This window comes from Streptomyces sp. NPDC013457 (assembly GCF_043089925.1).
In the GTDB taxonomy this organism is placed as follows: Bacteria; Actinomycetota; Actinomycetes; order Streptomycetales; family Streptomycetaceae; genus Streptomyces.
This window is the reverse complement of the sequence record NZ_JBICBL010000012.1, coordinates 1-57671: the sequence shown is the minus strand read 5'-3', so window position 1 is coordinate 57671 and position 57671 is coordinate 1. Positions and strand designations below refer to the sequence as shown.

The window sequence follows — 57671 nt, the reverse complement described above, 5'->3', positions numbered from 1 at the left end:
CCGTGAAGGGCTTGCCGGTGATCTCGATGACCTCCAGGGCCCGGACGATGCGGCGGCCGTTACTGGGCAGGATCGCGCGGGCGGCCTCGGGGTCGGCCTCGGCGAGGCGGGCGTGCAGGACACCGGAGCCCCGCCCCTCCAGCTCGGCCTCCAGGCGGGCCCTGAGGGCCGGATCGGTGCCGGGGAACTCGAGCGCGTCGATGGCGCCGCGCACGTACAGTCCGGAGCCGCCGACCAGGACGGGGGTACGGCCCTCGGCGAGCAGCCGGTCGATCTCGGCGCGCGCGAGGCGCTGGTACTCGGCGACGCTGGCGGCCTCCGTCACGTCCCAGATGTCGAGGAGGTGGTGCGGGACGCCGCCGCGCTCTTCGAGCGTCAGCTTGGCGGTCCCGATGTCCATCCCCCGGTAGAGCTGCATCGAGTCGGCGTTGACGACCTCGCCGCCCAGTTGCCGGGCGAGGAATACACCCAGATCGGACTTTCCGGCCGCTGTGGGACCGACGACGGCGATGACCCGCGGGGCGGGAGCTGCACTTCTCACCGTCACAGTCTCGCAAACCTCCCGACCGGTCCCCGAACGAGCGACGTGACGGCCCGCAACCGGGTTCGTTGCCAGTTGCGAGGTTCCGACCGCCGGTTTCCGTACCGGCTGCACCGGGTGGCGCAACAGGGCGCCCCGGGCGCCGCGGGGCTTTCCCACACGAGTACGCTATGGAGTGGAAATGGGCGTTTTTGCATTGTTTCGACGGAAGGGCAAGGAAGCTGCCGAGGCGTCGACGGAGGAGGCCCAGGCTGTCGTCGTGACGGACACGCCGGAAGTGGCGGAGACCGGAGCGCCGGGCGACGAGGCCACCGAGGCGGGGACGAAGGATGGTGCCGAGGCGGGCTCGGGCCCGGCCGCGCCGGCGGCCGATGTGTCGGAGGCGGGCGACGGGGAAGCCGAGGCGGAGGTCGCCGAGGTCGTCGAGGCCGTGGAGATTCCGAAGCAGCAGTCGGCGGAGGAGGCCGCGGACAACGAGGCCGGAGAAGGCGCCCGGAAGTAGAGGTACCTGGCGACAGGGCCTGGCAGACGGACTCACCGGAGGGAAGGTGACCTATGGGTCTCCTGGATTCACTGAAGGCCAAGCTCGCCCCGGCGAAGGACAAGGTCTCGCACCTCGCGCAGCAGCATGAGGCCAAGATCGACCACGGCCTGGAGCGGGCCGCGAGGGTGGTCGACGAGAAGACCAAGGGCAAGTACAGCGCCAAGATCGAGTCGGGCACCGGCAAGGCCAAGGACGCCCTGGGGCGGATCGCCCACAAGGACGACGGCGGCACCCCGGGTCCGGGCACGGTCCCGGGCCACGGCCAGGGTCCCACCCCGCCGACGCCGCCCACCCCGCCGACCGCCTGACGCCTCCACGCCTGGCACCACCGCTCGGCACGACTGCCTGGCACCACCGCCCGGCAACTCGCCCGGCGAGGCCGCCCGGGGTCACCCGACGGTCCCTCCCGCACGGCGGACGGCCGCGGAGCATCGTGCTCCGCGGCCGTCCGCCGTTTCCGCCGTTGTGTCCCGACGCGCCAGGCCGGTGCTACGACCAGGCCGCGACGAAGTAGCCGACCCCGTACGGAGCGTCCTCGTACAGCAGCCTGCCGTCGAGGCCCGCGCCCTCGGCTGCGCCCGCGAGGACCTGCCAGGGGGCCCGGCCGGCCGCCTTCAGCTCGTACGCCAGACTCTCGTCCAGGCCGAGGAGGGCGTCCACGTCCGCCGTGCCCAGCGCGCTCGCGGCCGCGGTGTCGAAGGCGACGGCGCGCTCGTCCAGGTAGCCGGGCGCCTTGAGGGTCCGGCAGGCGCTGCCGTCCCCCATCACGAGCAGCGCCACGCGGTCGGCCGCTGCGGCCAGCTGACGGCCGGTCGAGACGCACCGCTCGGCCTCGAGGGTCTCCCCGACGCCGAGACCTTCGACGGGTGCGTCGGCCCAGTCGGCGCGCCGCAGCAGCCACGCGGCGACGGCGAGAGAGGCGGGCAGCGGACGCTCCGCCGCGGGCCCGGCCCCGAGCTGTACGGAGAGGTCGACGCCGAAGCCCGCGAAGCTGCCGGTCGAGCCGGCGGGGAAGGTTCCACGGGCCTCTTCGCCGGCGGGACCGACGACATAAAGCCGATCGGGCCGGGACGCGGCGAGCAGCCCGAGGGCGTCGGCGCAGGCCGTCCGGGCTCCGTCGAGCTCACCGGCGGCCCCTGCGGCCACCTCGGGCACGAGCAGGGGAGGACAGGGACAGACGGCTGCGGCGACAAGCATGATCCGCAGCCTACTGCGACGGCCTCCGTCACATGGGCGGGACGCTGTCCTGCGGTTCCGGCGTCGGCGGCTCGGGGTCGACGCGAGGGTCGGGGGCGCCGTAGGGGTTGCGGGCGGCGTCGTGGGCGGGGTCGGGGTCGGGGTCGGCCGAGTCGTGGACGAGTTCGGCGATGGTGAGCGTGATCAGCGTCTCCGACATCAGCCCTCTGACGATCAGCAGACAGCCGTCACCGCTGGGGTACCGGTACACCTCACGCGACTTCTCCTTCCACGGCTGGTAGAAGGTGAGCGAGGCGGCACGCATCGCCTTCCGCGCGTCCTCCTTCGACCCGGTGACTCTCCGCACCACCTCGCTGCGGTACGTGTCCCCGTTGCTGCCGCGCTGCGCGACGACGACCCACTTCCCCATCACGGCCCCCCGTTGTGGATTTTTCGGATGTCGGTGTCAGTGGCTTCCGCAGGCGGGCGCCGCAGCCGCCGGGAGCGGGTCCGGCACACCGATCTTCGGAAGCCCGAGCAGGACGCCCGCGGGCTTCGCGGCGGCCTCGGTGGTGCGCTTCTCCCAGGCGTCGCCGGCGCGGGTCCGGCGGACGGCGGTGGTCGGGCCCTCGGCGAGGAGGTGGTGCGGGGCGGCGTAGGTGATCTCGACGGTCACCACGTCACCCGGGCGGACCTCCTCGTCCGGCTTCGTGAAGTGGACGAGCCGGTTGTCGGGGGCGCGGCCGGAGAGGCGGTGGGTGGTGCCGTCCTTGCGGCCCTCGCCCTCGGCGACCATGACCTCCAGCGTCCGGCCGACCTGCTTCTTGTTCTCCTCCCAGGAGATCTCCTCCTGGAGCGCGACGAGGCGCTCGTAGCGCGCCTGCACGACCTCCTTCGGGATCTGCCCGTCCATCTCGGCCGCGGGCGTCCCGGGCCGCTTGGAGTACTGGAAGGTGAAGGCGTTGGCGAAACGGGCCTCGCGGACCGTGTGCATCGTCTGCTCGAAGTCCTCCTCGGTCTCGCCGGGGAAGCCCACGATGATGTCGGTGGAGATGGCGGCGTGCGGGATGGCGGCGCGCACCTTCTCGATGATGCCGAGGAAACGCTCCTGCCGGTAGGAGCGGCGCATGGCCCTGAGGACCGTGTCCGAGCCGGACTGCAACGGCATGTGGAGCTGCGGCATCACGTTCGGGGTCTCGGCCATCGCGGCGATGACGTCGTCCGTGAAGTCACGGGGGTGCGGCGAGGTGAAGCGGACCCGCTCCAGGCCGTCGATCTCGCCGCAGGCGCGCAGCAGCTTGGAGAAGGCCTCGCGGTCGCCCAGGTCGGAGCCGTACGCGTTGACGTTCTGGCCGAGGAGGGTGATCTCCGAGACGCCCTCGGCCACCAGGGCCTCGATCTCGGCGAGGATGTCGCCGGGGCGGCGGTCCTCCTCCTTGCCGCGCAGCGCGGGGACGATGCAGAAGGTGCAGGTGTTGTTGCAGCCGACGGAGATCGAGACCCAGGCGGCGTAGGCGGACTCGCGGCGGGTCGGCAGCGTGGAGGGGAAGGCCTCCAGCGACTCCGCGATCTCGATCTGCGCCTCTTCCTGGACGCGGGCGCGCTCCAGGAGGACCGGCAGCTTGCCGATGTTGTGCGTGCCGAAGACGACGTCGACCCAGGGGGCCTTCTTGACGATGGTGTCGCGGTCCTTCTGGGCGAGACAGCCGCCGACGGCGATCTGCATGCCGGGGCGCGAGGTCTTCCTGGGGGCGAGCCGGCCGAGGTTGCCGTAGAGCTTGTTGTCGGCGTTCTCACGGACCGCGCAGGTGTTGAAGACGACGACGTCGGCATCGCCGTCCGAGCCCTCGGGGGCGCGGACGTAGCCGGCGTCCTCCAGCAGACCGGAGAGCCGCTCGGAGTCGTGGACGTTCATCTGGCACCCGTAGGTGCGCACTTCGTAGGTTCGCTGGACGTCCACTGCCTGGCTCCGGTCGCTGCTGGTCATGGAACAAGGGTATGCGGTGCCGGGGATTGCCCCGGCCCTCGCTGCCGCTACGACGGCACGTGGACGCTCCCGGCGGCGTCGAGGGCCTCCGTGAGCTGGGCGGCGAGGGTGCCCGCCTGGGGGCGCAGGGAGCCGTCGAAGGCGGCCGAACCGATGGTGAAGGCGTCGGCTCCGGCGGCTGCCAGGTCCCGTATGCGCTCCCTGCCGCTGATGCCGCCCGCGACGACCAGGCGCCCGCTGGTGGCCGCCCGTGCGGCGCGGACGAGGTCGAGCGGGTCCGCGTCGGTCGCCCGGTAGGCGAGGAGGTCGACGCCCGCGCAGCCTGCGGCCTCGGCCCGGCGGCAGTCCTGGGCGACCCGCTCGGGGCCGCCCGCGAGGCGGGTGGGGTGGCCCACCGGTTCACCCGCGAAGGGGAGGTACTCGATGGCGGTGCCGGCGAGGAGGGCCAGTGTCTCCTCGATCCAGGTGCCTCCCATGAGCCGGTCGACTCCCAGGTCGACGGCCTGCCGGACGGAGGTGAGGGCCTCGTCGCGGGTGGTGCTGACGACTTCGAGGTAGCTGGTGGCCCCGATGTCCTTGATCTGCCGGTGGAGCCGGTCGATGGTGGCCGCGTCGACCCCGACGTCCTTGAACCCGAGGTGGCCGATGCCGAGGCCCCGGACGGTGTCGAGTACGTCGAGGCAGTCCGTGACGGTCCTGTCCTCACGGGTGAGCATGAAGATGAAGTCCACGGGGGTCCTCCGGCTCGGATGCGGATGGTGATGCCAGCTCGTCCGCGTGGTGCAGGGCGGTGAGCAGGCTGGTGTGGTCGGCGGTGCCCCGACCGGCGAGGTCGAAGGCCGTGCCGTGGTCGACGCTGGTCCGTACGAAGGGCAGGCCGATGGTGATGTTGACGCCGTGCTCCAGGCCCAGGTACTTGACCGGTATGAGGCCCTGGTCGTGGTACTGCGCCACGACGACGTCGAACTCGCCCGCGCGGGCGCGCATGAAGACCGTGTCGGCGGGCCAGGGGCCGCTGGCGTCGATGCCCTCCCGGCGAGCGGCGCGCACGGCCGGTTCGATGATGTCGAGGTCTTCGCGGCCGAAGAGCCCGTTCTCACCGGCGTGCGGGTTGAGGGCGGCGACGGCGATTCGGGGACGCGCGCTCTTCCCGCGTACGGACAGGAGCGTGCGGTGGGTGAGCCGGATGATCTCCAGCTCACGGGCGGTGGTGAGGGAGTCGACCGCCGTGCGCAGGGACTGGTGGACCGTGACCAGGACGACCCGCAGCTCGCCGTTGGCCATCATCATGGCGTAGTCGCCGGTGCCCGAGAGCTCGGCGAGGATCTCGGTGTGGCCGGGGTAGGGAAGCCCCGCGCGTCCGAGCGCCTCCTTGTTGATCGGCGCGGTGGTCAGCGCCCGGATCTCGCCCCGGAGGGCGAGCTCCACTCCTCGGCGTACGTAGTGGAACGAGGCGGCGCCGGCGCGGGCGTCCACCGTGCCGAGCGGCAGGTCCGCGGGGAGCGCCCCTACGGCGAGGACGTCCATCACCCCGGGGCTGTGGGCCGCTTCCGTGACGGAGGAGATCGGTCGGAGGGCCAGCCCGGTGCCCGTGACGCGGCAGGCCCGGGCAAGGGTGTCCAGATCGCCGATGACGACGGCCGGAGGGCGGCGCCGGGGGTCGGCGTACGCCTTGACGGTGATCTCGGGGCCGATGCCGCACGGGTCGCCCATGGTGAGGGCGATGGGTCGCGTCATGAGACCGGTGCCCCTTCCGCGAGGATGCGGCGGAGGCGGTCGAGCGTGTCGTCGTCGCCGAAGCCGCCGGCCTTGATCAGGACGGGGAGGCGGCGAGGGCCGAGCAGTACGCCCCGTGCCACTCCCGGTTCCGGCTCGTCGACCAGGTCGATACCGCCGGCACCGAGGGCTTCCAGTACCGTCGCCGCCGTCTCTCCGCCGGTCAGTACGAGCCCGTCGACCAGCCCTTCCGCCACCGATGCGCCCACGGCGGCGGCGAGGTCCCCCGTCAGGGCGTCGGAGGCCGTACGGCGGGCGTCGGGGGTGTGGACGGCGAGCACGGGCGCACCGGATCGACGCAGGGACTCGACGGCCGCGGCCGGGTCGTCTCCGGCTTCGGCCGCGCCCACGTCTCCGCGCGTACGCAGCCGGTCCAGCTGACGGCGTGAAGCCGGGTGCGCGCTGCCGACCACCACCAACGGGCGCCGGGACACGGGGGGTTCGACCGCGGGGACCGCGGGGGTACGGGAGTGGTGGGCGGCCAGCGCCGCGGCGAGGCCCGGGGAGCCGACCCACAGGACGTCGTGCGGTCGGGGCACGGAGAAGACCAGATGGTCGAGGTCGGCGTCGGTGACCGCCGAGCAGACGAACACTCCTCCCGAGTCGATCAGCTCCGGCAGCTTCGCGAACTGTTCGGGTTCGAGGAGTTCCGCTTCGGGCAGCAGGCGGGCCAGGTCCGCGGTGCGGACCGGGTGTGCCGGGTCGTGCGCGAATTCCGTCTCGTCCACCGGAACGCCCTGGACATGCTGGATCCCCCTGACCGTCGTCCGGCCCTCGGCGGGGAAGGCCGGTGCGACGACGACGGCCTGGCGGCCCGATCCGGCGTGGGCGGCGCGGATCTCGTCCGCCAGATGGCCCCGGAGCGTGGAGTCGACGGTCTTGATCAGCAGATCGGCGCCCGCGAACGCGCCGGCGGCCCGCCAGGTCACCGCCACGGCCGTCGCCTCGTCGAGCGCGCGGCTGGCGAGGTCGACGGCGACGACTCCTTCACGGGCCGCGCCGATCACGCCGTCGCGCGACAACAGGACCTGAGCCCGGTGCCCCGCCCCGCGGAACGGCGCCGCTCCGTCGCCCGCGCTCGTGAGGTCGTCCGCGAGGACCGCGACGCTCGTCACGAGATCTGCCGGGGGTTCCCGCCTCATGCCTCGTCCTCCTTCGATTCGTACCGCCGGACCCGGTGCGACGACCACTCCGGCGCGGCCCGTCGCCGGCGTGACGCGATCGCCACTGGCGTCAACCCTGGCGGCCGGAAAGCCGCTGGACAAGCGATTCCTTCTCACTCCACCTGTGAGTAGATTTCACACATGCGCTGGCCCGACCTTCCCCCGCTGAACTCGCTGCTCCCCTTCGAGGCGACCGTGCGGCACGCGAGCATGACCCGGGCCGCCGAGGAGCTCCATGTGACCCACGGCGCGGTCAGCCGTCAGATCCAGAACCTGGAGAAGTCCCTGGGTGTCACGCTCTTCGAGCGTGGGACCCGCTCCCTGCGCCCGACCGCTCAGGCCCGCCGCCTCGCCGCCGCCGTACGTGACGCGCTCGACCAGGTCGACACCGCGGCCCGGGAGGTGGCACGACGTGAGCGCGGTGGTCCGCTCGCCCTGTCCTGCGAGCCGACGCTCCTGATGCGCTGGCTCATTCCCCGGCTGCCGGACCTCGCGAGCCAGGTGCCGGGCCTCACAGTGCATCTGTCGGCGGGCGGCGGCCCCGTCTCCTTCGACCGGGACCCCGTCGACGTCGCCCTGCGGCGCGACGACTTTCCCGTACCGCCGGACGTGTGCCGGTCCCCCCTCTTCCTGGAGCGGATCGGTCCGGTCTGCAGCCCGGACCTGGCCGAGCGTCTCCGCGACGGGCACGGGTTCGCGGGCACGGGCACGGGCGGCATCACGGGCGGGGGCGGGACCGCGGGCGCGGGCGGGGTCGCCGGTGTGACGATCCTGCACGCGAGCACGCGCCCGGGAGCATGGGCCGACTGGCAGCGCCTCACACGTCGACGCGTCGAACCCGACGGTGAGCAGACCTTCGAGCACTTCTACCTGGCGCTCCAGGCGGCCGTCGCCGGCGTCGGCATGGCCATCGGCCCGTACGCGCTGGTCCACGACGACCTCGTGCGCGGCCAGCTGGTGGCGCCCTTCGGCCTGGTCGAGGACGGCACGGGATACCACCTGCTCAGCCCGCAGCCGCCCGAGCGGGACGAGCGCATCGCCGCACTGCTCGCGTGGCTGCGCGCCCAGGCGACCGGTCTCTGACGACGAAGCCCTCTGCGCGGACGGGCACGGGCACGCACGCGTGGCCACCGACAGTCGGCGGCTCAGATGCGGGCCTGGCCAGAGCGGGGAGGTAACTGGCAGGATCGCGCCATGCTCGCCTCGCTCTCCCGTGTCGTCCGTCGCCGCCTGCTCCAGGTGTCGGCGGCGCTGCTGGTGGTGTGCGGGCTGCTGGTGTGGTGGCTGGTTCCTTTCGGTCCGTCGGACCCGAGTGGCCGGGTCACCTTCAGTACGGGCGTTCCCACCGGCGTCTACCAGCGGTACGGCGAGCTCCTGCGGCAGGCTCTCGCCACCGATCTGCCGGACGTCTCGATAGCGCTCAAGGACAGCGAGGGCTCCCAGCAGAACCTCGCGCGCCTGGCCTCGGGCGAGGCGGACTTCACCATCGCGACGGCCGACGCCGTGGCCCAGTACCAGCGCGACCGGAAGCCCGGGTTCGACAGGCTCCGGGGCTCCGCGCGCCTCTACGACGACTACGTCCAGCTCGTCGTCCCCAAGGATTCGCCCGTCCGGTCCGTCGCCGATCTGCGCGGGCTCCGTGTCGGAGTGGGCCAGGAGGGGTCCGGTGTCCGGCTCATCGCCGATCGGGTGCTCGCGGCGGGCGGACTCGCCCCCGACGCCGACATCGAGCCGGTCTCGGCGGGCATCGACACGATGCCGGGCCTGCTGGAGAGCGGGAGACTGGACGCGTTCTTCTGGTCCGGCGGTCTGCCCACACAGGCCGTCCAGGCGCTGTCCGAGCGCATGCCGGTGCGGCTGGTCTCGCTGGAGGCGGCCCTGGTGGACACGCTGCACGACGCGGGCGAGTCGACGCGCCACTACCGCTCCGCGGTCATCCCCGCGGACGCCTACAAGCGGGCTCAGGACGGCCAACCGGTGGAGACGGTGGCCGTGGCGAACCTGCTCGTGACGACGGACACGGCGAACTCGGCACTGGTGGAGGGTTTGACCCGTACGGTGATCAGGAGCCGGGACCGGATCGGCGGCCAGGTCCACCCCGCCCAGCTGGTGGACCTGCGCACCGCGATCTACACGGAGCCGCTGTCCCTGCACGAGGGCGCGCGCCGCTACTACCGCTCCGTGAAGCCGTAACCACCACGCACCGCCGCTCCGCGAAGCCTTACCCCCCCCGCACCGCCGCACGCTCCGCGAAGCCTTAACCACCGCACACCGCCGCTCCGCGAGACCGCGGCCCACCCGGTGAGCCCCGCCCCCGGCGCAGCCCGCACGGCCACGGAAAAGCCCCGCCACAGCCTCAGCCCGCCCTGTGGGCCCGCCATCCGGGCCGACCCGCCTGCGGGGCCGCTCAGGCACCCCCGCCGCGCCCCTCAAAGCACCCGACCGCGACCCCCTCAGCGCCCCTGCGGCCCCGTCCTCGGCACCGTGACCGTCACACGCAGCCCGTGCGGCTCGTTCGGCGCGTAGGCGATCGAGCCGCCGCCCGCCCCGAGCAGGACGTGGGCGATCGACAGGCCGAGCCCCGAGCCCTTGATGTTCTGGTGGCGGTTGCTGCGCCAGAAGCGGTCGCCGACCCGGTCGAGCTCCTCCGGCGTGAGCCCGGGGCCCGCGTCCGCCACCACGACCGTGCAGGTGTCGCCCTCGGACGCCACGGCGACCGTGACCTCCTCCCCCTCCGGGGTGAACTTCAGCGCGTTGTCGATCACCGCGTCGAGCGCGCTGGAGAGCGCCACCGGGTCCGCCCAGGCCGTGACCGCGCGCCGCTCGCCCCCGAGCCGTACGCCCTTCTCCTCGGCGAGCGGGCGCCACGCGGCGACCCGCTCGGCCGCGAGCTCACCGATGTCGGTCAGGCGCAGGTCGGCGGCGGCGTGCTCGGCGAGCGCCAGGCCCAGCAGATCGTCGAGGACCTGGGCCAGCCGCTTGCCCTCGGTGCGGACGGAGGCGATCTCCTCGTTGCCCTCGGGGAGTTCCAGAGCGAGCAGCTCGATGCGGAGCAGCAGCGCCGAGAGCGGGTTGCGCAGCTGGTGCGAGGCGTCGGCGACGAAGGCCCGCTGCTGTTCCAGGACGTCTTCGACGTTGTCGGCCATCTCGTTGAACGCGCGGGCCAGACGGCGCAGTTCGGGCGGTCCGCCGGCCACGGCGACCCGGGACTTCATCCGGCCGGTGGCGATGTCGTGGGTGGCCGCGTCCAGGACGCGGACGGGCCGCAGCACCCAGCCGGTGAGCCGGAAGGCGGCGCCGACGGCGAGCAGCATCGCGGCCGACTCGCCGGCCACGATGACCAGCCAGCCGGTGAGGATGCGCGAACGCAGCTGCCCGGTGGGCGAGTCGGTCACCACGACGGCGACGACGTCCCCGTCCCGTACGACCGGGGAGGCGATCGTCAGACGGGCGTCCGGCTGCCACGGCCACACCTGCGGCGGGTCGTGGCTGCGGCGCCCGAGCAGCGCCTCGTTGAAGGCGCGGCGGCCCTCACCCTCGTAGGGGACGACCCAGTCCTGCGGCGCGGCGGCCATGGCCCGGTTGTCGCGGTAGAAGATGCCGGTCCTGATGCCGTACACGTCGTGGTAGCTGGCGAGTTCACCCCTGAGGGTGGTGCGGCGCTCGTCGACCGTGGGCTCGGACTCGCTGACGAACTGGGCGAGCGCGGCGAACCGCGCCGCGTCGTCGAGCCGGTCGACGACGACGCGCTGCTGCTCGGCCGCGGCGAGGCTGGCGGCGAGCGGGAAGCCCAGGGCGAGCAGCACCCCGGCCATCAGGACGAGGAGGAGCGGAAGAAGACGCGTGCGCACGTGGGGCCCGGGCGGCTACGCGGCCGGGGCGACCAGGCGGTAGCCGACGCCGCGCACGGTCTCGATCAGGGCGGGCATGGCCAGCTTGGAGCGGAGCGAGGCGACGTGCACCTCGAGCGTGCGGCCGGTCCCCTCCCAGTTGGTGCGCCAGACCTCGCTGATGATCTGCTCGCGCCGGAAGACCACACCGGGCCGTCCGGCGAGCAGGGCGAGCAGGTCGAACTCCTTGCGGGTGAGCTGGACGGGCGCGCCGTCGACGCTGACGCGGCGGGTGGGCAGCTCGATGACGACGGAGCCGAGCCGCAGCGCGGCGTCGTCGCCGGCCGCGCCCCCCTCGTCGCCGCCCGCGTTGCGCCGGCTGACGGCGTGGATGCGGGCGAGCAGTTCCCCGGTGTCGTACGGCTTGACCACGTAGTCGTCGGCCCCGAGGTTGAGGCCGTGTATCCGGGACCGTACGTCGGCGCGCGCCGTCACCATGATCACGGGGGTCGTGGTGAGCTTTCGGATCCGGCCGCAGACCTGGTAGCCGTCCTGGTCGGGCAGGCCCAGGTCGAGCAGGATCACACCGTACGAAGGACGCTCGCCGTGCACGACGGGCAGCACCGCCTGGAGCGCCTCCTCGCCGTTCCGGGCGTGCGTGACCGCGAAGCCGTGCTTCGCCAGGACGGCGGACAGGGCCGCGGCGACATGATCGTCGTCTTCGACGAGCAGGAGTCTCATGGCCCCCCTCCGGTGGCTTCGTGATCGTGTGATGGCTTTCGGTCTACCAGGGCATGAACGCCGATGGTCGGTGTCACAGTCAAGTGTCCCCCTGTGGCGACCGGGTTTCCGTTATGCACCCGGTACGCCGTCGTGCGCCCCGTTCACACAGTGTGTCCGGCCGAGGCCTTATCGTTATCCTCAATTTCCGCTCAGATGTAATGACGCTCGTCGCACCGCGTGCCTAGTGTCCTCCCCAACCGAGGAGGACGGAGCAAAAGCCGATGAGCGGAGTGTCAGTGACCAAGGGCTCGGAAGACGCCGGTACGGCGGCGGGCGACCTGGTCGTACTGTCCAACGTGAACAAGCACTTCGGCGCGCTGCATGTGCTCCAGGACATCGACCTGACGATCGCCCGGGGCGAAGTCGTGGTCGTCATCGGGCCTTCGGGGTCCGGTAAGTCCACACTGTGTCGCACCATCAACCGCCTGGAGACGATCGACTCCGGCACCATCACGATCGACAACCGGCCTCTGCCCCAGGAGGGCAAGGAGCTGGCCCGGCTGCGCGCCGACGTCGGCATGGTGTTCCAGTCCTTCAATCTCTTCGCACACAAGACCGTGCTCGAGAACGTGATGCTGGGCCAGATCAAGGTCCGCAAGACGACGAAGGCGCACGCCGAGTCCACGGCCCGCACTCTGCTCGACCGGGTGGGTGTCGGCACCCAGGCGGACAAGTACCCGGCGCAGCTCTCCGGCGGTCAGCAGCAGCGTGTGGCGATCGCGCGTGCGTTGGCGATGGAGCCGAAGGTCATGCTGTTCGACGAGCCGACGTCGGCCCTCGACCCCGAGATGATCAACGAGGTCCTCGAGGTCATGCAGCAGCTGGCGCGCGACGGCATGACGATGGTCGTCGTCACCCATGAGATGGGTTTCGCGCGTTCCGCCGCCAACCGCGTGGTGTTCATGGCGGACGGCAAGATCGTCGAACAGGCCACGCCGGACCAGTTCTTCAGCAACCCGCGCAGCGACCGGGCGAAGGACTTCCTCTCGAAAATCCTCCACCACTGACGACGGTCAGCCTTCATCATTCACCCTGCTGACCAACAACCCACGAACCAAGGGATGTTCACCATGAAGCTCCGCAAGTCCGCGGCCGTGGCCGTCGCCGTGCTCGCGCTCACCGCGACCGCCTGTGGTGGCAAGGAGGGCTCCGCCGGCGACAAGCCCGCCGTGAAGCCCGGCGACTCGAGCGCCCCGCAGCTCCCCAAGTACATCGTCGCCACCGACGTGAAGCTGGAGTCTCCCACCTTCAAGGAGGCGCAGAAGCGCGGCAAGCTGATCATCGGCTCCAAGGCCGACCAGCCGTACCTCGGCTTCGAGGACCAGGCCACCAAGGAGCGGTCCGGCTTCGACGTCGAGATCGCGAAGATGATCGCGGCCGACCTGGGCTTCACCGAGGACAAGATCGAGTGGAAGACCGTCGACTCCAAGCTCCGTGAGACGGCGATCTCGACGGGCCAGGTCGACTACTACGTCGGCACGTACACGATCAACGACAAGCGCAAGGCGCAGGTCGGCTTCGCGGGTCCGTACTACAAGGCCGGCGCCGACCTCCTGGTCCGCAAGGACGAGACCGCGATCACCGGTCCGGAGACCCTCAAGGGCAAGAAGGTCTGCTCCATCACGGGCTCGACCCCGCTGCAGGAGATCAAGAAGCCGCAGTACGGCGCCCAGACCACCGAGCTGGCGAAGTACTCCGACTGCGTGCAGCAGCTGCTCACCAAGCAGGTCGACGCGGTCACCACCGACGACGCGATCCTCAAGGGCTACGCCGCCGCCAACGCCGGCAAGCTCAAGGTCGTGGGCAAGCCGTTCACCGAGGAGCCCTACGGCGTCGGCATGAACAAGGACGACAAGGTCCTGCGCGACAAGATCAGCGACATCCTCGAAACGCACATCGGGGACGGCACGTACAAGAAGATCTACGAGGCGACCCTGGGTCTCTCGGGCTCCGCGTACGTCGCGCCGCCGACGCTCGTCCGCTACTGATCCTCACCTGAAGTCGAGCGCCCCGTACGGGAGTACGGGGCGCCGCTCCTCCTGCCCGTAAGCCGCTGACAGCCGACGCGGAGACCTCATGAACGTACTGCTCGACCATTTCCCGGAGTTCCGCGACGGCTTCATAGGAACCGTGTCGATCACCGCCGTCAGCTCGGTCATCGCGCTGGTCCTCGGCGTCGTCGTCGCCGGCTTCCGGGTGTCGCCCGTCCCGCCGCTGCGCTTCTTCGGGACCGCCTGGGTCACGCTCCTGCGCAACACCCCGCTGACGCTGCTCTTCCTCGTCTCGTTCTTCGTCGTCCCCGAGATCCTCTTCCCGGGCATGAGCCCCTTCGTGCTCGGCTCGCTCGCGCTCGGCTTCTACACCTCGGCGTTCGTCTGCGAGGCCGTCCGCTCCGGCATCAGCACGGTGCCGCTCGGCCAGGCGGAGGCCGCCCGCTCGCTGGGCATGACCTTCGCGCAGACCCTGCGGATGATCGTGCTGCCCCAGGCCACCCGGACCGTACTGCCGCCGCTGAGCTCGATCTTCATCGCGCTCACCAAGAACTCGGCCATCGCGGGCGCGTTCAGCGTCACCGAGCTCTTCGGCTGGCAGACGCTGATGAGCGAGCAGGGTTACGCCATCGGCCCCATCTTCGCCTGGGTGGCCGCCGCGTACCTGGTCGTCACCTTCACCATCAGCGGGATCTTCCGTCTCCTTGAGCGCCGCATGGAGGTCGCCCGATGAGTGCCAGCGTTCTCTACGACTCCCCCGGCCCCAAGGCGCGCGTCCGCAACCGGATCTTCGCCGTCGCGGGCACCCTCGTCATCGTCGCGCTGCTCGCCGTGAGCGTGCTCCGGCTGGCCGACAAGGGCCACCTCGACCCCGCGATGTGGGACATCTTCAACTACGCGGGCATCCGGCAGAACATCGCCGACGCCCTCGTCGCCACCCTCAAGGCCTTCGGCCTCGCGGCGGTCGGCTCGCTCGTGCTCGGTGTGCTGCTCGCCGTCGCCCGGCTCTCCGACCACGCGCCGGTCCGCGTCGTGGCCACCGGCTTCATCGAGCTGTTCCGCTCGATCCCGCTGCTGATCACGATCTACGCCGTCTGGGTCGCGTTCCTCACCGACTACTCGATGTGGGCGCTGGCCATCGGCCTGTCGATCTACAACGGCTGCGTCCAGGCCGAGGTCCTGCGCGCCGGCGTGAACGCCGTGCCGAAGGGGCAGCGGGAGGCCGCGTACGCCCTGGGCATGAGCAAGACGCAGGTCATGACGACGGTCCTGATGCCGCAGGCCGTCCGGGCGATGCTGCCGACGATCATCAGCCAGCTGGTGGTCACCCTGAAGGACACCTCGCTCGGCTTCGTCATCCTCTACCCCGAGCTGCTCTACTCGGCCCGGCTGATCGCCTCCAACACGCAGGTCAACGGCCAGTACCCGTACGTGTCCACGATCGTGGTCTTCGGCGCCATCTACATCGCGCTGTGTCTGGCCCTCTCCTCGCTCGCCACCTGGATCGAGAAGCGGGGCCGGCGGGCCAAGACGGGGATCGCCGTCTCCGAAGCCGGCGTGACGGGGGTCGCCCAGGGCAACGAGGCCGTGCTGATCCCGCCGACCCGCACCGAGGCCCCGGGAGGCTTCGACGGTGTGGCGCCCGGCGGAGACGGGTCGCACCGCGGCGACGGCGCCGACGGGACCGGCATCACGAAGAACTGACAGTATGTGACATCATCCGGGGGCAGTGGCGGTCGCGCCGCTGCCCCCGTCGCTTGACGCAAGCACCCGCAATGGGTTGCATACGTTCTGTGATCACGCACCGGGCTCGCGCCACACTTCGCTGTGCTACCCGCATGACCGAACGGCCTTCAGGAGCCGCGCCGTGGACCCGGTGATCATCGTCGGCGCGGGGCCCGTGGGCCTCGCGCTCTCCCTTGCCCTGGCCTCGCAGGGCGTCCCCTCCGTCGTGCTCGACGAGGGCCCCGGCAAGGACGAGCCGCGCCCCGCACGGACCGTCGTGCTACGTGCCGACATGGCCGCGATGGTGGAGCGGCTGGGCTGCGCCACGCTGCGTGACGAGGGGGTCCGCTGGGTCGGTTGGCGCTCTCTGCGCCGGAAGCAACAGATGAGGCACATCGAGCTGAGCCTCGGTCTCGGCGGTACGGAGAGTGACGACGCGGGCCCGGCGGCTCCGCTGCACATCCCCCAGCACGCGCTCGGCCGTGGTCTGCGCGACGCGATCGCCGGGCAGGAGCTGATCAAGCTCGTCGGCGACGCCCGCCTCGACACGATCGAGCAGGACGAGCGCGGCGTCACGGCGCACACCCGTGGCCCCGACTCCGGCGGCAAAGGGACGTGGTGGCGCGGCAGCCACCTGGTCGGCTGCGACGGCGCCCGATCCACGGTGCGCAAACTGCTCTCGATCCGCTTTCCCGGCCGTACGGCGGTGGAGCGGCACGCGGTGGCCGCGCTGCGCGTGGAACTGCCCTGGCCGGGCGAGGCCCTGCTGCACCGTCAGCCGCCGTGGCGGGGTGGCGGCGAGGAGGTCACGGCCCGTCCGCTGCCGGACGGGGTCTGGCGGATCGACTGGCTGCTGCCCCCGCGGGGCGACCTCGTCACACCGGACGCGCTCGTCTCCAGGATCCGGGAGACGCTGGCCGGCTGGTGCGGCGGGGAGACGCCTCCGTACGAGTTGATCGACACCGGTGTCCACACGCTGCACCACCGGCTCGCGCGGCGCTGGCGCGTGGACCGGGTGTTTCTGGCGGGCGACGCGGCCCATCTCCTCGGGGCGGTCGGGACGCAGGGCCTCGACGAGGGGCTCAGGGACGCCGACAACCTGGCCTGGAAGCTCGCGTACGCCTGGCACCACGGGGCCTCGGACACGCTCCTCGACAGCTACCAGAGCGAGCGGCGGGCCGCCGTCGCCTCCCGGCTGCGGGCCGCCGACCAGTCGCTGCCGGTACTGCGCGGTGGCGGAGGGCTGCGGACGTATCTGCCCGGTGGCTCGCGTGGCCACGACACCTTGCTGACGGACGGGCACCTGGGGCGCGGCCCGCTGGGCGCGCCCCCCGCGTACCCGCACTCCCCCCTCGCACCCCAGGACGCCGGCGCGTCCCGGAGCGCGGTGGGCACGGGGACCGGCGCGCCGGTCGAGGACGTCCGCGTGACGGCGCCGGACGGCACGACGGTACGGCTCCGGGACCGGCTCGGCCGAGGCCGGCTGCTCGTGGTGCTCGTCGCGCCCGGCACGGGTGTCTGGGACCGGCGGCACTGGATGAGCGCGGGCGTGATGCCGCGGCTCGTGGAGGCGGTGCGGGCCCTGCCGGTGAAGGCGGAGCTGCTGGTCACGGAGGCGTATCCGGGGGCCGTGGCCCACACGGTCCTGCTCGTACGTCCGGACGGGCATCTGGTCGCCACGTTCCCCGGGGTCCGGCCCGACGAGCTGTACGCGGCGGCGGACGCGACCCGGGGCGGCAAGGCGGAGCCCACGGAGAGCGGCGTCGCCTCGGAGACGGCGAAGAGCGACCGTACCGGGGGGAGCGGGGCCGCCTCGCGGGCGGCGAAGAGCGACCGTACCGCGGACATCAATTGACCCTCACGGGCGCACATGGTGTACTCCGGAGCGTGACCGACACCGATGTGCGCCTGTGGCGGAGGGTCCATATGGATCTCCTCCGTTTCGCGGGCTGCGTGTGTCGCCCGTCCTGCTGAATTCGCCCCCCTTCGCGTGATCTCCGTCGCCGACGCGTTCGGCGCGCCGTGTCGCGCGCCTCTCTCCCGCGAACCTCAGGACGGTCCTCCGTGCCCCAGCATGTCTCCGCTTCCTCCGGCGCGTCCTCCGACTCCGCCTCCGCGCTGTCGGCCGCGCCCACCGCCGCCGATCTTCTGGACTTCGTCCGCCGCACGGCGGACGACACCGAGCTGATCGACTCCTTGCCGCTCGACCCCGAGGGCCGTACCTGGGTACGGCTGGAGGGCCCCGGCGGCAGCGAGGCGTGGCTCATCGGGTGGCCGCCCGGCACGGGCACCGGGTGGCACGACCACGCCGAGTCCCAGGGCGCGTTCGCCACGGCGCGGGGAACCCTGACGGAGAACTCCCTCGCGGTGCGGCTGCCTTCGGGTGGCTGGAAGACCCTGGAACTGGCCGACGGCGTCGACCGTGAGCGGCGGTTGCCGGCGGGCAAGGGGCGCGCGTTCGGGCAGCACCATGTACACGAGGTGCTCAACGAGTCCCGCGGCACGCACGCGGTGTCGGTCCACGCGTACTATCCGCCGCTTCCGCTGATCCGGCGCTTCAGCCGGTCGGGCGCGGTGCTCCGTCTTGAGCAGGTCGAGCGTCCGGAGGACTGGCAGTGAGCGAGCACGAGACGGCCGAACGGGTGGGAATCGACGAGCTTCTCGAGCGGGTCAGGTCCGGGCTCGACCGGATCGAGCCGCGCGTGGCACACGAGGCGTACGAGGCGGGTGACGCGCTTCTGGTGGACACCCGGTACGCGGCGCTGCGTGAGCGGGACGGGGTGATCCCGGGCGCGCTGATCGTGGAGCGCAACGAACTCGAGTGGCGGCTCGACCCGTTGGGCAGCCACCGCGCGCCGGAGGCGGACAGCCACGACCTGCGCGTGGTGGTGTTCTGCAACGAGGGGTACGCGTCCTCGCTGGCGGCGGCCTCGCTGCGGCAGCTCGGCCTGCACCGGGCGACGGACGTGATCGGCGGCTTCCAGGCCTGGAAGGCGGCGGGCCTCCCGGTCGTACGGCCGGACAGCGCGGCGTAGCCGGGTTCGCTCCCGCTAGAAGGGTTCGTCCAGGCCCTCGGTGTCCTCGCCCTCGGCCTCCAGGGCTTGGCGGACGACCCGTAGGGCCATGCCCTCCGGGTAGCCCTTGCGGGCGAGCATGCCCGCGAGCCGTCTCAGCCGGCGGTCCCGCTCGAGGCCACGGGTGGCGCGGAGCTTGCGGTCCACGAGCTCGCGCGCGGTGATCTCCTCCTGCTCGGAGTCCAGTTGCCCCACGGCCTCCTGGATGAGCGAGGCGTCGACGCCCTTGGTGCGCAGCTCGCGGGCGAGGGCGCGGCGGGCGAGTCCGCGCCCGTGGTGCCGGGACTCGACCCAGGCGTCGGCGAACGCGGCGTCGTCGATCAGCCCGACGTCCTCGAAACGCGAGAGGACCTCCTCCGCGACCTCGTCGGGGATCTCACGCTTGCGCAGGGCGTCGGCGAGCTGCTTGCGGGTACGAGGGGTCCCGGTGAGCAGGCGCAGGCAGATCGCCCGCGCCCGCTCAGCCGGATCCTGGGGCGACAGCTCCTTCTCGGCCCTCGACGAGTCGGCGCTGTCGCCCGGCCATTCGGTGCGACCGGTCACTGGCTCAGCTCTTGGCCGCCGGGGCCTTGGTCGCCTTGGTGGCCTTGGCCGCCGGGGCGGACTTGGCCGCGTCGTCCGCGGCGACCGGCTCCGTGGCACCCGCGGCGTCCGTACCCGCCTCGGCCGTCTCGGCACCCGGCCGGACGCCGACGCCCAGCTTCTCCTTGATCTTCCGCTCGATCTCGTTGGCGAGGTCGGGGTTGTCCTTCAGGAAGTTGCGGGCGTTCTCCTTGCCCTGGCCCAGCTGGTCGCCCTCGTACGTGTACCAGGCGCCGGCCTTGCGGACGAAGCCGTGCTCCACGCCCATGTCGATCAGGCCGCCCTCGCGGCTGATGCCCTGGCCGTAGAGGATGTCGAACTCGGCCTGCTTGAAGGGCGGCGCGACCTTGTTCTTGACGACCTTGACGCGGGTGCGGTTGCCGACCGCGTCCGTGCCGTCCTTGAGGGTCTCGATGCGGCGGATGTCCAGACGCACCGAGGCGTAGAACTTCAGGGCGCGGCCACCGGTCGTGGTCTCCGGCGAGCCGAACATCACGCCGATCTTCTCGCGGAGCTGGTTGATGAAGATCGCGGTGGTCTTGGACTGGTTGAGCGCGCTGGTGATCTTCCGGAGCGCCTGGCTCATCAGCCGGGCCTGGAGACCCACGTGCGAGTCGCCCATCTCGCCCTCGATCTCGGCGCGCGGGACGAGCGCCGCGACGGAGTCGATGACGATGAGGTCGAGCGCGCCGGAGCGGACCAGCATGTCGACGATCTCGAGGGCCTGCTCGCCGTTGTCCGGCTGGGACAGGATGAGGTTGTCGATGTCGACACCGAGCTTCTTCGCGTACTCGGGGTCGAGGGCGTGCTCGGCGTCGACGAAGGCGACCTGACCGCCGGCCTTCTGGGCGTTCGCCACGGCGTGCAGGGTCAGGGTCGTCTTACCGGAGGACTCCGGTCCGTAGATCTCCACGACACGGCCGCGGGGCAGTCCGCCGACGCCGAGCGCGACGTCGAGGGCGGTCGAACCGGTGGAGATCACCTCGATCGGCTCCTGGGTGCGGTCGCCCATGCGCATCACGGCGCCCTTGCCGAATTGCCGTTCAATCTGAGCGAGCGCGGCTTCGAGGGCCTTCTCGCGGTCGGTACCTGCCATGGGTTCCACCCGGTTTGCTTGAGTCGATCGCTTCATGTGAAAGACGCTAACCCCTGCCACTGACAATGGGCCCCGACGTCCCTCCGACCTGTGGATAACTCGCCCACAACCCCGCGATTCCAAGGGCCGGAATCCCATAAGAATGGATGTTCGATTTTGGTGTCAAGCGCACCACGCGGGCCCGCGGGCATCCTTCGGCGGGGCCCCGCCGCCCCACGCCCGCCTATCCTTCCTGGCATGGCCCTCCCCTTCCACGACCGTGGCGGCCGCATGTCCCCGCGGGTCGCCGACGCCGTCGTGGCGCTCGTCGTGACCCTCGTCGTGGTCGCCTGGACGCTGGTGTCCGCCCGGTACTCGAGCGAGCCCGTGAGCCGTACGGTCATCGGCTGGGCGCTGATCGCGGTCGGCTGTGGAGCCCTCGCCTTCCGGCGGCGGGCCCCTGTCACGGTCGCCGTCGTCACCCTCCTCGCCTGCGCGGTCTACTACCCCGCGTCCGCGCAGGACGGTCCGCTGATGATCGCGTTCGCGCTCGCGCTGTACACCACGGCGGCCGAAGGCCGGTTCGCCGCCGCCGTCGCGCTCGCCTCGGTCACGCTGCTCGCCGTCGGGCTCGGCGAGATCCGGCAGGAGGAAGGCCACCGCCAGATCGACGACACCTCGCTCGCGATGCTGGCCGGCTGGCTGATCAGCCTCGTCGCCGTGGGCCGCGCCCAGCGGACCCGGCTCGCCTATCTCCACGAAGTGGAGCAGCGGGCGCTCGCCGCCGAGCGGGAGCAGGAGGCGCGGGCCCTGCAGAGCGCCACGGAGGAGCGGCTGCGGATCGCCAGGGAGCTGCACGACGTGCTCGGGCACAGCATCTCGCTGATCAACGTGCAGTCGGGCGCCGTGCTGCACCGGCTGAGCAAGAAGCCCGAGCCGGAGGTCGCGCTGGCCGCGGCCGAGGAGGCCCTCGAAGCGGTGAAGGCCACCAGCAAGGACGCGCTGCGCGAGCTCCGCGCCACGCTCGGGGTGCTGCGCCAGGCCGACGAGCCCGCGCCGACCGGACCGACCTCCGGCCTCGCTCTGCTCGGGGAGCTGGTGGGGCGGGCCAGGGGCACGGGGCTCGACGTCCGCACGGAGGTGACGGGCGCCCCCGTACCGCTCGAGCCGCCGGTCGACCTCGCCGCGTACCGGATCGTGCAGGAGTCCCTGACCAACGTGACCCGGCACTCCGGTGCCCGTACGGTCACGGTCGCGCTCGACTGGCGCGCGGACGAGCTGCGCCTGCGCATCGAGGACGACGGGGAGGGGGCTCCGGAGGAGCGGCCGCTGGGCAGCGGCATCCGGGGCATGGCCGAGCGCGCCCGGGCGTTCGGCGGCGAACTGACCGCCCTCAGCAGCACCGAGGGTTTCCGGGTCGACGCCCGGCTGCCGATCGGCGCACCCGCGCCGACGACCACCACGTCCGAGGGGGACTCCCGATGATCCGCGTCGTACTCGCCGACGACCAGACACTGGTCCGCGCCGGGTTCCGCTCGATCCTGACCGACGAGGACGACATCGAGGTGGTCGGGGAGGCCGCGGACGGCGAGCAGGCGATCGCCCTCGCCCGCGAACTGCGTCCGGACGTGGTCCTGATGGACATCAGGATGCCGGGGCTCGACGGTCTCGAAGCCACCCGCCGGATCACCGCCGACACCCGCCTCGAAGGCGTCCGGGTGGTCATCCTGACCACCTTCGACGTCGACGACCACGTCTACGGCGCGCTGCGCGCCGGGGCGAGCGGTTTCCTCGTGAAGGACACCGAGCCGATGGAACTGCTCCACGGCGTACGGGTGGTGGCACGCGGCGACGCGCTGATCGCCCCCGCGGTCACCCGCCGGCTCATCGCGGAGTTCGCCGGCCGCTCGAAGCAGCCGGATCCCAGCCCGCGCCTGAACGCCCTCACGGAGCGGGAACGCGAGGTGATGGGCCTGGTCGGGGCGGGTCTGTCCAACGACGAGATCGCCCGGCGCCTCGTCCTCTCCCCGGCCACGGCCAAGACCCATGTCAGCCGGATCATGACCAAGCTGGACGTGCGCGACCGGGCGCAGCTGGTGATCCTGGCGTACGAGTCGGGGATGATCACGCCCGGCTGGCTGGGGTGACGCGCGACAGCGTCCCCTCACGGGGAGCCGCGCGTGAACGCCGTCCCCTAAGGGGCACACGCGCCTGGGCGCCGTCCCCTAGGGGGCACGCACGCCTGGGCGCAACTCCTGGGGTACGCGCGCGTGGGGCGGCGCAACCGCGGGGGTACGCCCACTGACCACCGCCGGGCGACGCGGGTCCCGGAGCCGTACGCCGACGCTTGCGGGGTGAATCCAGACGTCCTCGATCTCGCCCGGCTGCAGTTCGCCCTCACGGCGGGCGGCCACTTCCTCTTCGTCGCGCTGACGCTGGGGCTCGCGACCGTGGTCGCCGTCCTCCAGACGGTGGCGACGGTCGGGCGGAAACCGCTGCACGCGCGCATGGTCCGCTACTGGGGCCAGCTGTACGTGATCAACTACGCGGTCGGGATCGTCACGGGCATCGTGATGGAGTTCCAGTTCGGGCTGAGCTGGAGCGGCCTGACGCACTTCGCGGGCAACGTCTTCGGCGCCTCGCTCGCGGTCGAGACGATCGTGGCGTTCTTCGTCGAGTCGACCTTCCTCGGCCTGTGGATCTTCGGCTGGCACCGCCTCGATCGCTGGGTCCATCTGGCGACGATCTGGATCGTCACGCTGACCGCGTACGTCTCGGCGTACTGGATCCTCGTCTCCAACGGCTTCCTCAACAACCCGGTCGGGTACCGGACCGAGGCCGGCAAGCTCGTCCTGGACGATCCGGTCGCCGTGCTCACCAACCCGTCGGCGCTGCTCGCCTTCGGGCACGTCGTCGCCGGGGCGCTGCTCACGGCCGGCTTCTTCGTGGCGGGTGTCAGTGCGTACCACCTGTTCCGGCGGTCGCCCGAGTGGGAGTTCTTCGGCCGGAGCCTGCGGATCGGGGTCTTCCTCTCCTTCCCCGCGCTGATGGTCACGGCCGCCTTCGGCGGCGTCCAGCTGGCGGCGCTCCGCACTCTCCAGCCCATGAAGTCGGCGGTGTTCAGCCAGAAGTCGGCCGAAATCGCTCAGATACAGGCGGACATGGTCGCCCGCTTCGGTCCCGGCGACTACGTCCCGTCCGAGGCGTGGACCCGTGGCGGCGGCCTGGTCATGCTCCTCAGCTTCGCCCTGATGATGTACCTCACCTTCGCCGGCGTGATCCTCGCCTGCTTCAGGAAGGTCGTCTTCCGCTTCCGGCTCTGGCACCTGGTCCTCATGGCCGCCGTCCCGCTGCCCTATCTCGCGATGATCAGCGGCTGGGTCTTCCGCGAGGCGGGCCGTCAGCCCTGGGTCGTCTACGGGCTGCTGAAGACCGGGGACGCCGTCTCCGACCTGTCCCCCGGCGCCATGCGCGCCTCCCTGATCGTCTTCACCACCCTCTTCGGCCTGCTCGTCGTCCTCAACGCCTGGCTGCTCGCCCGGCACGCCCGCCGGGGCCCGGTCGGCCCGGGGCTCGGTCACGACGAGCGGAACGGCGACCGGCACGGCCCGGAGGACCCGGACGGTCCCGAGGATCCCGCCGATTCCCTGCCCGCCACCCGCTACTGAGGAGACCGGCCGTGGAAACCCTCGCCATCGCCCTGCTCGCCTTCTTCGCCACCGGCTACTTCGTGCTCGCGGGCGCGGACATCGGCACCGGAATGCTCACTCCGTACCTCGGCCGCACCGACCACGAGCGGCGCCTGGTCATCACCTCCTTCGCGCCCTTCTTCCTGGGCAACGAGGTGTGGCTGATCGCCACCGCGGGCGTCCTCGTCGGCTGCTTCCCGGACGTCGAAGGGGAGCTGCTGTCCGGCCAGTTCACGGTGGTCGTGCCCCTCCTGACCGGCTGGATCCTCCGCGACGCCGGACTCTGGTCGCGCGGACGCGGGCCGGGGCCGCGCTGGCGGGCGGTCTGTGACGGGGCGGTCGTCTGCGGCAGCTGGACCGTCGCGTCGGCCTGGGGGTGGCTGCTGGCCGCACCGCTGACCGGCGCGCCGTACGAGCGGGCCTCCGGGCCCACCGCGGTCCTCGTCGCCCTCGCCGTGGCCGCGCTGTTCGCCGCGCACGGACTCGGCTTCGCCGCTCTCCGGCTCACCGGAGAGCCGTACGAACGCGCCCGGCTCCTGGTGGGGCGGACCGGGCCCCGGCAGTCGTTCGCCCTCACCGCGGTCCTCCTCGGAGCCCTGCCGCTCCTCGCCGGTACGGCCCTCCCGCTCACCGAGCGGGCCGCCGACGGCGCCACGCTCGCACTGCTCGTCCCCGCTCTGCTCGTCGTCACCCCGCTCGTCGTCGCCGTCCAGGTGTGGACCTGGCGCACCTTCCGGCACCGGGTGACCCGTCCCTCGTACCTGTGACTCCCAGAAGGGGAAACCATCATGACCAGCACGCGGGACACCGGTCCCACGACGAACCCGGCGAGTTCGCCGAAGCCACCGGCCCGGCGGGGAAGCGTCTTCGAGCGCCTGGCCACCTTCTCGTACCGCCACCGCTGGCCCGCTGTGCTGCTGTGGATCGTGGTCGTGGTCGCGGCGACCGGTGCCTCGACGGCCGTCGGAAGCGCGTACCACAACGACTTCTCGCTGCCCGGCACCGATTCGCAGTCCGCGCGGACCGTCCTGGAACGGCACGGCTCCGCCCAGGCCACGGACGCCACCCTGCAGATCGTCCTCAAGGACGAGCGGGGTGTCCGTGAGAAGACGGTGCACGCGCGCGTGGAGGGTCTTCTCGACACGGTCGAGGGTCTCCCGGGCGTGACGGACGTGCGCGGTCCGTACGAGGAGAGGGCCGCGGTCTCCGGGGACGGAACCGTCGGCTACGCGACCGTCACCCTCGACGGGCCGGCGGAGAACACCGACCGCGCCGAGGTCCTGAAGATCATCGATACCGTACGGGCGGCACAGGGCGACGGGCTGACCGCCGCTGTCGGCGGGGACGCGGCACGCGGCGCCGAGGAGGGCGGCGGCGGAGCGGCCGAGGGGGCGGGCATGCTGGGAGCGCTGGTGATCCTGGTCTTCCTGTTCGGCTCCCTGGTCGCGGCGAGCCTGCCCGTGGTGACCGCGGTCTTCGCGGTCGGCAGCTCCATCGGGCTGATCGCCCTCGCCTCGCACCTCGCGGACGTCGCCGACTTCACCCCGCCGATCATGATGCTGGTCGGTCTCGGGGTCGGCATCGACTACGCGCTGCTGATCTTCTCCCGCTACCGGGTCGAGCTGCTGCACGGAGCGGAGCCCGAGCGGGCGGCCCGCACCGCACTGGACGCGGCGGGGCGCACGGTCTTCTTCGCCGGCTGCACGGTGATCATCGCGCTGATGGGTCTGGTCGCGCTCGGACTGGGATCGCTGCAGGGCGTGGCGCTCGCCGTCGCCCTGACCGTCCTCGTCACGATGGCCGCCTCGCTCACCCTGCTCCCCGCGCTGCTCGGGATCTTCGGCCGGCGCATCAGGCGGCAGGTCACCAAGCGCGCGGCGAAGGCGACGCGCGAGGAGGGCGCCCGGTGGCGGGGCTGGGCGACGGCGGTGCAGAAACGGCCCTGGGCGGCGCTGTTGGTCTCGGTGGCGGCCCTCGGCGCGCTCGCCGCACCCGCGCTCGACATGCGGCTCGGCTTCGCCGACGCGGGCAACGACGCCCCGGCGAAGTCCAGCAGGCAGGCGTACGACCTGCTGGCCGCGGGCTTCGGGCCGGGCTTCAACGGGCCGCTGATCGTGGTCGCGGACGGTGGGGGCGAGCGGGCCGCGAGCGCCCTGCGCCAGGCCCTGGAGAACACGGAGGGCATCGCGGCGGCGAGCGCCCCCATCCCGACGGAGGACGCAGCGGTCTCCACGGTCATCGCCTTTCCCGAGTCGGCTCCCCAGGCCGAGGCGACCTCGGAGCTCGTCGACCGGCTGCGGTCCGACGTCCTGCCGCCGGTGGAGCGGGCGACGGGCGCCGATCTGCTGGTGGGCGGTCCGACGGCGGCGACCGAGGACTTCGCCGCGACCGTCGCGGACCGGATGCCGCTCTTCGTCTCGATCGTCGTCGGTCTCTCGGCGCTCCTGCTGCTCCTCGTCTTCCGGTCCGTCCTCATCCCGGTCAAGGCGGCGCTGCTCAACCTGGTGAGCATCGGAGCGGCCCTCGGGGTGAGCACGCTGGTCTTCCAGCACGGCTGGTTCGGCGTGCAGCCGGGCCCGATCGAGGCGTTCATCCCCGTGATGATCTTCGCGATCGTCTTCGGACTCTCGATGGACTACGAGGTCTTCCTGCTCTCCCGGATCCATGAGGAGTGGGAACGCACCAAGGATCCGCAGGGCGCGGTACGGGAGGGCCTCGCGGCCACCGGGAAGGTCATCACGGCCGCCGCGGCGATCATGATCGTGGTGTTCTCGGCCTTCGTCCTCGGCCCCGACCGGATGCTCCAGCAGTTCGGCCTCGGCCTCGCGGTGGCGATCCTGCTGGACGCGGTGGTCATCCGCTGTCTGATCGTGCCGGCGGTCATGCAGCTGCTCGGACGGCGCGCGTGGTGGCTCCCGGCCCCGCTGGAGCGGATGCTGCCGAAGGTGCGGCTGGAGCACCACTGACGCGGGCGGCCGGGCGGGCGGTCACGCGCGCGTGCCCCGGTCGCCGATGCGGGGTCGCCCGGCAGGGTCAGGTGCCGTCCTCCCCGGACGCCGCCTGGCCCTGCTTCTTCTTGTGGTGCAGCGCCTTCTGCAGCCGGGCCACGACGGCCTCGCCATAGCGGCGGTGGCCGTGGACGCGCGGATCGTCGGTCACTTCGTAGCGCTTCACATAGGCGCCGAGGAAGGCCTGGAGCGTGGCGACGGCCGGGATCGCGATCAGCGCGCCGACCGCGCCGAGCAGCGCCGTACCGGCGATCACCGAGCCGAACGCCACCGCCGGGTGGATGTCGACGGTCTTGGACGTCAGCTTGGGCTGGAGGACGTAGTTCTCGAACTGCTGGTAGATCACGACGAATCCCAGCACCCACAGGGCGTACCAGGGGTCGACGGTGAAGGCGATCAGCATCGGCAGCGCGCCCGCGAGATAGGTGCCGATGGTCGGGATGAACTGCGACACCAGGCCGACCCACACGGCGAGCGCGGGCGCGTACGGCACGTCGAGGATCTCGAAGAGCACGAAGTGCGCCACACCGGAGATCAGTGCCATCAGGCCGCGCGAGTACAGATAGCCACCGGTCTTGTCGACCGCGATCTCCCAGGCCCGCAGCACCTCGGTCTGCTTGGCCGGCGGCAGGACGGAGCACAGCGCCCTGCGGAGCCGGGGCCCGTCGGCCGCGAAGTAGAACGCGAAGAGGAAGATCGTCAGAAGCTTGAACAGACCGCCGAGGAGGGTGGCGGAGACGTCCAGGACACCGGAGGCGCTGTTCTGCACGTACTTCTGCAGCCAGTCGGAGCGCAGCAGGCTGTCCTGCACCTCGACCCGGGACAGCTCCGTGTGGAAGTGCTGGTTCGTCCAGTTGATCAGCGAGTCGAGGTACTTCGGGAAGTTCTCGACCATGTCGACGATCTGGCCCGCGAGCATGGAGCCCAGCAGGACGACGAAGCCGACCCCGAACACCAGGACAGCCAGGAACACCAGGAACGTGGCGAGTCCTCGCCGCATGCCACGGGCGGCCATCCGCCCGACGGCGGGTTCGATGGCGAGGGCCAGGAAGAAGGCGACCAGGACGTTGATGAGGAGCCCGACGAGCTGGTAGAAAGCCCAGCTGCCGAGCTGGAAGCAGGCGTAGAGCGCGAGGGCGAGCACCAGGGCGCGCGGCAGCCAGCGGGGCATCCGGGCGGGGGGCGCGGACACGCCGCCAGAGCCCGGCCCACCGGAGCCGGACCCACCATCCGCCGCGGCCGTGGCCGCCGTCACGGGCTCGGGCGTCTCGGGCCCGGGCGCGAATCTCGCCTCGACTCCGGCCGTCCCCGCGCCGGTCGCTCCCGCGCCGGTCGCTCTCTCCGTCGCGGGCGTCGGCTCGGTGTGCGGGCGTGCCGCGCCCGGCTTCGCCGCGAGGTCGCTGTCCGCGGCCGACCGCGCCTTGGGGGGACGGCCGGTCACGGCCTGGCCGGGGGTCCCGTCGGCGGTCGTCTTGCCTGTCTCGTCGGTTTCGTCAGTCGGAGCCACCCGGCCAGTCTCGCGCACCGCGCGGACATTCCCTCCCCGCCCGGGCCGGGTCAGCGCTTCTCGGCCGGTACGTCCATGGCCGCGCAGACCGCCCGCCACACGTCCTTCGCCTCCCAGCCGGCGTCCAGCGCCTCGTGCACCGTACGTCCGCCCAGTTCGGACATCACATGGTCCCGTGCGAAGGACTCGGCGTAGGAGCCACCGAAGTGGTCCGCCATCCGCTCCCAGAAAATCGTCAACCGCATGACCCCAGTATCCCGCCCCCAAGAGTGCAGCCGGGCCGGTATGCCTTGTCACACGTCCCGGGCGGCCTACGGTCGGACCATGGCTGGAACTCCTCTCGCGGCTCCGCACCCCACGCCGCTCGCACGCGCCGAACAGTTCGTCTGGCTGACGGCCCGCGTGCTCGAACAGCGCCGGTTCGCCTACCACTTCCTCCGCGGCGGGGCGGAGCCCGTCGAGGTCGCGCTCACCGCGTACCTCAACGAGGACGGCGGTTACGGACACGCGCTCGAACCGGATCTGCGCGGCCCTGTCAGCCAGCCGCTCCACACCGGGCACGCGCTGCGGGTCCTGGACTCCATCGGCCGCTGCGGCGGCCTGCGGGTCGAACGGATCTGCCGCTACCTCACCGAGGTGTCCACGCTCGACGGGGCGCTGCCCGCGATCCATCCGTCGCAGCGCGGCTATCCCAGCGCGCCCTTCGTGCCGATCGTCGACAACCCGCCGAGCGCGCTGCTGTCCACGGGCCCCGTGGTCGGACTGCTCCACCGGAACCAGGTCTGGCACGCCTGGCTGTTCCGTGCGACCGAGTTCTGCTGGTCGGCGGTCGAGTCGCTGGAGAAGTCGCACCCGTACGAGATCGAGGCCGCCGTCGCCTTCCTCGACGGGGTCCCCGACCGGTCACGGGCGCAGTCGGTGGCCGACCGGCTCGGGCGCCTGGTGCGGGACCAGGGTCTGGCGGCCCTGGATCCCGACCGGCTCGAAGAGCTCCCCGTCGCGCCCGGGTACGCGCCGGGCGAGCACCACTTCCCGTACGACTACGCGCGCGTGCCGGACTCGCTGGCGCGCCGCTGGTTCACGGAGGAGGAGATGGCGCGCTCCCTCGACCACCTGGCGGCCGCCCAGCAGGAGGACGGCGGCTGGCCCGTCACCTGGCGCGAGTGGGCCCCGGGCACGGCCCTGGAGGCACGCCCGATGGTGACGATCGAGGCCCTCCGCACCCTGCGCGCCCACGGCCGCCCGATCGCCTGAGGCGCGTGCCGCGGAATCGCAGGGGAGGAGGGAAGGGGCGCGCGCTCGGTCGGTCCGAAGGGCGGGCGCTCGGACCGGCCGAGGGGCGCGCCGTCAGCCGCCCAGCGCCCGTACCCCTGCCGTGACGACGACGGCAGCGGCCACGACGACCAGGAAGGGGGCCCGCAGGACCAGGGCCACGGCCGCGGCCGCCACCCCCGCCGCGCGGGCGTCCAGGGTGAGGCCGGTCCCCGCGCCGAAGGTCTGCTGAGCCGTGAGTGCCGCCAGCAGCGCCACGGGCACCAGGGCCGCCAGACGCTGGACGAGCGGTCGTTCGAGGGTGCCGGCGGGCACCAGGAGCCCGAGGAACTTGACCAGGTAGCAGCCGACGACGGTGAGACCGATCGCGATCCAGACGGTCATCGCTCCTCCTCCTTCTTCGTCAGGCCCGGCGCACCCGCTCCGCCCGACCCGCCCGGCGCGCCGCCCGACGCGCCCGAGTGGTCCGTCCCGCCGGCCATGCGCCGGCCCCGCAGCCACAGCACCGCCGGTGCGGCGAGCGCCGCCGCGAGGACGGGGACGCCGGCCGGCAGTACGGGCAGCAGCCCGAGGCCGAGCAGGACGGCGAGCCCCGCCGTGTACCGCTCCGTCGCCGTCTTCAGCATGGGCGCGAGCAGCGCGAGGAAGACCGCGGGCCCCGCCGCGTCCAGGCCCCAGGCCTCGGTGTCGCCGATGGCCTCGGCCCCGAGGGCGCCGAGCAGGGTCGTCAGGTTCCACAGCACGTAGAGCGTGAGTCCGGTGACGGTGAAGCCGATCCGCGCGGCCCGCCGTGTCGGCTGGGCGAGCGCCACGGCGGTCGTCTCGTCGATGACCCACTGCGCGGCGAACGGCCTGACCGCGCGGGGCAGGGCGAGGAGCTGGGACAGGCGCAGGCCGTAGAACGCGTTGCGGGTGCCCAGGAAGAAGGCGCCCGCCGCGGCCGTGAAGGGGTTCCCGCCGGCCGCGAGCGCTCCCACCAGCGCGAACTGCGAGGCGCCGGTGAAGACGAGCAGGCTGAGCACGCAGGTCTGGAGCAGGGTGAGGCCGGATCCCGCGGCGGTCACGCCGAAGGCGAAGCCGGAGAGGCCGACGGCGATCCCGACGCCGAGCGCGTCGCGCACCACCGCCGAGTCCGCCTTGCCGGCGCTCTCCCGTATGACTGGGGTTGCTGTCTGTTCTGCCACGCCGACGACGTTACGTACCCCCGCCGCCTGCGGTCTTGTACGTTCTTGCACCCCACGTTCCCGCCCCGCCGGTCCGTGTCTCCGCCGCGCCGCCCATCAGGCGCCCACTCTCCCGCGAGCCCGCGCCACCCCGCGAGCGCTGGTACGCCCCCGGCGGCACGCCCACACTCCGTACGAAGTGGCGGTTGAGGTGCGACTGATCGGTGAAGCCGACCGTGACGGCCGCCTCCGCCGGCGCCGTCCCGGTGTCGAGCAGGTGGCGGGCCCGCCGCACGCGCGCGTCGGTGAGCCAGGTGTGGGGCGGCATCCCGTACGCGTCCCGGAACGCCCGCAGCAGGGCGAAGGGACTGGTGCCGAGATCGGCGGCGAGCCGCTCCAGGGTCGGCGGATCGATCATCCGCTCCTCCAGGACCGCACGCGCGCGTGCCGCGTTACGGGCGCCGGCCGAGCGCGGGGCGAGCGGTGCGATCCGGCCCCCGTGACTGCGCAGCATCCTGGCGGTGACCAGCCGCAGGAGGCTGTCGGCGGCCAGCGCGTTGCCCTCCTCGGCGGCCCGGTGGACCCCGATGACGAGCTGCGCCGCGTACGGGTCGTCCACGACCGGGTCGGTGAACCCGACGTCCCCCCGCAGCGCGATGGTGTCGGCCGCGATGGACCGGATCAGCTCCGCGTCGGGGTAGATCGTCCGGTACGTCCAGCCCTCGGGCACGCCCGCGTGCCCGGTGTGCGGGGTGTCGGGGTTGACCAGGGCTATCTGGCCGGGACCGGCATGCACGAGGTCGTCGCGGTAGTGGAACGCCTCGACGCCGTCGGTGATCGCGGCGAAGACGAAGGACTCGTGCGTGTGCCGGGCGAAGGCCTTGCGGACGTAGTGGGCGTGCAGCAGATCGACCCCCGGCAGCTCGGAGTACTGCCAGTACCGTGCCCGCTCCCCAGTCGCCATGTCTCCATTCTCCGCCACGGACCGGCGCCGCCACCAACCGAGTTTCCCCAGGTCCGGGCGGTTGTCAGTGGCGGGGTGCACGATGGGTGGCATGGTCAGGTCCGCGCTCGACTCGTTCTCCCCCGCGACCCGCGGTTGGTTCACCGGGGCCTTCCACGCGCCCACCGCCGCGCAGGAGGGCGCCTGGCAGGCCATCGGCGCGGGCTCGGACGTGCTCGTGGTGGCCCCGACGGGTTCCGGCAAGACCCTGGCCGCCTTCCTCGCCTCCCTGGACCGGCTGGCCTCCACCCCGCCGCCCGCCGACCCCAAGAAGCGCTGCCGCGTTCTGTACGTCTCGCCGCTGAAGGCCCTGGCCGTCGACGTCGAGCGCAATCTCCGCTCCCCGCTGACCGGTATCCGTCAGGAGTCGGTCCGGCTCGGGCAGCCGGAGCCGGACGTCCGGGTCGGGATCCGCTCGGGCGACACCCCGCCCGCCGAGCGGCGCGCGCTGGCCACGAAGCCGCCGGACATCCTGATCACGACCCCCGAGTCGCTGTTCCTGATGCTGACGTCCGCCACGCGGGACGCGCTCGCCGGGATCGAGACGGTGATCCTGGACGAGGTCCACGCCGTGGCCGGGACCAAGCGCGGCGCGCATCTCGCTGTCTCCCTGGAGCGTCTCGACGAGCTGCTGCCCCGTCCGGCGCGCCGCATCGGCCTGTCGGCGACCGTCCGGCCGGTGGACGAGGTGGCCCGCTATCTCTCCCCGCAGCGCAAGGTGGAGATCGTCCAGCCACCGTCCGGCAAGGAGTTCGACCTGTCGGTCGTCGTGCCGATCGAGGACATGGGGGAGCTCGGAGGCTCACCCGCCTCCGAGGGCGCGGACGGCGGCGACAAGCCGTCGATCTGGCCGCACGTCGAGGAGCGCATCGCCGATCTCGTCCAGGCCCACCGCTCCACGATCGTCTTCGCGAACTCGCGCCGGCTCGCCGAGCGCCTCTGCAACCGGCTCAACGAGATCGCGTACGAGCGGGCGACGGGCGAGCCCCTTCCGGAGGGTTCGCCGCCGGCCGAGGTCATGGCGCAGTCGGGCGCCGCCCAGGGCGCGCCCGCCCTCCTCGCCCGCGCCCACCACGGCTCGGTCTCCAAGGAGCAGCGCGCCCAGGTCGAGGAGGACCTGAAGGCGGGCCGGCTGCCCGCCGTGGTGGCCACGTCCAGCCTGGAGCTGGGCATCGACATGGGCGCCGTCGATCTGGTCGTCCAGGTCGAGTCGCCGCCGTCGGTCGCCTCGGGTCTCCAGCGCGTGGGCCGCGCCGGGCACCAGGTCGGCGCGGTCTCCACGGGCGTGGTGTTCCCGAAGTACCGCGGTGACCTGGTCCAGGCCGCCGTGGTCACCGAGCGGATGCGCAGCGGCTCCATCGAGTCGATGCGTATCCCCGCCAACCCGCTGGACGTGCTCGCCCAGCAGCTCGTGGCGATGGTGGCCCTGGACTCCTGGCAGGTGGACGACCTGCTGGCGACGGTCCGCCGCGCGGCGCCCTTCGCCTCGCTGCCCGAGTCCGCGTTCACGGCGGTCCTGGACATGCTGGCCGGCCGCTACCCGTCCGACGCGTTCGCCGAGCTGCGTCCCCGTGTGGTCTGGGACCGGGTGGCCGGGACGGTCACGGGCCGTCCCGGAGCGCAGCGGCTCGCCGTCACCTCCGGCGGGACCATCCCCGACCGTGGCCTCTTCGGGGTCTTCCTCGCCGGTTCCGACCCCAAGAAGGGCGGCGGCCGGGTCGGGGAGCTGGACGAGGAGATGGTGTACGAGTCCCGGGTCGGCGATGTCTTCACGCTGGGCACCACGTCCTGGCGGATCGAGGACATCACCCGGGACCGGGTCCTGGTCACCCCGGCTCCCGGTGTACCGGGCCGGCTGCCGTTCTGGAAGGGCGACCAGCTCGGCCGCCCGCTGGAGCTGGGGCGCGCGGTGGGCGCGTTCCTGCGCGAGGTCGGCTCGCTCGAGCCGGAGGACGCCCGGCTCCGGCTGGTCTCCGCCGGTCTCGACGCCTGGGCCGCCGACAACGTCCTTGCCTATCTGGCCGAGCAGCGCGAGGCATGTGGGCATGTGCCGGACGACCGGACGATCCTGGTGGAGCGGTTCCGGGACGAGCTGGGCGACTGGCGGGTGGTCGTCCACTCACCGTTCGGGGCCCAGGTGCACGCCCCGTGGGCGCTGGCCCTGGGGGCCAGGCTCTCCGAGCGGTACGGCATGGACGCCCAGGTGATGCACGCCGACGACGGGATCGTGCTGCGTCTGCCGGACGCCGATCTGATGGGCCTGGACCTGCTGGACCAGGAGCCGGTCGACCCCGGGCGGCACCTGGACACGACGTTCGACTCCGACCGGGCCCCGATCGGCGCGGCGGACGCGCTCTTCGACAAGGGCGAGATCGGCCAGATCGTCACCGACCAGGTCGGCGGATCCGCCCTGTTCGCATCCCGCTTCCGCGAGTGCGCGGCCCGCGCCCTGCTGCTGCCGAAGCGCAACCCGGGCAAGCGCACCCCGCTCTGGCAGCAGCGCCAGCGCGCTTCCCAACTGCTTCAGGTCGCGAGCGAGTTCGGCTCCTTCCCGATCGTCCTGGAAGCGGTCCGCGAGTGCCTCCAGGACGTCTTCGACGTTCCCGGACTCGAAGAGCTGATGGGCGACATCGAGTCCCGCCGCGTCCGTCTGGTCGAGGTCACCACGACCGAGCCGTCGCCGTTCGCCCGCTCCCTGCTCTTCGGCTATGTCGCCCAGTTCCTGTACGAGGGGGACTCCCCGCTCGCCGAGCGCAGGGCGGCCGCGCTCTCCCTGGACTCGCGACTCCTGGCCGAGCTGCTCGGCCAGGCGGAGCTGCGCGAACTGCTCGACGCGGAGGTGCTGACGGAGCTGGAGCGGGAGCTCCAGTGGCTCAGCGAGGACCGCCGGATCAAGGACGCGGAGGGCGTCGCCGACGCGCTGCGGGTCCTCGGCCCGCTCACCGAGACCGAGTTGACCGAGCGCGGCGGCGAGCCGGACTGGGTCCACGAGCTGGGAGCCGCCCGCCGGGCCATCCGGGTCCGCATCTCGGGCACGGAGCACTGGGCTGCGATCGAGGACGCCGGCCGGCTGCGGGACGCCCTCGGCACGGCCCTTCCGGTGGGTGTGCCCGAGGCGTTCACGGAGCCGGTGAAGGACCCCCTGGGCGATCTCCTGGCCCGGCACGCGCGCACGCACGGCCCGTTCACCTCCTCCGCGGCCGCCGCCCGTTTCGGTCTCGGAGCCGCCGTCACCGACGGGGCCCTCCAGCGGCTGGCCGCGGCGGGGCGCGTCGTCCAGGGCGAGTTCCATCCGTCCGGGATCGGCCAGGAGTGGTGCGACGCGGCCGTGCTGCGCCGCCTGCGCCGTCGCTCGCTCGCCGCGCTCCGGCACGAACTGGAGCCCGTGGCCCCGGCCGCGCTCGCCACGTTCCTCCCCCAGTGGCAGCACCTGGGGAGCAACAGCCTGCGCGGGATCGACGGACTGGCCCGTGCCGTCGAGCAGTTGCAGGGCGCTCCCGTACCGGCCTCGGCCCTGGAGAAGCTCATCCTGCCGTCCCGGGTCCGGGACTACTCCCCCGGTCTCCTGGACGAGCTGACGACCACCGGCGAGGTCGTCTGGGCGGGGGCGGGAGCCCTGCCCGGCAAGGACGGCTGGATCTCGCTCTATCTGGCCGACGCGGCGCCCCTGTTGATCCCGCCGCCGCATCCGCTGGAGCTGACCGCCCTCCACGAATCCGTGCTCACCGCCCTCTCCGGCGGGTACGGCCTGTTCTTCCGCCAGATCGCCGACCAGGTCCGGGCCACCACCCACCCCGACGCGACCGATCCCCAACTCTCCGACGCGGTCTGGGACCTGGCCTGGTCGGGCCGGCTCACCAACGACACCCTCGCTCCCCTGCGCTCCCTCCTCGGCTCGGGCCGTACGGCGGGATCCACCGCCCACCGCGCCAAGCGCACGATCCCGCGCGGCCGTTACGGCACGCTCACCGCGGCCGCCCGGCCCGCCTCCCGCACCGGCCCGCCGACGGTCAGCGGCCGCTGGTCCCTCCTTCCGCCCGTCGAGCCGGAGGCGACGCACCGCGCCCACGCGCTCGCCCGCACGCTCCTGGACCGGCACGGCGTGGTCACGCGGGGCGCCGTGGCCGCCGAAGGCGTCGAGGGCGGGTTCTCGGCGACGTACCGCATCCTGTCCGCCTTCGAGGACAGCGGGCAGGCGCGGCGCGGCTATGTGGTGGAGGGTCTGGGCGCCGCACAGTTCGCGATGGACGGGGCCGTGGACCGGCTCCGCGCGGCGGCGACCGCCCGGGACAGGGGCGCCGAGGCCGGGACGGGCCCGCGCGCGGTCGTGCTGGCCGCCGCCGACCCGGCCAACGCGTACGGGGCGGCGCTGCCCTGGCCCGAGCCGCCCAGCGGCGCGGGGCACAAGCCCGGCCGCAAGGCGGGCTCGATGGTGGTGCTGGTCGACGGGGAGCTCACGCTCTACATGGAGCGCGGCGGCAAGACGCTGCTGTGCTGGCCCGCCGACCCCGAGGACCCGGCGCTGAGAGCCGCGGCCGAGTCCCTGGCCGCCGCAGCGCTCGCGGGGTCTGTCGGCACGGTCACGGTGGAGCGGGTCAACGGCTCCCCCGCGCTCACCTCCCCGCTCGCCCGCCCGCTCGAGGCGGCCGGGTTCCACGCCACCCCGCGAGGGCTGCGCCTGCGCCCGTAAGAGATCCATCATGGAGCCATGCCCGAAGGAGACACCGTCTGGCGGACCGCGCACCGTCTGCACACCGCGCTGGCGGGCCGCGTCCTGACCCGGTCCGATCTGCGGGTGCCCCGCTTCGCCACCGCCGATCTCACCGGTCGCGCCGTCCTGGACGTGACTCCGCGCGGCAAGCACCTCCTGACCCGATTCGAGGACGGGCTGACGCTCCACTCGCATCTGCGGATGGACGGCTCCTGGCGAGTGTTCGCCACCGGTGAGCGCTGGAGCGGTGGCCCGGCACACCAGATCCGGGCGATCCTCGGCAACGCCGCGCACACCGCGGTCGGCTATCGCCTCCCCGTCCTGGAGCTGATCCGCACGGCCGACGAGCAGAGCGTCGTCGGCCATCTGGGCCCGGACCTCCTCGGCCCGGACTGGGATCCGGCGGAGGCCGTACGGCGGCTCACCGCCGACCCCGCCCGTACGCTCGGCGAGGCCCTGCTCGACCAGCGGAATCTCGCGGGCATCGGCAACGTCTACAAGTCCGAGCTGGTGTTCCTGGCTGCCGTCACGCCCTGGCTCCCGGTGGGCGAGCTCGCTCAGGACGTCCCCGAACGGCTGGTCGCCACGGCCCACCGTCTCCTGGAGGCGAACAAGGACCGTCCGGACCGGCGCACGACCACGACCCGCCATCCCGCGCACCCCCTCTACGTCTACGGACGCGAGAACCGCCCCTGCCTGCGCTGCGGCGCCTCCGTCCGCCGCGCCGAGCTGGGAGACCGCGTGACGTACTGGTGCCCCGGCTGCCAGAAGGGGCCGACCCGCTAATTGACGGAGCGTCAGATACGGTCGTACGGTCCCGTCATGGCCCTCACCGCGTACGACCTCACCGGCCGCACCGCCTTCGTCACCGGCGCAGCGAGCGGAATCGGCCGCGCGACCGCCGTGCTCCTCGCCCAGGCGGGCGCCACCGTCCACTGCGCGGACCGCGACGAACTCGGACTGCGTGAGACCGCGAAACTCGTCACCGAGCAGGGCCGCACCGCGCACACCCACGTCCTCGACGTCACCGACCGCACCGCCCTCGCCACCGCCGTCGCGAGCGCGGGCACGCTCCACACCATGGCCGCCGTCGCCGGGATCATGCATACGAGCTCGGTCCTGGAGACCCGCGACGAGGACCTCGACCGCATCCTCGCGGTCAACTTCAAGGGTGTACTCCACGCCTGTCAGGAGGCGGCCCGCTCGATGATCGCGACCGGGACCCCCGGCTCCATCGTCACCATGGCCTCGGGCGCCATGGACACCGCGAGCCCGGGCCTGCTCTGCTACAGCGTCACCAAGGCGGCCGTCGTCCAGCTCACCAAGACGCTGGCCACCGAGGTCGGGCGGCACGGCATCCGGGTCAACGCGATCGCCCCCGGCTGGATCCGTACCCCCATGACCGACCGGCACGAGCCCGCCGCCCAGGAGCAGGCGGAGGCGGCCATGGCCCGCCACTCCCCCTTGGGCAGGGTGGGCGAACCGGAGGACATCGCGCACGCGGTCCTCCACCTCGCGTCCGACGCCGCCTCCTTCACGACGGGTCAGATCCTCCGCCCCAACGGCGGCGTCGCGATGCCGTGGTGACCTGTGCGCCCCCTGCGCCCTCCGCGACCCGTCCGGCATCCCCCCGAACACCGTGCGGACCGCCGACGCCCCCTCGTCCGGCGCTCACCCGTCCGCCCGCGGTGGCGGACGCCGTCACGTGCACCGGCAGCAGACTCAGCCCCCAGCCGCCGGCCGCGACCGCCCCCTCCACCAGTCCCGCCTGATCGGGAACCAGTACCAGTCGCAGCACCGCCCACCACCACAGCCCGCCGGCCACCAGCCCGCCCGCCACCCACGCGAGCACCGCCAGCGGAACCCGTCGCCGTACCATGGCCGCCTCCTGCGGTCGACGCTAGACCGGCGGTATCACCCGGCGGGAGGGCGCACCGGAGGCAGACCCGGCGCACAAAGCGCACAACGCGGGCGCCACACCAGGCGCGCCCGGCACGGAACGGGGCGCCACGTCAGGCGCTCTCGGCCTGGAACATCCAGGCATGCTTCTCGAGGTCGGCGGTGAGCCCGATCAGGATGTCCTGCGTCACCGGATCCGGCTCGTCCGTGGCCTCGATCCGTTCGCGCATGCGTGCGATCACCGCGACCAGGGCGTCGACCAGGATCTTCACGGCCTCGACGTCCTTGATCCAGCCGGTCGGGACGTCGCCGATGGCGCTTCCGGAGGCCACGGAGGCGGCCCGGCCGTCCGGATTGACACCGATCGCGGAGGCCCGTTCAGCCACCACGTCGGAGTGCTGACGTGCGGTGACGACGACTTCATCGAGCTGCAGATGGACCGAGCGAAAGCGCGGTCCGACCACGTTCCAGTGCACCTGCTTGGCGACGAGGCTGAGGTCGACCAGATCGACCAGCGCCCCCTGCAGGGCATCGCCGACCGTCTTCCGGTCGGCCTCGGAAAGCGAACTCTTCACGACGGACATGCGTGTTCTCCAACCAGTCGTACGGTTTCCCCACCATGGCACGCCTGACCGAAATCGGGCATCTCAAACCCTGCCGTGAGAACTCCGCCAACCCCCCTCAACAGCACTAAAGCCCCGGTGGATGCCCACATGGGACACCCGCCGGGGCTTTAGCCCACTTAGCGTCAGGCAGCGACGACGTCCACCGCTTCCGCGGGCGCCTTGATGGTCACCCGCTCGGTGGGCACACCTGCCACCGACGTCACCGACACCGAATTGAGCATCGGGCGTACCGGCGCAGGCACCGGTTCGCTCGCCGCTGCCGACTCGGCCAGTTCGGCCAACGACAGCTCGTCGCTCACTTCGCGCATGAGCTCGGACATCCGTACGTCCAGCGCGTCGCAGATCGCGGAGAGCAGCTCGGAGGAAGCCTCCTTCTGCCCCCGCTCCACCTCGGAGAGATAGCCGAGCGAAACTCGGGCGGACGAGGAGACTTCGCGCAGAGTACGGCCCTGGCGCTGGCGCTGCCGACGCAGCACGTCACCCAACAGGCGACGGAGCAGAATCATCGGTGGCTCCCTCCTCGGACCGCGTAGCCGCATCCTTCACGCCCCACCGTACCGCCTCGCGCTGCGGCCGTGCGGGGAGCGATGTCGTGTTCACTCAGGGCTGCAAACATCAATTCCCCCCGTTCTGTTCCGTATCCTGTGCCCGCCCATTTCCCGAGAGTTCGTCGCCGAGCAGTTCCAGCACGCTCCGTACGCTCTCTCTACGGATTTCCGCACGATCGCCGTTCAACCGCAACGCGGCCACTTTCCCGGCCCCGACGGGCCCCGCCACGGCCACGTAGACGGTGCCGACGGGCTGTCCGTCCTGCGGCTCGGGCCCGGCCACGCCGGTCGTCGCGACACCCCAGTCGGCGCCCAGCCGGAGGCGGGCACCGGCCGCCATCTGCAGCGCGACCTCGGGATCGACCGCTCCGCGCTCCGCCAGGAGGGTCCCGTCCACCTGCAGGAGATCCCGCTTGAGGGCCGTGGCGTACGCCGTGACGGACCCGCGGAACGACGCCGACGCCCCTGGTACGGAAGTGAGCTCCGCGGCCACCAGACCGCCCGTGAGGGACTCGGCGGCGGCGAGGGTCTGACCACGCTCCGCAAGCAGCCCCAGCACCCGGGCGGCCGTGCTCATCGCGCCGACCCCGCCGCCGGTCCCTTCGCGGACGTGTCGGAGACCTCAGGCACACCGGACGCCTCGTCCGCCGGCGCCCCGGCCGGCCCCGGCATCGCACCGGCGGCACTCGCCTGCGGAGACTCGACGACACCCTCCTGCGGGGCACCGGCGGCACCCGCTCCCGGAGCGTCCCCGGCGCGTTCCGCCGCGAGTCCGCGGCGCCTGAGGACGATCGCCTGTCGCACATAATCCAGACCGGTGACGACCGTCAGCACGACGGCCACCGTCATCACCCAGAAGCGCAACGTGGCAAGTGGACCGGTCAGCACCAGCACGTACATGCCGACCGCCGTCCCCTGCGCCAATGTCTTCATCTTGCCGCCGCGGCTGGCCGGAATCACCCCGTGCCGGATCACCCAGAACCGCATCAGCGTGATCCCGAGCTCCCGCGCGAGGATCACGGCCGTCACCCACCAGGGCAGGTCGCCGAGCGACGACAGACAGATCAGCCCGGCCGCCATGATCGCCTTGTCGGCGATCGGGTCGGCGATCTTCCCGAAGTCCGTGACCAGGTTGTACGTCCGCGCCAGATGGCCGTCGAAGACGTCCGTGATCATGGCGACGGCGAACGCGGCCCAGGCCCAGGCGCGCCAGGCCGGGTCGTGCCCGCCGTCCTGCAGGAGCAGCAGCACGAAGCCGGGCACGAGGACCAGGCGGATCATGGTGAGGATGTTGGCGATGTTCCAGAGGCTGGCCTGGTTGACGGCCGCCGAGCCCAGCTTGCCGCCGGGCGCGGGCCTACCGGTCCCGCCCGTCGCGGATGCCGGGGCTCCCGTCATCTGCCCGCCTCCTCGAAAAGACACTCGGCCACCAGGTCGACGCCTTCCGTTCCCACGACCTTCGCCACGACCATACGGCCGGGAGCCAGGTCCCGGCGCGCGGCGGAGTCCGCGGTGAGAACGACCTGGCCGTCCGTCTCGGGCGCCTGGTGGGCCGCGCGGCCCACGACGCCGTCCTCCTCGTCGATCGATTCGACGAGTACTTCCAGGGTCTCTCCGATCCGCTCCTCCGCACGCTGGGCGGTGAGGTCCTCGGCGAGCCGGGAGAGGTGGGCGAGCCGCTCGTCCACGACGTCCTGGTCGAGCTTCTGCTCGTAGGTGGCGGCTTCGGTGCCGTCCTCGTCGGAGTAGCCGAAGACGCCGATGGCGTCCAGCCGCGCGTGGGTGATGAAGCGTTCCAGCTCGGCGAAGTCCGCCTCGGTCTCGCCGGGGAAGCCGACGATGAAGTTGGACCGGGCACCGGCCAGCGGGGCCTTGCCGCGGATCGTCTCCAGAAGCTCCAGGAAGCGGTCCGTGTCGCCGAAGCGGCGCATGGCGCGCAGGACGGCCGGCGCACTGTGCTGGAAGGACAGGTCGAAGTACGGGACGACCTTCTCGGTCGAGGTGAGCACGTCGATCAGGCCGGGCCGCATCTCGGCGGGCTGGAGGTAGCTGACCCGGACCCGCTCGATGCCGTCGACGGCCGCGAGGTCGGGCAGCAGGCTCTCCAGTAGGCGGATGTCGCCGAGGTCCTTGCCGTACGAGGTGTTGTTCTCGGAGACCAGCATGATCTCCTTCACACCCTGCTCGGCGAGCCACCGCGTCTCGTTGAGGACGTCGGAGGGACGCCGCGAGACGAAGGAGCCGCGGAAGGACGGGATGGCGCAGAAGGAGCAGCGGCGGTCGCAGCCGGAGGCGAGCTTCACCGAGGCGACGGGGCTGGTGTCCAGCCGGCGCCGGAGCGGGGCGCGCGGCCCGGAGGCCGGGGCGAGGCCCTCGGGGAGGTCGGTCGGTACGTTCTCCGGCGCCTCGGCGGGGACGGCGCCATGGCCGGGGAGGGCCACCTCGGCGGCGGCCTGCTGGCGCTCCACCGGGGAGAGCGGGAGCAGCTTGCGGCGGTCGCGCGGGGTGTGGGCCTCGACACTGCCACCGCTGAGGATGGTCTGGAGGCGGTTGGAGATGTCGGAGTAGTCGTCGAAGCCGAGCACTCCGTCGGCCTCCGGCAGGGCCTCGGCGAGCTCCTTGCCGTACCGCTCGGCCATGCAGCCGACGGCGACGACGGCCTGGGTCTTGCCGTGATCCTTCAGATCATTGGCTTCGAGGAGGGCGTCGACGGAGTCCTTCTTGGCGGCCTCGACGAACCCACAGGTGTTGACGACGGCGACATCGGCGTCCTCGGCGTTCTCGACGAGCTCCCAGCCGTCCGCTGCCAAGCGGCCTGCGAGCTCCTCCGAGTCCACCTCGTTACGGGCGCAGCCAAGAGTGACAAGGGCGACGGTACGGCGTTCGGGCATGGGCTCAAGACTACTTCGTCCCGGCCGTACCCCCGCCGCGCAGGGTTCACCTGCGCGACGGCTGCGCGGAAGGTCACCCCGACTCGGGGGCGCCCTTGGTGTACGAGAGGCGCTCGACGGCGCCCGACTCGAACTTCTCTTCGATCTTCTTGCCGTTCACGAAGAGCTCGATCGGGCCGGCGTTGCCGAGGATCAGGTCGACGCGCTCGTCGTCCTGGAAGGTCTTGGACTCGCCCTCGAGGAGGAGCCCGTCGAAGAGGAGCTTGCCGTCGCTGGCCTTGGCGGAGATCCAGCTCTTGTCGTCGATCGCGGTCAGCTTGACCGTGACCTTGTCCTTCGGGACGGCCGCGATGGCGCTGGGCGCCGGCTTGGTCCCGGGGGTCTTGGTGGGCTTCGTGGTGGGGCTGGTGGTCTTCTTCTCCGGGGCCGGACCCTCGGCGACCGCGCCTGCGCCGCCCTGGGTGTCGTTCCCGCTGAACATGGTGAAGCCGACGAAACCGACGACGGCGACGATCGCGGCCACCATCGCCGCGGTCCAGTTGGGGCGCCGCGGCTCGGGACGGATTCGTTCCGCCTCGAAGAGCGGCGCCGCGGGGGTCGGCGCGGGCCGGCCGCCGTGCTCGGACTCGTACTGCTCGATCAGCGGCGCGGGATCGATGCCGACGGCGCGGGCGAGCGTGCGGATGTGCCCGCGGGCGTAGACATCGCCACCGCAGCGCGAGAAGTCGTCCTCCTCGATCGCGTGCACGATCGGGATGCGGACCCGCGTGGAGGCACTGACCTCGTCGACGGTGAGACCGGCGGCGATCCGGGCCTGCTGGAGTGCACGACCGATCGAATCCCGGTCGTCTGCCGGGGAGTTCCGGTCGTCTTCGGGGGATTCGGGGGAGTTGCCGATGGACACGAGAGCGCCTTTCGAGCGTGTAACCACCTGCTGGACGTTCAGTCTATGGGTGGTACGAAAGGGTGGGGCAACCGGGCGGACGCAGTTTGTACGCCATGAGGCTGGGACATCCTTCTGTCCCTCCCTCCAACTTGACGTACGACCAAGGGAAACGGTTGCCCTGGTTCCCTTACGAGTGAGTCTCGACCCGGTCTCGTTCCGGCGCGCGCCCGGACCCCGGCCCGACCGGCGGACTCCCCCGCCCGCCCCGTGTACCCCCGATCAGGCGTCGGACTCCCCGCGGATCACGGCCAGCACCCCGTCCAGCTCGTCCGGCTTGACGAGCACGTCCCTCGCCTTGGACCCCTCGCTCGGCCCGACGATGTTCCGCGACTCCATCAGGTCCATCAGCCGGCCGGCCTTGGCGAAGCCGACGCGCAGCTTGCGCTGGAGCATCGAGGTGGAGCCGAACTGGGTGGAGACGACCAGCTCGGCGGCCTGGCACAGCAGGTCGAGATCGTCGCCGATCTCCTCGTCGATCTCCTTCTTCTGCTTGGTGCCGACGGTGACGTCGTCCCGGAAGACCGGGGCCATCTGGTCCTTGCAGTGCTGGACGACGGTCGCGACCTCGGCCTCGGTGACGAAGGCGCCCTGCATGCGGACGGGCTTGTTCGCCCCCATCGGCAGGAACAGACCGTCACCCTTTCCGATGAGCTTCTCGGCTCCGGGCTGGTCGAGAATGACCCGGCTGTCGGCCAGCGACGAGGTCGCGAAGGCGAGCCGCGAGGGCACGTTCGCCTTGATCAGACCGGTGACGACGTCCACCGACGGACGCTGGGTGGCAAGCACCAGATGGATGCCGGCGGCGCGCGCCAACTGGGTGATGCGGACGATGGCGTCCTCTACGTCACGCGGGGCGACCATCATCAGGTCGGCCAGCTCGTCCACGATCACCAGCAGGTACGGGTAGGTCTTCAGCTCGCGCTCGCTGCCCTCGGGCAGCTTGACCTTGCCGTTGCGGATGGCCTCGTTGAAGTCGTCGATGTGCCGGAAGCCGAAGGCCGCCAGGTCGTCGTAGCGCAGGTCCATCTCGCGCACCACCCACTGCAGCGCCTCGGCGGCCCGCTTGGGGTTGGTGATGATCGGCGTGATCAGGTGCGGGATGCCCTCGTACGCGGTGAGCTCGACCCGCTTGGGGTCGACCAGCACCATCCGGACGTCCTCGGGGGTCGCCCTTATCATCACGGAGGTGATCAGGCAGTTGATGCACGAGGACTTTCCGGAGCCCGTGGCACCGGCGACCAGGATGTGCGGCATCTTCGCCAGGTTGGCCATCACATAGCCGCCCTCGACGTCCTTGCCGAGCGCCACCAGCATCGGATGGTCGTCGCCCGCCGCGTCCGCGAGCCGCAGCACGTCGCCGAGGTTGACCATCTCCCGGTCCGAGTTCGGGATCTCGATGCCGACCGCGGACTTGCCCGGGATCGGCGAGATGATCCGCACGTCCGGTGAGGCCACGGCGTACGCGATGTTCTTCGTGAGGGCCGTGATCTTCTCGACCTTCACGGCCGGGCCGAGCTCGACCTCGTACCGCGTGACCGTCGGACCCCGGGTGAAGCCGGTGACGGCCGCGTCGACCTTGAACTCGGTGAAGACGTTCGAGAGCGCGTCCACGACGGCGTCGTTCGCCGCGCTGCGGGTCTTGCCCGGCCCGCCGCGCTCCAGGAGGTCCATGGAGGGCAGCGCGTACGTGATGTCCCCGGAGAGCTGGAGCTGCTCCGCGCGGGGAGGCAGCTCGGTGTGCTCGGGGGCGGGCTTGGTGAGATCCGGTACGCCTCCGGGGACGCGGCCGGCCTTCGCGCCGCCGCGGGCGGACGGCACCGGCGCGGAGCCCGAGGCACCGGCGGCCTCCTCGGCCCCGTTCGCGGCCTCGGCTTCGGCGGCCTGGGCCGCGGCCGCCGTGGCGGCGACAGCGGCGGCGCGCTCCGCGGTGACGTCCCGGGTCAGGCCGGCGACCAGCGGAGAGGGCGGCATGCCGTTGAGCACCGCGCCGTCGAGCGCCGCCGCGGCCGCGGCGGCGACGTCCACGGCGTCCATGGGCCGGTCGAAGGCGGGCTGCGCCGCGGGACGGCGCGGGCGCCTGCGCCGGGTGAGCGCCTCCTCCTCCGCCTGGTCGACGTCGTACACCCGGTCCGGTCCGGGCGTGGTGCGCCGGCCGCGCGCGGCGGGCTGCGGCTCGGCCTCGCGCCAGTCCTCGTCGTACGCCTCCCCCTCGGCCTCGGGATCGTACGCCGGCTCGACCAGACCGAGCCTGGCGCCGAGCTGCCGCAGGCGCTGCGGGATGGCGTTGACGGGCGTGGCGGTGACCACGAGCAGACCGAAGACCGTGAGCAGCACCAGGAGCGGTACGGCGAGGACCTCGCCCATCATGAAGATCATCGGCTTGGACGCGGCCCAGCCGATGAGGCCGCCGGCGTCCTGCATGGCCTTGGTCCCCTCACCGCGGCCCGGGGAGCCGCAGGCGATGTGGACCTGTCCGAGGACGCCGATGACGAGGGCGGAGAGACCGATGACGATGCGGCCGTTGGCCTCCGGCTTCTCCGGATAGAGGATCAGCCGGACGCCCATGGCGCCGACGAGCAGCGGTACGAGCAGGTCGAGCCGGCCGAACGCTCCGGTGACGAGCATCTCGACGAGGTCGCCGACGGGGCCGCGCAGGTTGGACCAGGTCCCGGCGGCGACGATCAGCGCGACGCCGAGCAGCAGCAGCGCCAGACCGTCCTTGCGGTGGGCGGGGTCGAGGCCCTTGGCTCCGCGTCCTATGCCCCGGAACATCGCGCCCACTCCGTGAGCGAGGCCGAGCCAGAGCCCGCGTGCCAGCCGGTACACGCCTCCGGTCGGGGACGGCGCGGGCCTGGGCGCCGCCTTCTTGGCCGCGGTCTTCTTCGCGGGTGCGCGCTTCGCGGGCGGGGCTTTCTTCGCCGCGGTCTTCTTCACGGGGGGCTTGGCGGGCGACTTCGCGGGCGCCGCCTTCTTCGCGGCACCGCTCGTACGGCCGGCGCGCGGCTTCGCGGTGCCCGCCGTGCCCTGGGAACCCTTGCCGGACGTACGTGAGGCCATGGTGCTGAGGTTACCGGTGTGAGCCGTGTCGGACACGTGCCCGTCCGGGCTCACCCGTTCGTGTCGAACGTACAGGGGGCCGAAACTGACGCCCGCTCACCACGGGCGGTCGCGACGTGACGTCGTGTCAGCTCTGCGAGGGGAGAACGGGCGGGCCGCCCGCACCGGGCTCCAGGGCGTCCAGGGCCCGCCGCAGCCCGGTGAGCTTGCGCTCCAGGTGTGCGGCCGTGGCGACCGCGGCGGCGTCGGCCGAGTCGTCGTCGAGCTGCTTGGACAACGCCTCCGCCTGCTCCTCGACCGCCGCGAGACGGGCCGAGAGCTCGGCGAGCAGTCCGGCGGACTCCTTGGCGTGACCCCCGTGACCACCGCCCTCCAGCTGGAGCCGGAGGAGCGCGGCCTGCTCACGGAGCTGGCAGTTCTTCATGTACAGCTCGACGAAGACCGAGACCTTGGCGCGGAGCACCCATGGGTCGAACGGCTTGGAGATGTAGTCGACCGCCCCCGCCGCGTAACCCCGGAAGGTGTGGTGCGGGCCGTGGTTGATCGCGGTCAGGAAGATGATCGGGATGTCACGCGTCCGCTCCCGCCGCTTGATGTGCGCGGCGGTCTCGAATCCGTCCATTCCCGGCATCTGGACATCCAGCAGAATGACCGCGAAATCATCGGTCAGCAGCGCCTTGAGCGCTTCCTCCCCGGACGATGCCCGTACCAGCGTCTGATCGAGCGCGGAGAGAATGGCCTCCAGCGCCAGCAGATTCTCCGGCCGGTCATCGACCAGGAGGATCTTGGCCTTCTGCACCATGCCCCGTCCTCCTCGCCCCGGCAACGGCTCTCCCCGACTCGCCGAGCCGGGGGAAGCACCGGGCGCCGCCCCAGAAGACGACTCCCATGCGCCGTCCGTCCTTGTGCCGGTCATGGTAGCCGCACCCCGCCTGTCGCCACACCCTGTCACCACGATGTCACTGTGCACGTAGCAGAAACGTGGTGAGAGACCAGAAGGTTCCCCGCTTCCAGCCCTCTCACACGCCCGCGGCGACAGTCCGTCAACAACCCCCCGTTCCGTTTCCGCGCATCCACTCCTCCATCACGGACAGCAGGTGATCGGGGTCGACCGGCTTGGTGACGTAGTCGGAGGCACCCGACTCGATCGCCTTCTCCCGGTCGCCCTTCATCGCCTTGGCGGTGAGCGCGATGATCGGCAGTCCGGCGAACTGCGGCATCCGGCGGATCGCCGTCGTCGTCGCGTATCCGTCCATCTCCGGCATCATGATGTCCATCAGAACGACCGTCACGTCGTCGTGCTGCTCCAGCACCTCGATGCCCTCACGGCCGTTCTCCGCGTACAGCACCGCCAGGCCGTGCTGCTCCAGGACGCTGGTGAGCGCGAAGACGTTACGGATGTCGTCGTCCACGATCAGCACCTTCTCGCCGCCGAAGGTGAACGTGCGGCGCGGCTCGGACTCCACGCGGTCGTCCTCGGCCGCCTGCTCGGCCTGTGCCACCCGCCCGGGCTGCCCCGGCAGCGCCGGCCGCTCCTCGACACCGGCCTGGACCGCCTTGCGACGGTGCCGGAACAGCGCCCCGGCGCCGGAACGCAGGTCGGCCGCCATGGACGTCGGCGCGAAGCCCGACCCGGACTCGTCGACCGAGCCGTCCTCCAGGCCCGGCCGCGGCCCCATGGCGTCGGGCTCCCCCGCCCCGTAGCCGTGCGGCGGCAGCTCGACAGGGCTCAGCGGCAGGTAGAGCGTGAACGTCGAGCCGCGGCCCGGCTCGCTCACCGCGTAGATCTCGCCGCCGAGCAGCCGGGCGATCTCCCGGCTGATCGAGAGCCCCAGGCCCGTACCGCCGTACTTGCGGCTGGTCGTGCCGTCCGCCTGCTTGAACGCCTCGAAGATGACCCGCATCTTGCCCGCGGCGATCCCGATTCCGGTGTCCGTCACCGAGAAGGCGATCAGCTCGGCCTCCGGGTCGCGCAGCGAACCGGACTCCAGGAGCTGCTCGCGGATCGACTGCGGCACATCCGTCCCGGCGGGCCGGATGACCAGCTCCACCGCGCCGGAGTCGGTGAACTTCACCGCGTTGGAGAGCAGGTTGCGCAGCACCTGGAGCAGGCGCTGCTCGTCGGTGTGGAGCGTGGCGGGCAGCTCGGGCGAGACGCGGACCGAGAAGTCGAGCCCCTTCTCCGCCGTCAGCGGCCGGAACGTCGCCTCCACGTAGTCGACGAGCTGGACGAGCGCGATACGGGTGGGCGAGACGTCCATCTTGCCCGCCTCGACCTTGGACAGGTCGAGGATGTCGTTGATCAGCTGGAGCAGGTCGGAGCCCGCACCGTGGATGGTCTCGGCGAACTCGACCTGCTTGGGCGAGAGGTTGTGGTCCGCGTTGTCGGCGAGCAACTTGGCCAGAATCAGCAGCGAGTTGAGCGGGGTGCGCAGCTCGTGCGACATGTTCGCCAGGAACTCGGACTTGTACCGCATGGAGACGGCGAGCTGTTCGGCCCGCTCCTCCAGGACCTGCCGGGCCTCCTCGATCTCGGTGTTCTTCACCTCGATGTCCCGGTTCTGCCGGGCGAGCAGTTCGGCCTTCTCCTCCAGCTCGGCGTTGGAGCCCTGGAGCTCCTTCTGCCGGTGCTCCAGCTCCGCCGAGCGCTCGCGCAGCTGCTCGGTCAGCTCCTGCGACTGCTTCAGCAGCACCTCGGTCTTGGTGTTGACGCTGATGGTGTTGACGGTCGTCGCGATCAGCTCGGCCAGCTGGTTGAGGAAGTCCCGCTGGATCTGGGTGAACGGCTGGAAGGAGGCCAGCTCGATCACGCCGAGCACCTTCCCCTCGAAGAGGACGGGGAGCACGATCACATGCGCCGGGGCGGCCTCGCCGAGGCCGGAGGAGATCTTCAGATAGCCCGGCGGAACATTGACCTGAATCGTGCGCTTCTCCTCGGCCGCCGTCCCGATGAGCGTCTCGCCCGGGCGGAACGAGGTGGGCATGGAACCGGCGGAGTAGCCGTAACTGCCGCGCATCCGCAGCTCGTACGAGCCCTCCCCCTGGCTGCCCAGTTCGGGGCTGACCGTCGACGAACCGCTCGGCACGGCCACGAAGAAGGCGCCGTGCTGGGCGGAGACCACCGGGGTCAGCTCGCTCATGATGAGCGAGGCGACGTCGTCCAGATCGCGCCGGCCCTGCATCAGACCCGAGATACGGGCCAGGTTGCCCTTGAGCCAGTCCTGCTCCTCGTTGGCGAGGGTGGTGTCGCGCAGGTTGGCGATCATGGTGTTGATGTTGTCCTGGAGCGCCTGGATCTCGCCCGCGGCATCCACGCCGTCGATCTTCAGGTTCAGGTCGCCGCGGGTCACCGCGGTGGCCACGGCCGCGATCGCGCGCACCTGCCGGGTGAGGTTTCCGGCCATCTCGTTCACGGACTCGGTCAGGTCCCGCCAGGTGCCGTCGACGTCGCGGACCCGGGCCTGGCCGCCGAGCTGCCCGTCCGTACCCACCTCGCGGGCCACGCGCGTGACCTCCTCGGCGAAGTTGGACAGCTGGTCGACCATCGTGTTGATGGTGTTCTTCAGCTCCTGGATCTCGCCGCGCGCGTCGATGTCGATCTTCTTGGTGAGATCGCCCTTGGCGATGGCGGTGGTGACCGTGGCGATCTGACGCACCTGACCCGTCAGGTTCGACGCCATCGAGTTCACCGACTCGGTCAGGTCCTTCCAGGTACCGGAGACACCCGGGACCCTTGCCTGGCCGCCCAGTTCACCCTCCGTACCCACCTCGCGGGCGACTCGCGTCACCTCGTCCGCGAAGGACGACAGGGTCGTCACCATCGTGTTGACGGTGTCGGCGAGCTCGGCGACCTCGCCCCGCGCCTCGACCGTCACCTTCTTCGTCAGATCGCCGTTGGCGACCGCCGCCGAGACCCGGGAGATGTTCCGCACCTGACTCGTCAGGTTGTTGGCCATCAGGTTGACGTTGTCGCTGAGGTCCTTCCACGTTCCGGTGACCCCGCGCACCCGCGCCTGACCGCCGAGGATGCCCTCCGTACCCACCTCACGGGCGACTCGCGTCACCTCGTCCGCGAAGTTGGACAGCTGGTCGACCATCGTGTTGACGGTCGTCACCAGCTCCAGGATCTCGCCCTTGGCGTCGACGGTGATCTTCTTCGACAGATCGCCCTTGGCGACCGCGGTCGTGACCTCCGCGATGTTGCGCACCTGACTGGTCAGGTTGTTCGCCATGAAGTTCACGGACTGGGTGAGGTCCTTCCAGGTGCCGGAGACCCCCTGCACCTCGGCCTGACCGCCCAGGATGCCCTCCGTACCCACCTCACGGGCCACCCGCGTCACCTGCTCCGCGAAGCTGGAGAGCTGGTCGACCATGGTGTTGAGGGTGTTCTTCAGCTCCAGGATCTCGCCGCGCGCGTCCACGTCGATCTTCTGCGACAGGTCGCCGCGCGCCACCGCCGTCGCGACACCCGCGATGTTACGGACCTGGGCGGTGAGGTTCCCGGCCATGCCGTTCACCGAGTCGGTCAGATCGCGCCACACACCGGCGACGCCGGGCACCTGCGCCTGGCCCCCGAGCCGGCCGTCCGTACCCACCTCACGGGCCACCCGGGTCACCTGCTCCGCGAAGGCGGAGAGCTGGTCGACCATCGTGTTGATGGTGTTCTTCAGCTCCAGGATCTCGCCGCGCGCGTCCACGTCGATCTTCTGCGACAGGTCACCGCGCGCCACCGCCGTCGTCACCTGGGCGATCTGCCGCACCTGGGACGTCAGGTTGCCGGCCATGAAGTTGACGGAGTCGGTGAGCTCCTTCCACGTACCGGAGACGCCGTCGACCCGCGCCTGACCGCCGAGGCGGCCCTCCGTACCCACATCACGCGCCATGCGCGTCACCTGGTCGGCGAAGTTCGAGAGCTGGGACACCATCGTGTTGACGGTGTTCTTCAGCTCCAGCATCTCGCCGGCCACGTCGACGGTGACCTTCTGCGACAGGTCACCGTTGGCCACCGCCGTCGTCACCTGCGCGATGTCCCGCACCTGACCCGTCAGGTTCCGGAACGCCGTGTTCACCGAATCGGTGAGGTCCTTCCACGTGCCCGCCGCGCCGGGTACGTGCGCCTGACCGCCGAGCAGACCCTCGACACCGACCTCCCGCGCGACCCTCGTCACCTCGGAGCCGAAGGCGGACAGCTGGTCGACCATCGTGTTGACGGTGTTCTTCAGCTCCAGCATCTCGCCGGCCACGTCGACCGTGACCTTCTGCGACAGGTCACCGTTGGCCACCGCCGTCGTCACCTGCGCGATGTCCCGCACCTGCGTGGTGATGTTCCGGAAGACGGTGTTGACGGAGTCGGTCAGGTCCTTCCAGGTACCGGCCGCGCCGGGCACCTGCGCCTGTCCGCCGAGCACACCCTCGGCACCGACCTCGCTCGCCACCCGGGTCACCTCGTCGGCGAACGTCCGCAGCGTCTCGGTCATCTGGTTGATGGTGTCCGCGAGCTGCGCGACCTCGCCGCGCGCGCTGACGGTGACCTTCTGCGACAGATCGCCGTTGGCGACCGCCGTGGTCACCTCGGCGATACCCCTCACCTGATTGGTGAGGTTTCCTGCCATCGTGTTGACGGAGTCGGTGAGGTCCTTCCACACACCGCCGACCCCGGCGACCTCGGCCTGACCGCCCAGCTCGCCCTCCGTACCCACCTCGCGCGCGACCCGGGTCACCTCGGAGGAGAAGGAGGACAGCTGGTCCACCATCGTGTTGACGGTGTTCTTCAGCTCCAGCATCTCGCCGGCCACATGGACCGTGACCTTGTTGGACAGGTCGCCCCGGGCCACGGCCGTCGTCACGAGAGCAATGTCACGTACCTGCGCCGTCAGCCGGTACGCCATCGTGTTGACCGAATCCGTGAGGTCCTTCCACGAACCGGACATACCGCGCACCTGGGCCTGGCCACCCAGGATGCCCTCCGTACCGACCTCCAGTGCGACCCGCGTCACCTCGTCCGTGAACGCGGACAGCTGGTCGACCAGGTTGTTCACCGTACGGGCGACCTTCAGGAACTCTCCGCGCAGCGGACGTCCGTCAGGGCCCTCCGAACGCAGATCCATCCGCTGACCGAGGTCGCCCTCGGCCACCGCCGACAGGACCCGCCCCACCTCCGAGACCGGCCGCGTCATGTCGTCGACCAGCGCGTTCGCATGCTCGATCGCCGCCAGCCAGGCGCCCTCGCTGGGCCCCGCCTCCAGCCGCTCCGACAGCTTGCCCTCGCGCCCCACCATGCGCCTGACCCGCGACAACTCGCCGGTCAGATGCATCTGCCGGTCGGCGACCTCGTTGAAGACGGCACAGATCTCCGCCATCACCCCGTCGCCGGACACGGTCAGCCGCTTACGGAAGTTCCCGTCCCGCATCGAGACCAGGGCCGCGAGCAGCCGGTCCATGGCCGCCGCGTCCACCTGAACCGTCCCGCCGCTCCGGGGCCGTCCGCCCTTCGCGCGCGTAGTGCCACCGCCGCGCCGCGCCGCCGTGCCAGACTCCACCGTGTCCCTCCCGAAGGGGTTGACCGTTCTGCCCGGGCCGTCACCACAAGCCTGCCCAGTGTTTCACCGCTGGCGAACCTGGCGATAACAGTTCGGCAGCTTCGCATAGCGTCCCCACCCTCGGGGGACGGAAACAGCGGCGACCGGCATCCGCTCGGACAGCGAAGGTAAGTAACCTGGCATCCGGCTGTCCAACCGCCCCCGTCCGCCCGGCAGGGGCCGGGTGGCGCGAAACGACCACCGGGCAGCGGGAGGGACAGGACCGACCATGGCGGAGCCGGGCGTCGAGACGCGTACGAGGAGTTCTGTGATCACCGCGCGGGCGGCTGCCACCTTCGACCCCGTAGGGCGGTCCGTGGCGACCGCCCGGGCCTTCGTCCGGGACACCCTCCAGGGCTGGGGATACGCCGAGGTCGTCGACGACGCCGTCGTCCTCACCAGCGAACTCGTCACCAACGCCGTCATCCACGCTGGCACGGCGGCCGACGTCCTCTGCCTGCGGAGCGAGGACGGGATCCGGGTCGAGGTCGCCGACCGCTACCCCGAGCGGGAGATCCCCCTCCAGGGCGGACGCACCGTCGCCCACCCGGACCGCGAGAACGGCCGGGGCCTCCTCCTGTGCGCCGCCCTCGCCACCCGCTGGGGAGTCGAGTACACCCCGACGCACAAGCGTGTCTGGTTCCAGCTCGACCTCCCCGAACGCACGATCGGCACCCGCTCCGCGGGACCGGTCCTCCCCGACGCCCTCCTCCCGACCGCCGACAGCCGCGTCCGTGTCGCCGTCGCCCAGATCGACCGCGGCGGCGCCGTCACCGCCTGGAACGAGGACGCCGAGGAGCTCTTCGGCTACGCCGCCGAACAGGTCACCGGCAAGCCGCTCGGCGACCTCGCCGCCTGGCCCCACACCCCCGGCATCAGCACCGGCCTCGCCGAGGCCCTGCGCCTCTCCCGCTGGGAGGGCAGCTACGGCATCCGCTGCGCCGACGGCCGCGTCATCCCCGTCTACGCCTCCCACCTGCGCGTCCGCGACACCGCGGGCGAGCCCTCCACGGTCTGTCTGCTGGTACGGGAGTACGAACGGGCCATCCTCCAGACCCCGCACCGCCCCGCGGTCTCGGACCCCGGCGCCGAGAACCGGTCCACGGACCCCTTCGAGGTCTTCATCGGCTCCCCGGCCCCCGACGACCTCGACGGCCTCCTCCAGCGGACCGTCGAGCGCGCCCGCGACATGCTCGACGGCGACGCCGCCTTCCTCCTGCTCGCCACCGACGACGAGACCGAACTCGAGGTACGGGCGACCACCGGCCTCCCGTCGGCCCGCCAGCGGTTCGCCCGCGTCCCCGTCGAGACCGGCGCCAGCCGCTACGGCTCCGCCAGGATGCCGGCCGTCCACGAGGACCTGGCCGCCGTCCCCGGAGCCGTCCCCCTCCTCGAAGGCACCGGCATGCGCTCCGTCGTCACCGTGCCGCTCAAGGTGGAGGGCCGGCTCACCGGCTCCCTCGGCGTCGCCGCCGAAGGCTCCAACCGCTACTCCAACGAGGAGGCCCTGCGCCTCCAGTTCGCGGCCGACCGCATCGCGCTCGCCGTCGAGTCGGCACGCCTCGGCGAGCTCGAACGACTCCGCCGCGGCTCCCTCAGCTTCCTCGTCGAGGCCTCCGACCTGCTCGCCGGCACCCTCGACCGTGACCAGACCCTGGCCCTCATGGCCCAGATGACCGTGCCGACGCTCGCCACCTGGTGCGCCGTCTACACGATCGCCGACCAGGCCTCGGACCCGTACCTCTCCTACGTCCTGCACGAGGACGAGGACCGCATCGACGGCCTGAAGGCCCTCCTGTCCTCGATCGCCCCGCCGGACCCGGTGCCCACACTCGGCGCCCGCGTCTGGTCCGCGCCCGGCGAGGCCGCCCACCGGGCCGCGCTCTCCACCTCCATGCGCGAACTCGGCCACGGCAGCGGCCCGTTGTCCTCGGGCATCGACACCACACTCGCCACCGCCTCCGCAGTCGGCGGCGAGACAGTGGTCCTGCCGCTGGTCGCCCGCAACCGCGTCATCGGCATGCTGACCCTCGGCAAGCCCTCCGACGACCACTTCCGCCAGGAGATCCTGGAACTCGCCGAGGACCTCTCACGCCGAGCCGCCCTCGCCCTGGACAACGCCCGCCTCTACTCGGAGCGCATGGCGATCAGCCAGTCCCTCCAGCGCAGCCTGCTGCCGCCCGGCCTCCCCCAGATCGACGGCGTCGAGGTCGAGGTCATCTACCGGGCCGCCGGCGAGGGCAACGAGGTCGGCGGCGACTTCTACGACCTCTTCCCCATCCGCGACAACGCGTACGGCTTCGCCATCGGCGACGTCTGCGGCACGGGCCCGGAAGCGGCGGCCGTCACGGGTCTCGCCCGGCACGCCCTGCGCCTGCTGGCCCGCGAGGGCTTCGGCGGACCCGCCGTCCTGGAACGCCTCAACGCGGCCATCCTCGACGAGGGCGCCCGCAGCCGCTTCCTGACGCTGCTGTACGGCGAGATGTGGCCCCAGGAGGACGGCTCCGCGATTCTCAAGGTCGTCTGCGCCGGCCATCCGCTGCCGCTGCGCCTGCGGCAGGACGGCACGGTCGTCCCGGCCGCCGACCCCCAGCCGCTGCTCGGCGTCCTCGACGACCTGGAGCTGTACGAGCAGACCATCACCCTCGAACCGGGCGACGTCCTCCTCTGTGTCACCGACGGCGTCACCGAACGCCGCGAGGGCACGAGGATGCTCGGCGACGACGGCCTGATCGAAGTCCTCAAGACCTGTACGGGCCTGACGGCCGGCGCGGTCGCCGCCCGCATCCTGCGCGCGGTCGAGCGCTTCGCCCAGGAGCCCGCGTCGGACGACATGGCGATCCTGGCGATGCGCCTCCCGGAGCCCATCGACACCGACTGACGACAGGGTCTCCGGCCGCTCCCATCGCGCCCTCAGCCCTCCTCGACACCCACCGCGCCCTCAGCCCTCCTCGACGTCCCCGCGCCGGCGGAGCGCCCGTTCGGCGATCCCGCCGGCGAGCCTGTCCTTCACCGAACTGGCCCGGTCGAGGGTCTCGTTGCCGAGACTCCTGGCGGCACCGACACCCTTCGCCCCGGTCTCCAGCGCCTTGTCCCGCACCTCGGCCGCCGCGGCCGCCCATCGCCTGGTCTCCGACGGCCGACGACCGGACTCGATCCCGAGCCGCCCATGGAAGTCATGGACGCCGGTCACGACATGGTTGCTCGACTCGACCACGGCCGGGGACCTGCTCGGGTGCAACAGCACCTTCGCGTTGGCCTCGCCGGCAGCCGCGTTCATCCGGACCACCAGCCGCTCGGTGCTCCGCGAGATGAGATCCATACGGTTCTGCCGGGCGATCCGGATCCCGAGGCGATGCCGGTCCAGCTCGTCCGGAGCCGTGTCCAGCACCCGGTCGAGTTCGAGCACGGCGACCGCGTCCTGCAACTGGAAGCACCGGGCCAGGACGGCGAGCCACTCCTGAGCCTTGGACTCGGCTTCCTTGGCCGCCGCCGCGAGATCACCGATCTTGGCCTTGCGCTCCATCTTCTCCGCGAGCGCGTCGAGTTGACGCAACGCGTACCCCTGGGTCGCCGCGATCGTCCCCGGTGCGTCCTGCACCTTCGACCACGTGATCTCGGAGACCCGGCCCACCTGCTCCCGGATGGCCATGGCCTCCTCGATGACGAGCTCCACCCCGATCATCTTCGCCAGGGCCGCGTCCTTCTGGGCACGGAGCACGTCGTCGACCTTGGCGTCGATCGTGGCGAGGTAGTCGGTGATCTCGTCCATGGCCTGCTGCATGGCCAGCTGTGCCATGACCGCCGCGACATTCGCCAGAGCCGCCGGGTTGCCCCGAAGCGGGCCCGCCCCCTTCGCGAACTCGACGAACCCCTTGATCTGGCCCTTGTCGCCCTTCAGTACCCCGGTACTGAGCCCCGTCGGCGAACTCTCCCTCAGCCCGTACGTGTCGATGCGCCGGGCGGACTCCTTGGTCAGCTTCACCCAGCGACCCGAGCCGGCGGCGATGTCGGAACCCGCCTGGGCGGCCCCGGCCGCGTTACCGAAGGCGGATCGGAGCCGTCGCGACCCGAGGTCCTTCGACACCAGCCCTTCGGAGACGAGGAAGCGCTCGACCGCCGATTGATCTCCGATGACCGTCAGGCCGTCGCCGTCCCTGATCAGCTGGATCTCGTCATCCATGGTCGGCTCCTTCGCAACTCTTCCCACACGTGGGGTAGTTCGGGGCATGTCGGGACCTGGGCAGAAGTGACGCTACCCTCCTCGGCCCCCGAAGCCGACCGTGTTCTGTCACTCGGACAGAAACGAAAAAGGCCCCCGCCATGAGGCGGGGGCCTTTCTCTGTTTCACTGGAGCCCTTTAACGGAATCGAACCGTTGACCTTCTCCTTACCATGGAGACGCTCTACCGACTGAGCTAAAAGGGCGGGAGTTCGGCGGCGTCCTACTCTCCCACAGGGTCCCCCCTGCAGTACCATCGGCGCTGAAAGGCTTAGCTTCCGGGTTCGGAATGTAACCGGGCGTTT

Annotated in this window: 48 protein-coding genes, 1 tRNA gene and 1 rRNA gene (1 of these 50 running past the window's edge); 21 read left to right on the top strand and 29 right to left on the bottom strand. The window is 71.6% G+C overall.

Annotated features, from left to right (window positions below):
• On the bottom strand, positions 1–541 hold the 5' portion of the coding sequence (gene miaA / locus ACF1G2_RS28985) for a tRNA (adenosine(37)-N6)-dimethylallyltransferase MiaA (protein WP_391801128.1). 398 nt of this gene lie to the left of the window's left edge; 541 of the gene's 939 nt are visible here — the first part of the coding sequence; the start codon lies at positions 539–541; its stop codon lies beyond the left edge, outside the window.
• 259 nt (positions 542–800) lie between these two features.
• Here miaA and ACF1G2_RS28980 point away from each other — a divergent pair, with 259 nt between their 5' ends.
• Positions 801–1043 (top strand): gliding motility protein, encoded by a 243-nt coding sequence (locus ACF1G2_RS28980; RefSeq protein ID WP_391801127.1) that lies wholly within the window; start codon positions 801–803, stop codon positions 1041–1043.
• A 53-nt stretch (positions 1044–1096) separates the two neighbouring features.
• Positions 1097–1393, top strand: coding sequence for an antitoxin (locus ACF1G2_RS28975; protein ID WP_391801126.1), 297 nt, complete (start codon positions 1097–1099; stop codon positions 1391–1393).
• A 181-nt stretch (positions 1394–1574) separates the two neighbouring features.
• Here ACF1G2_RS28975 and ACF1G2_RS28970 read toward each other — a convergent pair whose 3' ends face one another.
• The 6 genes from ACF1G2_RS28970 to ACF1G2_RS28945 are packed head-to-tail and all read right to left on the bottom strand — an operon-like array spanning position 1575 to position 7166.
• Positions 1575–2282, bottom strand: coding sequence for a class III extradiol dioxygenase subunit B-like domain-containing protein (locus ACF1G2_RS28970; protein ID WP_391801125.1), 708 nt, complete (start codon positions 2280–2282; stop codon positions 1575–1577).
• 28 nt (positions 2283–2310) lie between these two features.
• A complete protein-coding gene (locus ACF1G2_RS28965; RefSeq protein WP_391801124.1) occupies positions 2311–2694 on the bottom strand; it encodes a hypothetical protein in 384 nt (127 codons plus the stop codon).
• A gap of 33 nt (positions 2695–2727) precedes the next feature.
• Entirely contained in the window at positions 2728–4248 is a 1521-nt protein-coding gene (miaB, locus tag ACF1G2_RS28960) for a tRNA (N6-isopentenyl adenosine(37)-C2)-methylthiotransferase MiaB (RefSeq protein ID WP_391801123.1), read from the bottom strand.
• A gap of 47 nt (positions 4249–4295) precedes the next feature.
• Positions 4296–4979: a HisA/HisF-related TIM barrel protein gene (locus tag ACF1G2_RS28955; RefSeq protein WP_391801122.1), complete on the bottom strand. Its 684-nt coding sequence runs from the start codon at positions 4977–4979 to the stop codon at positions 4296–4298.
• The gene (pdxA, locus tag ACF1G2_RS28950) at positions 4951–5985 is read right to left on the bottom strand and encodes a 4-hydroxythreonine-4-phosphate dehydrogenase PdxA (RefSeq protein ID WP_391801121.1); all 1035 of its coding nucleotides are present in this window, start codon (positions 5983–5985) and stop codon (positions 4951–4953) included. The genes ACF1G2_RS28955 and pdxA overlap by 29 nt, the downstream gene beginning before the upstream one ends.
• On the bottom strand, positions 5982–7166 hold the full coding sequence (locus ACF1G2_RS28945; RefSeq protein WP_391801120.1) for a four-carbon acid sugar kinase family protein: 1185 nt from the start codon (positions 7164–7166) through the stop codon (positions 5982–5984). Before ACF1G2_RS28945 ends, pdxA begins: the two co-directional genes overlap by 4 nt.
• A gap of 162 nt (positions 7167–7328) precedes the next feature.
• On the opposite strand from ACF1G2_RS28945, the gene ACF1G2_RS28940 reads away from it, so the two are divergent.
• Positions 7329–8270, top strand: coding sequence for a LysR family transcriptional regulator (locus ACF1G2_RS28940; RefSeq protein WP_391801119.1), 942 nt, complete (start codon positions 7329–7331; stop codon positions 8268–8270).
• A gap of 111 nt (positions 8271–8381) precedes the next feature.
• The gene (locus ACF1G2_RS28935; RefSeq protein WP_391801118.1) at positions 8382–9380 is read left to right on the top strand and encodes a TAXI family TRAP transporter solute-binding subunit; all 999 of its coding nucleotides are present in this window, start codon (positions 8382–8384) and stop codon (positions 9378–9380) included.
• A gap of 260 nt (positions 9381–9640) precedes the next feature.
• On the opposite strand, the gene ACF1G2_RS28930 is transcribed toward ACF1G2_RS28935, so the two are convergent.
• On the bottom strand, positions 9641–11038 hold the full coding sequence (locus ACF1G2_RS28930; protein WP_391801117.1) for a sensor histidine kinase: 1398 nt from the start codon (positions 11036–11038) through the stop codon (positions 9641–9643).
• Positions 11039–11053: 15 nt separating this feature from the next.
• Positions 11054–11758: a response regulator transcription factor gene (locus ACF1G2_RS28925; protein ID WP_391801116.1), complete on the bottom strand. Its 705-nt coding sequence runs from the start codon at positions 11756–11758 to the stop codon at positions 11054–11056.
• Positions 11759–12021: 263 nt separating this feature from the next.
• Here ACF1G2_RS28925 and ACF1G2_RS28920 point away from each other — a divergent pair, with 263 nt between their 5' ends.
• The 7 genes from ACF1G2_RS28920 to ACF1G2_RS28890 all read left to right on the top strand — a co-directional run bounded on the left by ACF1G2_RS28920 (position 12022) and on the right by ACF1G2_RS28890 (position 18551).
• A complete protein-coding gene (locus ACF1G2_RS28920; RefSeq protein WP_391801115.1) occupies positions 12022–12807 on the top strand; it encodes an amino acid ABC transporter ATP-binding protein in 786 nt (261 codons plus the stop codon).
• Between the two features lie 63 nt (positions 12808–12870).
• The gene (locus ACF1G2_RS28915; protein WP_391801114.1) at positions 12871–13788 is read left to right on the top strand and encodes a glutamate ABC transporter substrate-binding protein; all 918 of its coding nucleotides are present in this window, start codon (positions 12871–12873) and stop codon (positions 13786–13788) included.
• A gap of 88 nt (positions 13789–13876) precedes the next feature.
• Positions 13877–14524, top strand: a complete 648-nt coding sequence (locus tag ACF1G2_RS28910) for an amino acid ABC transporter permease (protein WP_391801113.1) — start codon at positions 13877–13879, stop codon at positions 14522–14524.
• Positions 14521–15495, top strand: a complete 975-nt coding sequence (locus ACF1G2_RS28905) for an amino acid ABC transporter permease (protein ID WP_391801112.1) — start codon at positions 14521–14523, stop codon at positions 15493–15495. The genes ACF1G2_RS28910 and ACF1G2_RS28905 overlap by 4 nt, the downstream gene beginning before the upstream one ends.
• Positions 15496–15658: 163 nt before the next feature.
• On the top strand, positions 15659–17371 hold the full coding sequence (locus tag ACF1G2_RS28900; RefSeq protein WP_391801111.1) for an FAD-dependent monooxygenase: 1713 nt from the start codon (positions 15659–15661) through the stop codon (positions 17369–17371).
• A gap of 209 nt (positions 17372–17580) precedes the next feature.
• Entirely contained in the window at positions 17581–18135 is a 555-nt protein-coding gene (locus tag ACF1G2_RS28895) for a cysteine dioxygenase (protein WP_391801110.1), read from the top strand.
• Positions 18132–18551 carry a rhodanese-like domain-containing protein gene (locus ACF1G2_RS28890; RefSeq protein WP_391801109.1) on the top strand — a complete coding sequence of 140 codons (420 nt, stop codon included), beginning with the start codon at positions 18132–18134 and terminating at the stop codon, positions 18549–18551. The genes ACF1G2_RS28895 and ACF1G2_RS28890 overlap by 4 nt, the downstream gene beginning before the upstream one ends.
• Before the next feature lie 15 nt (positions 18552–18566).
• Here the strand turns inward: ACF1G2_RS28890 and recX are convergent, their stop codons facing one another.
• Both recX and recA read right to left on the bottom strand, forming a co-directional pair.
• The gene (gene recX / locus ACF1G2_RS28885; protein WP_391801108.1) at positions 18567–19133 is read right to left on the bottom strand and encodes a recombination regulator RecX; all 567 of its coding nucleotides are present in this window, start codon (positions 19131–19133) and stop codon (positions 18567–18569) included.
• A gap of 4 nt (positions 19134–19137) precedes the next feature.
• Positions 19138–20277 carry a recombinase RecA gene (gene recA / locus ACF1G2_RS28880; protein WP_391801265.1) on the bottom strand — a complete coding sequence of 380 codons (1140 nt, stop codon included), beginning with the start codon at positions 20275–20277 and terminating at the stop codon, positions 19138–19140.
• Positions 20278–20505: 228 nt separating this feature from the next.
• Between recA and ACF1G2_RS28875 the strand changes: the two genes are divergently transcribed.
• From ACF1G2_RS28875 to ACF1G2_RS28855, 5 genes are all read left to right on the top strand, one after another.
• On the top strand, positions 20506–21732 hold the full coding sequence (locus ACF1G2_RS28875) for a sensor histidine kinase (protein WP_391801107.1): 1227 nt from the start codon (positions 20506–20508) through the stop codon (positions 21730–21732).
• Complete coding sequence (locus ACF1G2_RS28870) at positions 21729–22394, top strand: response regulator (protein ID WP_391801106.1); 666 nt, start codon at positions 21729–21731, stop codon at positions 22392–22394. The genes ACF1G2_RS28875 and ACF1G2_RS28870 overlap by 4 nt, the downstream gene beginning before the upstream one ends.
• Before the next feature lie 207 nt (positions 22395–22601).
• Positions 22602–23915 carry a cytochrome ubiquinol oxidase subunit I gene (locus ACF1G2_RS28865; RefSeq protein ID WP_391801105.1) on the top strand — a complete coding sequence of 438 codons (1314 nt, stop codon included), beginning with the start codon at positions 22602–22604 and terminating at the stop codon, positions 23913–23915.
• An 11-nt stretch (positions 23916–23926) separates the two neighbouring features.
• On the top strand, positions 23927–24703 hold the full coding sequence (locus ACF1G2_RS28860; protein WP_391801104.1) for a cytochrome d ubiquinol oxidase subunit II: 777 nt from the start codon (positions 23927–23929) through the stop codon (positions 24701–24703).
• A gap of 21 nt (positions 24704–24724) precedes the next feature.
• Positions 24725–26902 (top strand): MMPL family transporter, encoded by a 2178-nt coding sequence (locus ACF1G2_RS28855; RefSeq protein WP_391801103.1) that lies wholly within the window; start codon positions 24725–24727, stop codon positions 26900–26902.
• A 67-nt stretch (positions 26903–26969) separates the two neighbouring features.
• Here the strand turns inward: ACF1G2_RS28855 and ACF1G2_RS28850 are convergent, their stop codons facing one another.
• Both ACF1G2_RS28850 and ACF1G2_RS28845 read right to left on the bottom strand, forming a co-directional pair.
• The gene (locus ACF1G2_RS28850; RefSeq protein WP_391801264.1) at positions 26970–28115 is read right to left on the bottom strand and encodes an AI-2E family transporter; all 1146 of its coding nucleotides are present in this window, start codon (positions 28113–28115) and stop codon (positions 26970–26972) included.
• 386 nt (positions 28116–28501) lie between these two features.
• Entirely contained in the window at positions 28502–28696 is a 195-nt protein-coding gene (locus ACF1G2_RS28845) for a DUF3046 domain-containing protein (RefSeq protein WP_352192006.1), read from the bottom strand.
• A 79-nt stretch (positions 28697–28775) separates the two neighbouring features.
• Between ACF1G2_RS28845 and ACF1G2_RS28840 the strand changes: the two genes are divergently transcribed.
• A complete protein-coding gene (locus ACF1G2_RS28840; RefSeq protein ID WP_391801102.1) occupies positions 28776–29705 on the top strand; it encodes a hypothetical protein in 930 nt (309 codons plus the stop codon).
• A gap of 93 nt (positions 29706–29798) precedes the next feature.
• On the opposite strand, the gene ACF1G2_RS28835 is transcribed toward ACF1G2_RS28840, so the two are convergent.
• Genes ACF1G2_RS28835 through ACF1G2_RS28825 form a run of 3 tightly spaced genes read right to left on the bottom strand, consistent with a single transcriptional unit; the run spans position 29799 to position 31850 of the window.
• Complete coding sequence (locus tag ACF1G2_RS28835) at positions 29799–30107, bottom strand: AzlD domain-containing protein (RefSeq protein WP_391801101.1); 309 nt, start codon at positions 30105–30107, stop codon at positions 29799–29801.
• Complete coding sequence (locus tag ACF1G2_RS28830; protein WP_391801100.1) at positions 30104–30907, bottom strand: AzlC family ABC transporter permease; 804 nt, start codon at positions 30905–30907, stop codon at positions 30104–30106. Before ACF1G2_RS28830 ends, ACF1G2_RS28835 begins: the two co-directional genes overlap by 4 nt.
• 10 nt (positions 30908–30917) lie before the next feature.
• Positions 30918–31850, bottom strand: coding sequence for an AraC family transcriptional regulator (locus ACF1G2_RS28825; protein WP_391801099.1), 933 nt, complete (start codon positions 31848–31850; stop codon positions 30918–30920).
• Positions 31851–31941: 91 nt separating this feature from the next.
• On the opposite strand from ACF1G2_RS28825, the gene ACF1G2_RS28820 reads away from it, so the two are divergent.
• The 3 genes from ACF1G2_RS28820 to ACF1G2_RS28810 are packed head-to-tail and all read left to right on the top strand — an operon-like array spanning position 31942 to position 38187.
• Positions 31942–36579, top strand: coding sequence for a DEAD/DEAH box helicase (locus ACF1G2_RS28820; protein WP_391801098.1), 4638 nt, complete (start codon positions 31942–31944; stop codon positions 36577–36579).
• 18 nt (positions 36580–36597) lie between these two features.
• Positions 36598–37386 (top strand): Fpg/Nei family DNA glycosylase, encoded by a 789-nt coding sequence (locus ACF1G2_RS28815; protein WP_391801097.1) that lies wholly within the window; start codon positions 36598–36600, stop codon positions 37384–37386.
• A 36-nt stretch (positions 37387–37422) separates the two neighbouring features.
• On the top strand, positions 37423–38187 hold the full coding sequence (locus tag ACF1G2_RS28810; protein WP_391801096.1) for an SDR family NAD(P)-dependent oxidoreductase: 765 nt from the start codon (positions 37423–37425) through the stop codon (positions 38185–38187).
• Here ACF1G2_RS28810 and ACF1G2_RS28805 read toward each other — a convergent pair.
• The 10 genes from ACF1G2_RS28805 to ACF1G2_RS28760 form a co-directional block, all read right to left on the bottom strand.
• On the bottom strand, positions 38135–38479 hold the full coding sequence (locus ACF1G2_RS28805) for a hypothetical protein (RefSeq protein ID WP_391801095.1): 345 nt from the start codon (positions 38477–38479) through the stop codon (positions 38135–38137). The genes ACF1G2_RS28810 and ACF1G2_RS28805 overlap by 53 nt on opposite strands.
• 133 nt (positions 38480–38612) lie before the next feature.
• Positions 38613–39083 (bottom strand): Dps family protein, encoded by a 471-nt coding sequence (locus ACF1G2_RS28800; RefSeq protein WP_391801094.1) that lies wholly within the window; start codon positions 39081–39083, stop codon positions 38613–38615.
• A gap of 164 nt (positions 39084–39247) precedes the next feature.
• Complete coding sequence (locus ACF1G2_RS28795; protein ID WP_019889909.1) at positions 39248–39631, bottom strand: helix-turn-helix domain-containing protein; 384 nt, start codon at positions 39629–39631, stop codon at positions 39248–39250.
• 109 nt (positions 39632–39740) lie between these two features.
• Complete coding sequence (locus tag ACF1G2_RS28790) at positions 39741–40250, bottom strand: CinA family protein (protein ID WP_391801093.1); 510 nt, start codon at positions 40248–40250, stop codon at positions 39741–39743.
• On the bottom strand, positions 40247–41071 hold the full coding sequence (gene pgsA, locus ACF1G2_RS28785; RefSeq protein ID WP_391801092.1) for a CDP-diacylglycerol--glycerol-3-phosphate 3-phosphatidyltransferase: 825 nt from the start codon (positions 41069–41071) through the stop codon (positions 40247–40249). Before pgsA ends, ACF1G2_RS28790 begins: the two co-directional genes overlap by 4 nt.
• Entirely contained in the window at positions 41068–42564 is a 1497-nt protein-coding gene (rimO, locus tag ACF1G2_RS28780; protein WP_391801091.1) for a 30S ribosomal protein S12 methylthiotransferase RimO, read from the bottom strand. Before rimO ends, pgsA begins: the two co-directional genes overlap by 4 nt.
• Before the next feature lie 73 nt (positions 42565–42637).
• Positions 42638–43468 (bottom strand): helix-turn-helix domain-containing protein, encoded by an 831-nt coding sequence (locus ACF1G2_RS28775; protein WP_391801090.1) that lies wholly within the window; start codon positions 43466–43468, stop codon positions 42638–42640.
• Between the two features lie 261 nt (positions 43469–43729).
• Positions 43730–46567, bottom strand: a complete 2838-nt coding sequence (locus ACF1G2_RS28770) for a DNA translocase FtsK (RefSeq protein ID WP_391801089.1) — start codon at positions 46565–46567, stop codon at positions 43730–43732.
• 127 nt (positions 46568–46694) lie between these two features.
• A complete protein-coding gene (locus ACF1G2_RS28765; RefSeq protein ID WP_352191990.1) occupies positions 46695–47369 on the bottom strand; it encodes a response regulator in 675 nt (224 codons plus the stop codon).
• Between the two features lie 241 nt (positions 47370–47610).
• Positions 47611–53106, bottom strand: coding sequence for a HAMP domain-containing protein (locus ACF1G2_RS28760; RefSeq protein WP_391801088.1), 5496 nt, complete (start codon positions 53104–53106; stop codon positions 47611–47613).
• 268 nt (positions 53107–53374) lie between these two features.
• Here ACF1G2_RS28760 and ACF1G2_RS28755 point away from each other — a divergent pair, with 268 nt between their 5' ends.
• The gene (locus tag ACF1G2_RS28755; RefSeq protein ID WP_391801087.1) at positions 53375–56026 is read left to right on the top strand and encodes a SpoIIE family protein phosphatase; all 2652 of its coding nucleotides are present in this window, start codon (positions 53375–53377) and stop codon (positions 56024–56026) included.
• Between the two features lie 60 nt (positions 56027–56086).
• On the opposite strand, the gene ACF1G2_RS28750 is transcribed toward ACF1G2_RS28755, so the two are convergent.
• The 3 genes from ACF1G2_RS28750 to rrf all read right to left on the bottom strand — a co-directional run.
• Positions 56087–57328 (bottom strand): hypothetical protein, encoded by a 1242-nt coding sequence (locus ACF1G2_RS28750; protein ID WP_391801086.1) that lies wholly within the window; start codon positions 57326–57328, stop codon positions 56087–56089.
• Between the two features lie 168 nt (positions 57329–57496).
• Positions 57497–57572: transfer RNA gene (locus ACF1G2_RS28745), tRNA-Thr, on the bottom strand.
• A gap of 4 nt (positions 57573–57576) precedes the next feature.
• Positions 57577–57671: ribosomal RNA gene (gene rrf / locus ACF1G2_RS28740) — 5S ribosomal RNA — on the bottom strand; the annotation flags it as partial.

Bases quoted from the DNA above. Each gene is read 5' to 3' on its own strand.
- ACF1G2_RS28770 (WP_391801089.1), bottom strand. From the start codon at position 46,567: ATGGCCTCACGTACGTCCGGCAAGGGTTCCCAGGGCACGGCGGGCACC.
- ACF1G2_RS28845 (WP_352192006.1), bottom strand. From the start codon at position 28,696: ATGCGGTTGACGATTTTCTGGGAGCGGATGGCGGACCACTTCGGTGGC.
- ACF1G2_RS28935 (WP_391801118.1), top strand. From the start codon at position 8,382: ATGCTCGCCTCGCTCTCCCGTGTCGTCCGTCGCCGCCTGCTCCAGGTG.
- ACF1G2_RS28815 (WP_391801097.1), top strand. From the start codon at position 36,598: ATGCCCGAAGGAGACACCGTCTGGCGGACCGCGCACCGTCTGCACACC.
- ACF1G2_RS28800 (WP_391801094.1), bottom strand. From the start codon at position 39,083: ATGTCCGTCGTGAAGAGTTCGCTTTCCGAGGCCGACCGGAAGACGGTC.
- ACF1G2_RS28765 (WP_352191990.1), bottom strand. From the start codon at position 47,369: ATGGTGCAGAAGGCCAAGATCCTCCTGGTCGATGACCGGCCGGAGAAT.
- ACF1G2_RS28805 (WP_391801095.1), bottom strand. From the start codon at position 38,479: ATGGTACGGCGACGGGTTCCGCTGGCGGTGCTCGCGTGGGTGGCGGGC.
- ACF1G2_RS28920 (WP_391801115.1), top strand. From the start codon at position 12,022: ATGAGCGGAGTGTCAGTGACCAAGGGCTCGGAAGACGCCGGTACGGCG.
- ACF1G2_RS28870 (WP_391801106.1), top strand. From the start codon at position 21,729: ATGATCCGCGTCGTACTCGCCGACGACCAGACACTGGTCCGCGCCGGG.
- ACF1G2_RS28835 (WP_391801101.1), bottom strand. From the start codon at position 30,107: ATGACCGTCTGGATCGCGATCGGTCTCACCGTCGTCGGCTGCTACCTG.
- ACF1G2_RS28915 (WP_391801114.1), top strand. From the start codon at position 12,871: ATGAAGCTCCGCAAGTCCGCGGCCGTGGCCGTCGCCGTGCTCGCGCTC.
- ACF1G2_RS28820 (WP_391801098.1), top strand. From the start codon at position 31,942: ATGGTCAGGTCCGCGCTCGACTCGTTCTCCCCCGCGACCCGCGGTTGG.
- miaB (WP_391801123.1), bottom strand. From the start codon at position 4,248: ATGACCAGCAGCGACCGGAGCCAGGCAGTGGACGTCCAGCGAACCTAC.
- pdxA (WP_391801121.1), bottom strand. From the start codon at position 5,985: ATGACGCGACCCATCGCCCTCACCATGGGCGACCCGTGCGGCATCGGC.
- ACF1G2_RS28755 (WP_391801087.1), top strand. From the start codon at position 53,375: ATGGCGGAGCCGGGCGTCGAGACGCGTACGAGGAGTTCTGTGATCACC.
- rimO (WP_391801091.1), bottom strand. From the start codon at position 42,564: ATGCCCGAACGCCGTACCGTCGCCCTTGTCACTCTTGGCTGCGCCCGT.
- ACF1G2_RS28905 (WP_391801112.1), top strand. From the start codon at position 14,521: ATGAGTGCCAGCGTTCTCTACGACTCCCCCGGCCCCAAGGCGCGCGTC.
- ACF1G2_RS28810 (WP_391801096.1), top strand. From the start codon at position 37,423: ATGGCCCTCACCGCGTACGACCTCACCGGCCGCACCGCCTTCGTCACC.
- ACF1G2_RS28850 (WP_391801264.1), bottom strand. From the start codon at position 28,115: ATGCCCCGCTGGCTGCCGCGCGCCCTGGTGCTCGCCCTCGCGCTCTAC.
- ACF1G2_RS28975 (WP_391801126.1), top strand. From the start codon at position 1,097: ATGGGTCTCCTGGATTCACTGAAGGCCAAGCTCGCCCCGGCGAAGGAC.
- ACF1G2_RS28875 (WP_391801107.1), top strand. From the start codon at position 20,506: ATGGCCCTCCCCTTCCACGACCGTGGCGGCCGCATGTCCCCGCGGGTC.
- pgsA (WP_391801092.1), bottom strand. From the start codon at position 41,071: ATGACGGGAGCCCCGGCATCCGCGACGGGCGGGACCGGTAGGCCCGCG.
- ACF1G2_RS28795 (WP_019889909.1), bottom strand. From the start codon at position 39,631: ATGATTCTGCTCCGTCGCCTGTTGGGTGACGTGCTGCGTCGGCAGCGC.
- ACF1G2_RS28970 (WP_391801125.1), bottom strand. From the start codon at position 2,282: ATGCTTGTCGCCGCAGCCGTCTGTCCCTGTCCTCCCCTGCTCGTGCCC.
- ACF1G2_RS28910 (WP_391801113.1), top strand. From the start codon at position 13,877: ATGAACGTACTGCTCGACCATTTCCCGGAGTTCCGCGACGGCTTCATA.
- ACF1G2_RS28840 (WP_391801102.1), top strand. From the start codon at position 28,776: ATGGCTGGAACTCCTCTCGCGGCTCCGCACCCCACGCCGCTCGCACGC.
- ACF1G2_RS28925 (WP_391801116.1), bottom strand. From the start codon at position 11,758: ATGAGACTCCTGCTCGTCGAAGACGACGATCATGTCGCCGCGGCCCTG.
- ACF1G2_RS28825 (WP_391801099.1), bottom strand. From the start codon at position 31,850: ATGGCGACTGGGGAGCGGGCACGGTACTGGCAGTACTCCGAGCTGCCG.
- ACF1G2_RS28750 (WP_391801086.1), bottom strand. From the start codon at position 57,328: ATGGATGACGAGATCCAGCTGATCAGGGACGGCGACGGCCTGACGGTC.
- ACF1G2_RS28940 (WP_391801119.1), top strand. From the start codon at position 7,329: ATGCGCTGGCCCGACCTTCCCCCGCTGAACTCGCTGCTCCCCTTCGAG.
- ACF1G2_RS28945 (WP_391801120.1), bottom strand. From the start codon at position 7,166: ATGAGGCGGGAACCCCCGGCAGATCTCGTGACGAGCGTCGCGGTCCTC.
- ACF1G2_RS28855 (WP_391801103.1), top strand. From the start codon at position 24,725: ATGACCAGCACGCGGGACACCGGTCCCACGACGAACCCGGCGAGTTCG.
- ACF1G2_RS28790 (WP_391801093.1), bottom strand. From the start codon at position 40,250: ATGAGCACGGCCGCCCGGGTGCTGGGGCTGCTTGCGGAGCGTGGTCAG.